Annotated in this window: 50 protein-coding genes and 1 pseudogene (2 of these 51 cut by a window edge); 28 read left to right on the top strand and 23 right to left on the bottom strand. The window is 71.4% G+C overall.

What is annotated here, in order from left to right:
* A protein-coding gene (locus ACWD4B_RS00240) for a preATP grasp domain-containing protein (RefSeq protein ID WP_451418606.1) crosses the window boundary here: on the top strand, positions 1-999 show its 3' portion. 315 nt of this gene lie to the left of the window's left edge; only the last 999 of its 1,314 coding nucleotides appear in the window; its start codon lies beyond the left edge, outside the window; the stop codon is at positions 997-999.
* On the top strand, positions 999-2,198 hold the full coding sequence (locus tag ACWD4B_RS00245; protein WP_451418607.1) for an MFS transporter: 1,200 nt from the start codon (positions 999-1,001) through the stop codon (positions 2,196-2,198). Before ACWD4B_RS00240 ends, ACWD4B_RS00245 begins: the two co-directional genes overlap by 1 nt.
* A 95-nt stretch (positions 2,199-2,293) precedes the next feature.
* On the opposite strand, the gene thrS is transcribed toward ACWD4B_RS00245, so the two are convergent.
* Positions 2,294-4,354: a threonine--tRNA ligase gene (thrS, locus tag ACWD4B_RS00250; RefSeq protein ID WP_451418608.1), complete on the bottom strand. Its 2,061-nt coding sequence runs from the start codon at positions 4,352-4,354 to the stop codon at positions 2,294-2,296.
* A 173-nt stretch (positions 4,355-4,527) separates the two neighbouring features.
* Between thrS and ACWD4B_RS00255 the strand changes: the two genes are divergently transcribed.
* Positions 4,528-4,992 (top strand): nuclear transport factor 2 family protein, encoded by a 465-nt coding sequence (locus tag ACWD4B_RS00255; RefSeq protein WP_451418609.1) that lies wholly within the window; start codon positions 4,528-4,530, stop codon positions 4,990-4,992.
* Between the two features lie 31 nt (positions 4,993-5,023).
* Here ACWD4B_RS00255 and ACWD4B_RS00260 read toward each other — a convergent pair whose 3' ends face one another.
* Positions 5,024-7,111, bottom strand: a complete 2,088-nt coding sequence (locus ACWD4B_RS00260) for a UvrD-helicase domain-containing protein (protein WP_451418610.1) — start codon at positions 7,109-7,111, stop codon at positions 5,024-5,026.
* 196 nt (positions 7,112-7,307) lie between these two features.
* Here ACWD4B_RS00260 and ACWD4B_RS00265 point away from each other — a divergent pair, with 196 nt between their 5' ends.
* Positions 7,308-7,835, top strand: coding sequence for a hypothetical protein (locus tag ACWD4B_RS00265; protein WP_451418611.1), 528 nt, complete (start codon positions 7,308-7,310; stop codon positions 7,833-7,835).
* Between the two features lie 73 nt (positions 7,836-7,908).
* On the top strand, positions 7,909-9,072 hold the full coding sequence (locus tag ACWD4B_RS00270) for a hypothetical protein (RefSeq protein ID WP_451418612.1): 1,164 nt from the start codon (positions 7,909-7,911) through the stop codon (positions 9,070-9,072).
* On the opposite strand, the gene ACWD4B_RS00275 is transcribed toward ACWD4B_RS00270, so the two are convergent.
* Positions 9,062-11,137, bottom strand: a complete 2,076-nt coding sequence (locus tag ACWD4B_RS00275) for an NB-ARC domain-containing protein (RefSeq protein ID WP_451418613.1) — start codon at positions 11,135-11,137, stop codon at positions 9,062-9,064. The two genes, ACWD4B_RS00270 and ACWD4B_RS00275, sit on opposite strands and share 11 nt — an antisense overlap.
* A gap of 152 nt (positions 11,138-11,289) precedes the next feature.
* A complete protein-coding gene (locus ACWD4B_RS00280; RefSeq protein ID WP_336413373.1) occupies positions 11,290-11,532 on the bottom strand; it encodes a chaplin in 243 nt (80 codons plus the stop codon).
* 249 nt (positions 11,533-11,781) lie between these two features.
* Between ACWD4B_RS00280 and ACWD4B_RS00285 the strand changes: the two genes are divergently transcribed.
* The 7 genes from ACWD4B_RS00285 (at position 11,782) to ACWD4B_RS00315 (ending at position 15,409) form a co-directional block, all read left to right on the top strand.
* On the top strand, positions 11,782-13,020 hold the full coding sequence (locus ACWD4B_RS00285) for a styrene monooxygenase/indole monooxygenase family protein (protein ID WP_451418614.1): 1,239 nt from the start codon (positions 11,782-11,784) through the stop codon (positions 13,018-13,020).
* A 132-nt stretch (positions 13,021-13,152) separates the two neighbouring features.
* Positions 13,153-13,542: a fluoride efflux transporter CrcB gene (crcB, locus tag ACWD4B_RS00290; protein ID WP_451418689.1), complete on the top strand. Its 390-nt coding sequence runs from the start codon at positions 13,153-13,155 to the stop codon at positions 13,540-13,542.
* Positions 13,539-13,886 carry a fluoride efflux transporter CrcB gene (gene crcB, locus ACWD4B_RS00295; RefSeq protein ID WP_336413370.1) on the top strand — a complete coding sequence of 116 codons (348 nt, stop codon included), beginning with the start codon at positions 13,539-13,541 and terminating at the stop codon, positions 13,884-13,886. The genes crcB (ACWD4B_RS00290) and crcB (ACWD4B_RS00295) overlap by 4 nt, the downstream gene beginning before the upstream one ends.
* Before the next feature lie 77 nt (positions 13,887-13,963).
* Positions 13,964-14,410 carry a hypothetical protein gene (locus tag ACWD4B_RS00300; protein ID WP_390781087.1) on the top strand — a complete coding sequence of 149 codons (447 nt, stop codon included), beginning with the start codon at positions 13,964-13,966 and terminating at the stop codon, positions 14,408-14,410.
* A complete protein-coding gene (locus ACWD4B_RS00305) occupies positions 14,407-14,715 on the top strand; it encodes a transcriptional regulator (RefSeq protein ID WP_451418615.1) in 309 nt (102 codons plus the stop codon). Before ACWD4B_RS00300 ends, ACWD4B_RS00305 begins: the two co-directional genes overlap by 4 nt.
* A gap of 89 nt (positions 14,716-14,804) precedes the next feature.
* The gene (locus ACWD4B_RS00310; protein WP_451418616.1) at positions 14,805-15,152 is read left to right on the top strand and encodes a hypothetical protein; all 348 of its coding nucleotides are present in this window, start codon (positions 14,805-14,807) and stop codon (positions 15,150-15,152) included.
* The gene (locus ACWD4B_RS00315; RefSeq protein ID WP_451418617.1) at positions 15,149-15,409 is read left to right on the top strand and encodes a hypothetical protein; all 261 of its coding nucleotides are present in this window, start codon (positions 15,149-15,151) and stop codon (positions 15,407-15,409) included. Before ACWD4B_RS00310 ends, ACWD4B_RS00315 begins: the two co-directional genes overlap by 4 nt.
* 13 nt (positions 15,410-15,422) lie before the next feature.
* Here ACWD4B_RS00315 and ACWD4B_RS00320 read toward each other — a convergent pair whose 3' ends face one another.
* Complete coding sequence (locus tag ACWD4B_RS00320; RefSeq protein ID WP_451418618.1) at positions 15,423-16,316, bottom strand: LysR family transcriptional regulator; 894 nt, start codon at positions 16,314-16,316, stop codon at positions 15,423-15,425.
* A 95-nt stretch (positions 16,317-16,411) separates the two neighbouring features.
* On the opposite strand from ACWD4B_RS00320, the gene ACWD4B_RS00325 reads away from it, so the two are divergent.
* The 3 genes from ACWD4B_RS00325 to ACWD4B_RS00335 are packed head-to-tail and all read left to right on the top strand — an operon-like array spanning position 16,412 to position 19,808.
* Positions 16,412-17,119, top strand: coding sequence for a succinate dehydrogenase cytochrome b subunit (locus tag ACWD4B_RS00325; protein WP_451418619.1), 708 nt, complete (start codon positions 16,412-16,414; stop codon positions 17,117-17,119).
* 2 nt (positions 17,120-17,121) lie between these two features.
* Positions 17,122-19,068, top strand: a complete 1,947-nt coding sequence (locus tag ACWD4B_RS00330; RefSeq protein WP_451418620.1) for a fumarate reductase/succinate dehydrogenase flavoprotein subunit — start codon at positions 17,122-17,124, stop codon at positions 19,066-19,068.
* The gene (locus ACWD4B_RS00335) at positions 19,065-19,808 is read left to right on the top strand and encodes a succinate dehydrogenase/fumarate reductase iron-sulfur subunit (protein WP_451418621.1); all 744 of its coding nucleotides are present in this window, start codon (positions 19,065-19,067) and stop codon (positions 19,806-19,808) included. The genes ACWD4B_RS00330 and ACWD4B_RS00335 overlap by 4 nt, the downstream gene beginning before the upstream one ends.
* 1 nt (position 19,809) lies before the next feature.
* Here ACWD4B_RS00335 and ACWD4B_RS00340 read toward each other — a convergent pair whose 3' ends face one another.
* Entirely contained in the window at positions 19,810-19,980 is a 171-nt protein-coding gene (locus ACWD4B_RS00340) for a hypothetical protein (RefSeq protein ID WP_451418622.1), read from the bottom strand.
* 119 nt (positions 19,981-20,099) lie between these two features.
* Between ACWD4B_RS00340 and ACWD4B_RS00345 the strand changes: the two genes are divergently transcribed.
* Positions 20,100-20,918 (top strand): helix-turn-helix domain-containing protein, encoded by an 819-nt coding sequence (locus ACWD4B_RS00345; protein WP_451418623.1) that lies wholly within the window; start codon positions 20,100-20,102, stop codon positions 20,916-20,918.
* Positions 20,915-21,169, top strand: coding sequence for a DUF397 domain-containing protein (locus tag ACWD4B_RS00350; protein ID WP_451418624.1), 255 nt, complete (start codon positions 20,915-20,917; stop codon positions 21,167-21,169). Before ACWD4B_RS00345 ends, ACWD4B_RS00350 begins: the two co-directional genes overlap by 4 nt.
* Before the next feature lie 18 nt (positions 21,170-21,187).
* Here the strand turns inward: ACWD4B_RS00350 and ACWD4B_RS00355 are convergent, their stop codons facing one another.
* The 3 genes from ACWD4B_RS00355 to ACWD4B_RS00365 all read right to left on the bottom strand — a co-directional run bounded on the left by ACWD4B_RS00355 (position 21,188) and on the right by ACWD4B_RS00365 (position 24,889).
* Complete coding sequence (locus ACWD4B_RS00355; RefSeq protein ID WP_451418625.1) at positions 21,188-22,789, bottom strand: sigma-70 family RNA polymerase sigma factor; 1,602 nt, start codon at positions 22,787-22,789, stop codon at positions 21,188-21,190.
* A gap of 76 nt (positions 22,790-22,865) precedes the next feature.
* A complete protein-coding gene (locus tag ACWD4B_RS00360) occupies positions 22,866-24,428 on the bottom strand; it encodes a PH domain-containing protein (protein WP_451418626.1) in 1,563 nt (520 codons plus the stop codon).
* Complete coding sequence (locus tag ACWD4B_RS00365) at positions 24,383-24,889, bottom strand: PH domain-containing protein (RefSeq protein WP_451418627.1); 507 nt, start codon at positions 24,887-24,889, stop codon at positions 24,383-24,385. Before ACWD4B_RS00365 ends, ACWD4B_RS00360 begins: the two co-directional genes overlap by 46 nt.
* 97 nt (positions 24,890-24,986) lie before the next feature.
* On the opposite strand from ACWD4B_RS00365, the gene ACWD4B_RS00370 reads away from it, so the two are divergent.
* On the top strand, positions 24,987-25,592 hold the full coding sequence (locus ACWD4B_RS00370) for a TetR/AcrR family transcriptional regulator (RefSeq protein WP_451418628.1): 606 nt from the start codon (positions 24,987-24,989) through the stop codon (positions 25,590-25,592).
* Positions 25,593-25,594: 2 nt separating this feature from the next.
* On the opposite strand, the gene ACWD4B_RS00375 is transcribed toward ACWD4B_RS00370, so the two are convergent.
* Positions 25,595-27,691, bottom strand: coding sequence for an FUSC family protein (locus tag ACWD4B_RS00375; RefSeq protein WP_451418629.1), 2,097 nt, complete (start codon positions 27,689-27,691; stop codon positions 25,595-25,597).
* Between the two features lie 187 nt (positions 27,692-27,878).
* On the opposite strand from ACWD4B_RS00375, the gene ACWD4B_RS00380 reads away from it, so the two are divergent.
* Entirely contained in the window at positions 27,879-28,703 is an 825-nt protein-coding gene (locus ACWD4B_RS00380) for an SGNH/GDSL hydrolase family protein (RefSeq protein WP_451418630.1), read from the top strand.
* A gap of 158 nt (positions 28,704-28,861) precedes the next feature.
* On the opposite strand, the gene ACWD4B_RS00385 is transcribed toward ACWD4B_RS00380, so the two are convergent.
* From ACWD4B_RS00385 to iolC, 5 genes are all read right to left on the bottom strand, one after another.
* A complete protein-coding gene (locus ACWD4B_RS00385; protein ID WP_451418631.1) occupies positions 28,862-30,355 on the bottom strand; it encodes a CoA-acylating methylmalonate-semialdehyde dehydrogenase in 1,494 nt (497 codons plus the stop codon).
* A 14-nt stretch (positions 30,356-30,369) separates the two neighbouring features.
* Positions 30,370-32,262, bottom strand: a complete 1,893-nt coding sequence (gene iolD, locus ACWD4B_RS00390; RefSeq protein WP_451418632.1) for a 3D-(3,5/4)-trihydroxycyclohexane-1,2-dione acylhydrolase (decyclizing) — start codon at positions 32,260-32,262, stop codon at positions 30,370-30,372.
* Entirely contained in the window at positions 32,259-33,095 is an 837-nt protein-coding gene (gene iolB / locus ACWD4B_RS00395; RefSeq protein WP_451418690.1) for a 5-deoxy-glucuronate isomerase, read from the bottom strand. Before iolB ends, iolD begins: the two co-directional genes overlap by 4 nt.
* Before the next feature lie 68 nt (positions 33,096-33,163).
* Positions 33,164-34,048, bottom strand: a complete 885-nt coding sequence (locus tag ACWD4B_RS00400; protein WP_451418633.1) for a Cgl0159 family (beta/alpha)8-fold protein — start codon at positions 34,046-34,048, stop codon at positions 33,164-33,166.
* Positions 34,045-34,974 (bottom strand): 5-dehydro-2-deoxygluconokinase, encoded by a 930-nt coding sequence (gene iolC, locus ACWD4B_RS00405; RefSeq protein ID WP_451418691.1) that lies wholly within the window; start codon positions 34,972-34,974, stop codon positions 34,045-34,047. Before iolC ends, ACWD4B_RS00400 begins: the two co-directional genes overlap by 4 nt.
* A 272-nt stretch (positions 34,975-35,246) precedes the next feature.
* On the opposite strand from iolC, the gene ACWD4B_RS00410 reads away from it, so the two are divergent.
* From ACWD4B_RS00410 to ACWD4B_RS00430, 5 genes are all read left to right on the top strand, one after another.
* A complete protein-coding gene (locus ACWD4B_RS00410) occupies positions 35,247-36,176 on the top strand; it encodes a sugar phosphate isomerase/epimerase family protein (protein ID WP_451418634.1) in 930 nt (309 codons plus the stop codon).
* A 75-nt stretch (positions 36,177-36,251) separates the two neighbouring features.
* Positions 36,252-37,274: a Gfo/Idh/MocA family protein gene (locus ACWD4B_RS00415; protein ID WP_451418635.1), complete on the top strand. Its 1,023-nt coding sequence runs from the start codon at positions 36,252-36,254 to the stop codon at positions 37,272-37,274.
* 2 nt (positions 37,275-37,276) lie between these two features.
* On the top strand, positions 37,277-38,302 hold the full coding sequence (locus tag ACWD4B_RS00420) for a Gfo/Idh/MocA family protein (RefSeq protein WP_451418692.1): 1,026 nt from the start codon (positions 37,277-37,279) through the stop codon (positions 38,300-38,302).
* A 186-nt stretch (positions 38,303-38,488) separates the two neighbouring features.
* Positions 38,489-38,695 (top strand): helix-turn-helix transcriptional regulator, encoded by a 207-nt coding sequence (locus ACWD4B_RS00425; RefSeq protein ID WP_336413349.1) that lies wholly within the window; start codon positions 38,489-38,491, stop codon positions 38,693-38,695.
* A 105-nt stretch (positions 38,696-38,800) separates the two neighbouring features.
* Positions 38,801-39,013 carry a heavy-metal-associated domain-containing protein gene (locus ACWD4B_RS00430; protein WP_451418636.1) on the top strand — a complete coding sequence of 71 codons (213 nt, stop codon included), beginning with the start codon at positions 38,801-38,803 and terminating at the stop codon, positions 39,011-39,013.
* Positions 39,014-39,454: 441 nt separating this feature from the next.
* Here the strand turns inward: ACWD4B_RS00430 and ACWD4B_RS00435 are convergent, their stop codons facing one another.
* The 5 genes from ACWD4B_RS00435 to ACWD4B_RS00455 form a co-directional block, all read right to left on the bottom strand.
* Positions 39,455-40,744 carry a citrate synthase gene (locus ACWD4B_RS00435; RefSeq protein ID WP_390781068.1) on the bottom strand — a complete coding sequence of 430 codons (1,290 nt, stop codon included), beginning with the start codon at positions 40,742-40,744 and terminating at the stop codon, positions 39,455-39,457.
* A gap of 174 nt (positions 40,745-40,918) precedes the next feature.
* Entirely contained in the window at positions 40,919-43,162 is a 2,244-nt protein-coding gene (recD2, locus tag ACWD4B_RS00440) for an SF1B family DNA helicase RecD2 (RefSeq protein ID WP_451418637.1), read from the bottom strand.
* A gap of 248 nt (positions 43,163-43,410) precedes the next feature.
* Positions 43,411-44,241 carry a sugar phosphate isomerase/epimerase family protein gene (locus tag ACWD4B_RS00445; protein ID WP_451418638.1) on the bottom strand — a complete coding sequence of 277 codons (831 nt, stop codon included), beginning with the start codon at positions 44,239-44,241 and terminating at the stop codon, positions 43,411-43,413.
* Positions 44,238-45,398 carry a dihydrodipicolinate synthase family protein gene (locus ACWD4B_RS00450; protein WP_451418639.1) on the bottom strand — a complete coding sequence of 387 codons (1,161 nt, stop codon included), beginning with the start codon at positions 45,396-45,398 and terminating at the stop codon, positions 44,238-44,240. The genes ACWD4B_RS00445 and ACWD4B_RS00450 overlap by 4 nt, the downstream gene beginning before the upstream one ends.
* A complete protein-coding gene (locus ACWD4B_RS00455; RefSeq protein ID WP_451418640.1) occupies positions 45,395-46,564 on the bottom strand; it encodes a Gfo/Idh/MocA family protein in 1,170 nt (389 codons plus the stop codon). Before ACWD4B_RS00455 ends, ACWD4B_RS00450 begins: the two co-directional genes overlap by 4 nt.
* A gap of 71 nt (positions 46,565-46,635) precedes the next feature.
* Here ACWD4B_RS00455 and ACWD4B_RS00460 point away from each other — a divergent pair.
* A pseudogene (locus ACWD4B_RS00460) lies at positions 46,636-47,352 on the top strand (sugar phosphate isomerase/epimerase family protein); the annotation flags it as partial.
* Here ACWD4B_RS00460 and ACWD4B_RS00465 read toward each other — a convergent pair.
* The gene (locus ACWD4B_RS00465) at positions 47,300-48,274 is read right to left on the bottom strand and encodes an EamA family transporter (protein WP_451418641.1); all 975 of its coding nucleotides are present in this window, start codon (positions 48,272-48,274) and stop codon (positions 47,300-47,302) included. The pseudogene ACWD4B_RS00460 and the gene ACWD4B_RS00465 overlap by 53 nt on opposite strands.
* Positions 48,275-48,417: 143 nt before the next feature.
* On the opposite strand from ACWD4B_RS00465, the gene ACWD4B_RS00470 reads away from it, so the two are divergent.
* The 3 genes from ACWD4B_RS00470 to ACWD4B_RS00480 all read left to right on the top strand — a co-directional run bounded on the left by ACWD4B_RS00470 (position 48,418) and on the right by ACWD4B_RS00480 (position 50,929).
* Positions 48,418-49,323, top strand: coding sequence for a LysR family transcriptional regulator (locus tag ACWD4B_RS00470; protein ID WP_451418642.1), 906 nt, complete (start codon positions 48,418-48,420; stop codon positions 49,321-49,323).
* A gap of 59 nt (positions 49,324-49,382) precedes the next feature.
* Positions 49,383-50,009, top strand: a complete 627-nt coding sequence (locus tag ACWD4B_RS00475; RefSeq protein ID WP_451418643.1) for a TetR/AcrR family transcriptional regulator — start codon at positions 49,383-49,385, stop codon at positions 50,007-50,009.
* A gap of 293 nt (positions 50,010-50,302) precedes the next feature.
* Complete coding sequence (locus tag ACWD4B_RS00480) at positions 50,303-50,929, top strand: hypothetical protein (RefSeq protein ID WP_451418644.1); 627 nt, start codon at positions 50,303-50,305, stop codon at positions 50,927-50,929.
* Between the two features lie 16 nt (positions 50,930-50,945).
* Here the strand turns inward: ACWD4B_RS00480 and ACWD4B_RS00485 are convergent, their stop codons facing one another.
* Entirely contained in the window at positions 50,946-52,400 is a 1,455-nt protein-coding gene (locus ACWD4B_RS00485; RefSeq protein WP_451418645.1) for a S28 family serine protease, read from the bottom strand.
* A 96-nt stretch (positions 52,401-52,496) separates the two neighbouring features.
* On the bottom strand, positions 52,497-56,189 hold the 3' portion of the coding sequence (locus ACWD4B_RS00490; RefSeq protein WP_451418646.1) for an ABC transporter ATP-binding protein. 111 nt of this gene lie beyond the right edge of the window; the window shows 3,693 of its 3,804 coding nt (coding positions 112-3,804); its start codon lies off the right edge, out of view; it ends in the stop codon at positions 52,497-52,499.

Raw genomic sequence — 56,189 nt, forward strand, 5'->3', positions numbered from 1 at the left:
ATGCCGTGCTTCCACACGGAAGGCACCGCGGAACTCGCCTCCCTCCTCGGCCTCGCCTCCGGCACGGGCACCGGATTCGCGGCCCAGCGCGGCTCCGACTTCCTCAACCGGAAAACGCATTTCCGCCAACTGGCCGCCGGCATCGGCATTCCCCTCCCCCGGGGTTCCGTCGTCCGCTCGCCGCACGACCTGGCCAGGGCCGTCGAGAAGCACCTGCCGCACACCGGCACGGTGATCGTGAAGCAGGACGACGGCGCCGGCGGCCTCGGCAACCTCACGCTCACCACCGGCCCGGCGACGGCCCTGCCCGGGTCCCGCGAGACCCGGCACGTGGACGGGATCACCGAGGCCCTGGCCACCGAGGTGTGGGACGCACTGACGGACCGGTGGAGCCACGGCCTCGTCGTGGAGAGCTACCACGGCGCCTCGCACCAGTTCTACATCGAGTACGTCATCGGCGACGACGGCGTGCCCCGCTTCCTCGACAGCGGAACCATCCGGCTCCGCCCGGACAGCGACCCCGAAGCGGCCGAACTGGTCTGGGTCGGCCTGGACATACCTGCCGAACTCCCCCCGTTCCTCTCCGCACAGGCCCTGACCTTCTCGACGCGGCTGGCCACGCTGATCGCGCAGCTCGGCTACCGGGGCCACCTCAACATCGACGCCATCGCCACGGACACGGGCGACATCGTCTTCAACGAGGTGAACGCCCGGTGGGGCGGCGGTCTGGTCGCGCACGACATCTGCGCGCGACTGCTCGGCGAGCGCTACGCGGACGGCCATGTGGCGTCCACCGTGCGGGACGTACAGCCCGCCCCGCTGGACGACGTGCTGTGCATCCTGCGCGAGCACGGCCTGCACTTCGACCGCGCGACGCGGGAGGGCGTACTGGTCCTGGCATGCGACCCCCTGCTCGGCAACAGCATGGAGTGCCTCGTCGTCGGAGCGACGCGGGACCGCGTGCGGGAGATCGAGGCACAGCTGCGAGCCGCCCTCTGATGGCTTCTCCTCTGCGCCACAGCACCTTCCGCAGGCTGCTCCTGGGCCGCACCCTCTCGCTCGTCGGCGACGCGGTGGTGCCTGCCGCGCTTGCCCTGGCCCTGCTGCGGGCCACGGGGTCGGCGTCGGCGCTCGGCATCGTCCTGGCGTGCGCGATGGTGCCGCGACTCGTCCTGCTGCCGGTGGGCGGCGTCATGGCCGACCGCTTCAACGCCCGCACTGTCGCGGTCTGCACGGACCTCGTCCGCTGTGCGATGCAGCTCTTCACCGGCTTCCAGCTGCTGAGCGGACATCCGCACATCGTCCTCGTCGCCGCAGCCGAGATGCTGGGCGCGGCCGCCTCCGCGTTCGCCATGCCGGCGATGTCCCCCCTCGTCAGCGGAACGCTCCCGGCGGAGACCCGGCAGCGGGCCAACTCCCTGCTGGGCACGGCCAACAGTCTCGCCAAACTGGGCGGCCCCGCGGTCGCCGGGATGCTGATCTGGGCGGCCGGACCGGGCTGGGCGTTCTTGCTCGACGCGACGACCTTCGCCGCCAGCGCCGCACTGCTGGCCTCGGTCCGCGTGCCGCACGTCAAACCGCCGAAGCGCTCGTTCCGCGCGGACCTGGTCGAGGGCTGGGCGGAGGTGCGCAGCCGCGACTGGTACTGGTCCAGCCTGATCGTCCACGGGCTCTGGTGCTTCACCGCGAGCGTGTTCCTCGTCCTCGGCCCCGCCGTCGCGGTCCACTCGCTCGGCGGCGAGAAGACCTGGGTGGCCGTGCTCCAGAGCGGCTCCGTCGGGCTGCTCCTGGGCTCGCTGGCGGCGAGCCGCACACGGCTGCGCCGACCGGTACTTGCCGGAGACCTCGCCCTGACCCTGTACGCGCTGCCGCTGGGCCTGCTCGCCGTGCCGGCACCCGCGCCGGTGGTGATCGCGGCGTACGGAGTGGGAATGGCCGGACTCGGCTTCCTCGGCCCGGTGTGGGAGACCGTGGTGCAGAACAGCGTGCCCGAGCACGCGCTCGCCCGGGTCACCTCCTACGACTGGCTGATGTCCCTGGGCCCGACACCGCTGGGCTACGCCCTGGCCCCCGTCGCCGCCGACCTGTGGGGCCCGTCCGTCCCACTGGCGGCGTGCGCGGTACTGGTGACAGTGGCCTGCCTGGCCACGGCGGCGATGCCGGGGGTACGGGGGTTCATGGTGGACCGCGCCCCGTAACGCGCCCCGCAAGGGGCGCGGGGAACTGCGCGACCAGCCACAGACAACCCGCAGCCGAAAGCCGGCCCGGCGAGGGCCGGCCTTCGGCATGGGCGTCAGCCCTGAAGGGCAGGGAACGACTCAGCGGTCGGCGAAGCGTTCACCCGCCGCCCGACCCAGTCGGCAATGGTCTCCACGGCCTTCTCCACCGGCACCCCGTTCACCTGACTGCCGTCACGGAAACGGAAGGACACTGCCCCGGCCTCCACATCCTTGGCGCCCGCCAGCAGCATGAACGGCACCTTCTGGGTGGTGTGGTTGCGGATCTTCTTCTGCATGCGGTCGTCCGAGACGTCCAGTTCGGCGCGGATGCCCTTGAGCCGCAGCGCCTGCTCCACCTCGCGCAGGTGCGGGATGAAGTCGTCGGCGATCGGGATGCCGACGGCCTGGACCGGCGACAGCCACGCCGGGAAGGCGCCCGCGTAGTGCTCGGTGAGCACGCCGAAGAACCGCTCCAGCGAGCCGAACAGCACGCGGTGGATCATCACCGGCCGCTGCCGGGTGCCGTCGGCGGCGGAGTACTCCAGGTCGAAGGCCTTCGGCAGGTTGAAGTCCAGCTGGATCGTGGACATCTGCCAGGTGCGGCCGAGCGCGTCCCGCGCCTGTACGGAGATCTTCGGCCCGTAGAAGGCGGCGCCGCCCGGGTCGGGGACGAGCTCCAGGCCGGACTCCACGGCGGCCGTGCGCAGCGCCTCGGTGGCCTTCTCCCAGATCTCGTCCGAGCCGACGTACTTCTCGTCGTTGCGGGTCGACAGCTCCAGGTAGAAGTCGTCAAGGCCGAAGTCGCGCAGCAGGTCCAGGACGAAGGACAGCAGCGACTTCAGCTCGTCCTGCACCTGGTCGGCGGTGCAGAAGATGTGCGCGTCGTCCTGTGTGAGGCCGCGGACGCGGGTGAGGCCGTGGATCGTGCCGGACTTCTCGTAGCGGTAGACGGATCCGAACTCGAACATCCGCAGCGGCAGTTCGCGGTACGAGCGGCCGCGCGATCGGAAGATGAGGTCGTGGAAGGGGCAGTTCATCGGCTTCAGGTAGTAGTCCTGACCGGGCTTGCGTACCTCCCCGTCGCCGTCCAGCTCCGCGTCCAGGTGCATCGCCGGGTACATGCCGTCGCGGTACCAGTCGAGGTGTCCGGACGTCGAGAACAGGTTGGCCTTGGCGATGTGCGGCGAGTAGACGAAGTCGTAGCCGGCCGCGATGTGCCGGGCCCGCGAGTAGTTCTCCATCTCCTGCCGGACGATGCCGCCGCGCGGGTGGAACACCGCCAGGCCGGAGCCGATCTCGTCGGGGAAGGAGAACAGGTCGAGCTCGGCACCCAGCTTGCGGTGGTCGCGGCGCTCGGCCTCGGCGATCAGCTCCAGGTGGGCGTCCAGGGCCTCCTGGGACTCCCACGCGGTGCCGTAGACGCGCTGCAGCTGCTGGTTGTTCTGGTCGCCGCGCCAGTAGGCGGCGGCGGTGCGCATCAGCTTGAAGGCCGGGATGTGCTTGGTGGTCGGCGCGTGCGGGCCGCGGCACAGGTCGCCCCACACCCGCTCGCCGGTGCGCGGGTCCAGGTTGTCGTAGATCGTGAGCTCGCCGCCGCCGACCTCCATCACCTCGGAGGAGTCCACGTCGCTCTTGATGTCGACCAGTTCGAGCTTGAACGGCTCGTCCGCCAGCTCGGCCTTCGCCGCCTCGACCGACTCCACCACGCGGCGCGAGAAGCGCTGCGAGCCCTTGATGATCTGCTTCATGCGCTTCTCGAGCACCTGCAGGTCCTCGGGCGTGAACGGGCGCTCGACCTGGAAGTCGTAGTAGAAGCCGTCCTTGACCGGCGGGCCGATGCCCAGCTTGGCCTCCGGGAACTCCTGCTGCACGGCCTGCGCGAGCACGTGGGCGCAGGAGTGCCGGATGACCATGCGGCCGTCCGCACTGTCGGCGGTGACGAGTTCGACCTCGGCGTCGGCCTCGGGCGCCCAGGACAGGTCGCGCAACTGCCCCTGGGCGTCCCTCACGACGATGACGGCCTTCGGCCCCTTCGGCAGGATCCCCGCGTCGCGGAGCGCGGCACCGGCCGTAGTGCCGGCCGGCACCGTCGCGCTCGACGGAATCACGGACTGCTCGGCACCGGGTTGTGACACGGGATGCTCCTCAAACGGATATGACTGAACGTCCTGATGCTATGACGATCCGGTGCGGCGAAAGCGGGACTGTTACCTACTCCACTCACGTGATCCGCACGCCTGAAATCGTGCTCTACTCGCTTGAAAGTCGTCCGAACTCTCTTGCCAACTCGTCTGAACGGGAGGCCGTCGTGCCCGCATCCGTCCCGTCCCACCCCGAACACACCGATGCCGCCTCCTCGGACGCCGAGGCCGTGTGGGCCGTGGTCACCGGAATGTACGCGGCGCACGGAGCGGGCGACAGGGAAGAGGTCGACGCCCGGCTCGATCCGGAGGCGACGATGTGGCACTCGGAGGCGGACGGCCTGCTGCTCGGCAGGAAGGACCTCGACCGCCTGCGGGCCGAACGGGCCGCCGCCGCGGGCGGGCCCGAGTGGACGGGCCTCGACGCCCACGACCCGGTCGTGGACGTTCTCGGGGACACCGCCCTGGTGCGGTACTGGCTGCGCGTCAACTGCGCACCGGCGGCCGACGGCACGCCGCTACGGCCGGAGTTGGTGCGCAACACGGCCGTGCTGCAGCGGGGCGGCACCGGCGCCTGGCACATCGTGCACCTTCACGAGGAGGTGCGGCAGACGGGCGGTGTGCCCCTGTGAACCCGACGGGTCTTCTTGCTGCCTGCTTCTGCTACCTGCCGCCCGCTGCGACCGAACCCAGCCACAGGGTGTCCCGGGCCCGCGTCATGGCGACGAACAGCTGAGTGCGCCACAGTTCCTGGCGTTCACGCGTGACGTCCGCGTCGGGTGCGCTGCTGTCGACTGAACCGTCGGACGCGATGTCGTGGTCCGGCAGGTGGACGTGCTTGAACTCCAGGCCTTTGGCACGGCGGTACGTGCCGAGCTTCACGGCCGCCACCGGCTGACCGTCGTAGCGGTCCAGCGGGCACAAGGGAATGCCTGAGCGGTTGAGCAAGTCCCTGAAGTGGTTCGTCTCCCGGTGCGAGCGGCAGAGGATTGCGGAGTCCGGCCAGTTGGACGGTCCGAGCGTGCGGAGGGCATCAAGGAGCGCCTCGTCCTGCGCTGCAGCGGTGCGGAAGACCGCCCTGGTGACCGTGCCGTCGTGATAGGTCAGGTCGACGTCCCGGTGCCCGGCGGTGCGGGTGCCGTCGATGTCGTCGAACGCGTCCTCGGCCACGACGGCCAGTGCCGCATCGAGGATCTCCTTGGCGTTGCGGTAGTTGGTGCGCAGCACCTGGCCCCGGTCGCCGCGGACGTCGATGCCCGCGTCGGACAGGCGGAACCCGCCCGGGTAGACGGACTGCTGGCCGTCACCCACCAGCAGCAGGCCGTTGTCCGTGTCGCCGACCAGGGCGTGCAGCAGGCGCACACCCACCAGGGTCAGGTCCTGCACCTCGTCGGCTATCACCGCTGCATACGGCGGACTGCCGGGATGCCGCCGGGCCTCGGCCAGGGCGAGGCTGAGGATGTCGTTGAAGTCGTGGACGCCGCGCTCGGTGCGGATGCGTTCGTACTCCTCGTACAGCTCCCAGACCGCTTCCCGGTGCGTGCGGCGGAGGTTGGTGCGGCGGCGGATGCGGCGCAGCGTCGCGTAGTCCTCGAAGCGCGTGATGCCGCGGCCTTTTATGACGTAGTCGATTTCCTCGCGCCAGTAGCCCGGCGAGCGGTCGACACTGGCGAGAATGCTGGACCGGCCGCGGCGCATCCAGGCGTGGCTGAACGCGGTCTCCGCCCGCTCGCCGTTCAGCCGGTGGACTATGCCGCGCTCATCGAGGAAACCGCGGGCCCAGGAATGCAGGCTGCGGAATTCGACGCGGTCGGCGACGGCGGGAGCCATCGTGCCGAGGAACGTGCTCTGCACTCTGGGGAGGTTGTTGGCGAACGTCACGTACAGAATGCGGCCGGTGGTCCGCTGCGCGAGGTGGGCGGCGCGGTGCAGGGCCACGACGGTCTTGCCCGTGCCGGCCGGGCCGCTGATGCGGGCCGGTCCCGACCAGTTGCGCCGCACCAGGGGGACCTGTTCGGCGGCGAGGAAGGTCATCCACCGCTCGATCGGGGCGCTGCGGGCGGCTTCCATGGCTGCGTCACGCAGGCCGGTGACATCGAAGAGGGCGTCGTCGACCGGTGTTTCCTGCTCCCGTGATGTCGTGCTGCTGCGGTCCACCGACGAGGTCTCGTACGCCGGGAAGACCTCCTCCAAGTGGGCGCCCAGCATGCGCACTTGCGACGGCGTGAGCCTCGTCCGCTCGGCCATCAGTGCCGGAGCCACGTCCTGGTCGCCCAGGAGCCGCACCCGGCCGAGACTCTCCGCGAGCGAGTGTCCTGCGAAGACCATCAACGGCTGCACCGCCACGGGTGACAGGCCCAGCGCGGCGACCGCGCCCTCCGCGACGCGCGTGACCGCCAGCAGCTTGCGGACCTCGCCGTCGCAGTGCCGGCCGCCGGCCGTGAGGCGGCCGTGCGCGGTCTCGGGCGCGGATCTCCAGTTCTTGACGTCGATCACGAAGACGCCGCCGGGGCCGACAAGCAGCATGTCGACATTGGCCGCGCGCGTACCCGGCCAGCGGCGGTCCACGAGCAGCCGCCAGCCACGCTGCGCGAGCACCAACAGCTGGGCGTGCACCAGCTGTTCGCCCTCGCCCGCCGCCTCCCAGCGGCGGGCCTCCCGTCGCGCCGCCCACAGCTGTTCACGCAGTTCGCGCTCGTGCCGCCGGGCCTCTTGCGCCCTGTTCAGTGCCGAGCCACCGGCCACCGCCATGCCCGCCCCCTCTTACGCTCCCCCTGCACGTAAAGTAATGATCATAGTGCGGATCGGAGTCACCGCACAGGGGTGCGGCAGGGATGCTGCCGGAGCGCACAGCGGCGGAAAGGCGCACACAGGGCGTGCCGGAGCCGCCGGGTATCGTCTGCCGGAGCCGCCGGAGGGCGGCCGGAGGCGTGAGGGAGGAAGGGCAGTGCCGGACGCGGAACCGTCGCACATCCTGCTGCGCGAGGACGCCGCCGACTGGGCCACCGTCACGCCGGAACGCACCGTGCTCGGCGTCATCCACAACGTCACGTCCGCAACCCGGCTGCTCGACCTCCTGAAGCCCTTCGAGGGCGACACCCGCGTGCACGTCCTCTTCACCTGCACGGGGTCCTCGGCGTTCGAGGCGGGCATACGGGAATTCGTCACCGAGCGCCAACTCCCGTACATATCCTGGGAAGAGGCCAAGCGCGAGAAATTCGACCTCGCGGTCAGCAGCAGCCGGGGCGGGGACCTGCAGCAGCTCAATGCTCCGCTCGTCGGCGCCCCGCACGGCGCTGGATACAATAAACACTTGAGCCGGAAGCCGGAAGCCGGAAGCCGGAAGCCGGAAGCCGGAAGCCGGAAGCCGGAAGCCGGAAGCCGGAAGCCGGAAGCCGGAAGCCTTCGGTCTCGATGCCGAGTGGCTCACGCACAACGGTCAGCTGATCCCCTCCGCGATCGTCCTCTCGCATGACGAACAGCGTGAACGCCTGCGCCGCGGCTGCCCCGAGGCCGTCCCCCTCTCCGTCGTCGCGGGCGACCCTTGCATGGACCAGCTCCTCGCTAGCGCCCCCTTCCGTGACCAGTACCGCGCGGCCCTGGGCCTCCGCCCCGGGCAGAAGCTGCTCGTACTGACCTCCACCTGGAAGAACCGGTCGCTGCTCGGCGCGCACCGGGCCGACCTGGAGACCGTCCGCCGCTCCCTCGCCGAACTGCCCGCCGACGAGTACCGCGTGCTCTGCGCTGTCCACCCCAACGCCTGGTACGCGCACGGCGGTCACCAGATACGCGAGTGGCTCGCGCCATTCCTGCGCGCCGGGCTCGTCCTCCCCTCCCCCGAGACCGACGCCTGGAAGGCGGCACTCGTCGCGGCCGACGCCTTCATCGGCGACCACGGCTCGCTGTCCCTCTACGCCGCGGCACTCGGCGTGCCCGGCCTGCTGGGCGCGTTCGGCGAGGAGGCGGTGGCCGAGGGGTCGCCGATGGACCTGCTGGGCGGCGAACTGCCGCGCGTGACACGGCACGAGCCGCTCGGGAAGCAGCTGCAGCGGGCCGTCGCCGCCCAGACCGGCCCGCGGCGCGAACGGATCGCGGAGATCGGCGCCCTGGTGACCTCCCGGCCCCTCAGAGCGGCCGGACTGCTGCGCAGCCTGTACTACGCGCGGATGGAGCTCGACGAACCGCAGCACCCCGCCGTCACCCGGCCCGTCACGCTCCCCCTGCCACTGCCTGCGGAACGCCGCCAGCCGGCCGCTGCACCCGTGTACGCCGACCTGCAGGACGGCCGTCTCCGGCGCTACCCGGCCGAGCTCCAGGGCCCGGTCGCCGATCACCTGCCCGACCCCCACCTCGTGGCCTCCTACGGCGAGCCCGATCCCCGCTGGGCCCACGCGGCCGACGTGGTCCTCGCCCAGCCGCGAGGCCCCGGCGAGTCGTGGGAGGACGCCGTCCGACGTACGTTCCGGCACCACCCCGGATGCCTGCTGGCCGTCTTTCCCCAAGGGTCGGCGGGCTGCGTTGCGTTCACACGGGACGGACAGCAGCGGCTGACCGCGCAGTGGCAGGAGGGCACGGCGCCGTGGCCGTACGACACCGCGGTGGCCGCATCGGCTGTCTATTCCACCTATTCCACTTTGACCAGCTGCTCAACTTCCGTACGCATCAGCGTGGTCGACGGCATCCCACCGGCCGTCCTCACCATCAGCCGGTGACGCGGCGCTCGCGTGCGGCCTGTTCCTCTGCCCCACAGCCCAGCCTCTTGTACAGCTCGGCTGCCTCGCGCCAGTCGCCTCCGGCTGCTTGGTGTTCCCCCTGTGCCGTCCGCACGTCACCACGCATCAAAAGCACGTCGGCCAGCTCCTTCGGGGCACCGCATGTGCGCATCAGCGCCACTGATGCATCAAGCGGTTCGAGTGCTTCGTCCAGCCGGTCGGCACGCTGTCGTGCTTGCGCGTAGTGCCACAGCGCTTTGGCCTCATTGAAGGGATCGGGCAGTGCGGCGAACAAACTCCGGGCCTGCAGGAGCAGTTCGGCCGCATCCTGGTGACGGCACTCGGCGCTGCGGGCTCGCCCCAGGTGGAAGGTCAGCAGTGCCCTGCCCCGCGGGTGGTCGATGCCGTCGAGTGCCCCGACTGCACGCTCGAAACGGTCTGCGGCCGTGCGTGCATCACCGGCGCGCAGGGCGAGCAGCCCGAGGCCTTCCAAGGCGGTGGACACCGTCCGTGCGTGGGTGGCCATGGTGGCCTCGCGCAGGGCGTGTTCGTAGTGCTCCCGGGAGGCGGCACAGTCGTCGCCCTCGCCCCGGTCGGCGAGCGCGAAGGCGAGCTCGTAGTGCATGCGGGCCACGGCGACCGGATCGCCTGTCCGCCCGGCTGCGTCCAGGCCCTGCCGGCACACCTCGATCCAGTCCGTGTGGTACTTGCGGCGGTAGAAGAAGCCGCGCAGTGCCTCGCACAGCTGCCAGGCGGCTTCGTAGTGCCCTGCGGTGTGGGCGAGTTCGACGACGGCCACGGCGTTGGCGCGGTCGGGCTCCAGGGCGTCGAGTGCCGTGTTCACGTCCGGGAAGGCGGGCAGGTCGGTGCGGGTGAAGACCTGTCCGTGGCGCCAGCGGTCGGAGACCAGCCGCTCGACGGCTGCGGCCAGCGTCAGGTACCAGTCGATGCACCGCTCCACGGTGCCGTCCGGCCCACCGGCGTCGGCCGCCGCTCGCGCGTGGTCGTGCACCAGGCGGTGCATCCTCAGCCGGCCGTCCCCTGCCGGGTCGAGGAGCTTCTCCCGGACGAGCGTCCGCACGTCATCCGGCGCTTCCGCGAGCCGCTGAACGAGCTCGCGGGAGAACTCCGGCGTGGGGTGGAGCCCCAGCGCGCGGTAGAGGGCCGCTGCGTCCTTGTCCAGGGAGCGGTAGACAACGTCGAAGACCTGCGCAACCGATAGGTCGTCCGGCACGGCGAGCGCCTCCAAGCGAGTGCTCCGGTCGATGAGTTCACGGGCGAGCCCGGCCGGATCCTCCCCCATGTCGCGCAGTTCACTCGCTCTGGCTCCTGCGATCCGCACGGCCAGGGGAAGGCCGGCACAGGCGTGCAGCACGCCGTCCAGCAACGGCCGTTCCATGACACCCGGGCCCGCCACGGCTTCGAACAGCTCCTTGCTGGCCTTGGGTTTCAACGCACCCAGAGGAACACGCATCATGCAGTGCGAAGCCTGCAGACCGGCGAGGGGCGTGCGGCTGGTGACGACGACCACGCTGCCGGGGTGTCCGGGCAGTAATGCGCGGACCTGCCCGGCATTCACCACGTCGTCGAGCAGGACGAGCACGGGCCGGGCCGATGTGAGCGATCTGTAGTGAGCGGCCAGTTCACCGGGGTCGGCGGGCAGAGTCGCGTCCGGCTGATGCGATGTCAGCGCGCGGACGAAGCCCTGCAGAACGGCGACGGGGTCGCGGGGGCACAGCGGTCCCTGGGGGCTCATGTCGGCCTGGAGCTGGCCGCCGGGGAAGTCGTCGCTGAGGGCGTGCAGCAGGCGCAGTGCGGTGGCCGTCTTCCCCACCCCGGGCATACCGATCAGCAGGAGCACCAGAGGTGCCGTCCCCGCGGTCCGCTCCGCGACGGCCCGGGTGAGCGTGGCGAAGATGCGGCGGTGATTGACGTACTTCTGTGGCTCCGGGGCGAGCTGACGGGGCGTCGGCGCTTCAGGGGCGGCGTGGTACTGGATGTCCCGCCCCTGGATCGCCGTGCCCCATATCGTCGCCCCCGCGATGGTGTTCTCGGTGCCGTCCATGCGTCCCCCACCCCCAGGTCCGTCCCCGCCTGTCGCGGCGGCGGCAGGTGATCCTACGTGCGCGTGGCGCCCTCCGACACTGTCGGGGGCGCCACGCGCAGGACGGGTCCCGGCCGGGGACCGTCCGGGGGACGACGCGGACTAGCCGTGCATCAGCCGTTGACGCAGGTGTTGCCGGAGGCCGCGTTGAGCAGAGCGATGATGTCGATGGAGTTGCCGCACAGGTTGATCGGCACGTGCAGCGGGATCTGGATGACGTTGCCCGAGATCACACCCGGGGAACCGGCGGCAACGCCCTTCGCTCCGGCGTCGGCGACCGCGCTGCCGGCGGCGACGCCGGCGAGAGTGGCGCCCACGGTGGCGGTGATGACTGCTGCCTTGGCGATTCGTGACATGGGGAGACACCTTTGCTTGGTCGTACGGGACAGGCTCCCCGGCCGATGAGGCCAGGAGTCCGGTAAAACGCCCATAAGCCACAAAGGTTTCGTCCATGAAGCGTCCGGGTGACCGCCCCGTGGGCCGAATGGAGGTGCGAACCGGACGGTGCCCGCGACGGCCGTGCCGCCCGTATGCCGTCTGTACACGGCGCGCCCTGTGCGCTTACAACGGGTGAGGGTGGCAACCGTTCGATGGGGGAGGCGGCAATGCGCAGGATCGCCATCGTGGGCGCGGGACAGGCAGGCCTGCAACTGGCCCTGGGGCTGCGGTCGGCCGGGTACGAGGTGACGGTGGTCGCCGCGCGAAAACCCGAGGAGATCAGGGCCGGGCGCGTGACGTCCACCCAGCAGATGTTCGCTCCGGCGCTCGCTCTGGAACGCGAGGCCGGGCTGAACCTGTGGGACGGCGAGGCGCCCTGGATCCTCGGCGCCTCGCTGACCGCGGTCGACCCGGAGGACGGCCGGAGGCCGCCCGTCGCCGGTCCGCTCGTCGCGCCCGCCCAGTCCGTCGACCAGCGGATCAAGACCGCGCGGTGGCTGGAGCTCTTCGAGGAGCAGGGCGGCCGTGTGGAGTACCGCGAGGCGTCCGCCGACGACCTGGCACAGCTGGCCTACGGTCACGACCTGACGGTCGTCGCCACGGGGCGCGGACCGCTCGGGGAGGTGTTCGGGCGGGACGAGCGGCACAGCCCCTTCGGCCGCCCGCAGCGCGTGGTCGCCGTCGTGTACGCACACGGGATCGCACCGGCACCGGGCGACCCGTATCTGCGCATGGTCGGCTTCCCGGGTGTCGGTGAGTACTTCGTCATGCCGGCGCTGACGCTGTCCGGGCCGTGCCATGCGGTGCTGTGGGAAGGGGTGCCGGGCGGGCCGCTGGACTGCTGGCAGGAGCCGGCCGGCGATCCGCAGGCCGTGCTCGCGCGCACGCTGGATGTGCTGCGCGAGCGGGCGCCCTGGGAGTACGAGCTGTGCGCGCACGCCGAGCCGACGGATGCGGGGGCCGCGCTGTCCGGTGCCGTCACCCCGGTGGTGCGGCATCCTGTCGCGGAGGTCGCGCCGGACACGTACGTGCTCGGCATGGCGGATGCGGTCGTCGTCAACGACCCGATCACCGGGCAGGGCAGCAACAACGCGGCCCGGGCCGCGGCCCGTTATCTGGCGGCGATCCGCGAGCGGGGCGAGCTGCCGTTCGACCGGGCGTGGATGCACGGCGTCTTCGCCGGGTACTGGGAGCATGCACGGCACGGCACGGCCTTCACCAACCTGGTGCTGAGCACACCGCTGCCCGAGCACGTGCGGCACCTGCTGACCGCGGCGGGCGAACACCGCGAGATCGCCCACCGGTACGTCAACGGTTTCGCCGACCCCGCCGACTATCAGGACTGGCTGATGGACGAGGACCGTGCGGAGGCGTACCTGAAGGCCGTCACGGGAAGCGGCCTATAGCCTGAGCCTCTGCACGGAGTACGGCACAGGCGGAGGCAGAGAGCGCACGTGGGCACGTCACAGGCCGAGGCGGTCGCGTCGGCAGAGAGCGGGCGCACACGCCGCCCCCGCCCCTCCGGCCAGTGGCCGGTCATGGGCGTCGTCTCCGTCGGGGGAGCCATCGGTGCGGTCGCCCGCTACGGCGCCGGGCTGCTGTGGTCGACGCCGAGCGGAGCCTTCCCCTGGACCACGCTCCTCATCAATGCGGCCGGCTGCGCCCTGATCGGCGTGCTGCTGGTCACCGTCTCCGAACTGGGCTCGGCGCACCGGCTGGTGCGGCCCTTCCTGGGGACGGGTGTGCTGGGCGGCTTCACCACGTTCTCGACGTACGCGGTGGACGCGCAGCAGTTGCTGCAGGCCGGCCGCGTGGCGAGCGCTCTGGCGTACCTGGTCGCGACACTGCTGACGGCGATGGCCGCGGTGTGGGCAGCGGCGACGACGACCCGCCGGTTCCTATACCGGGGCCGGGAGGCGTCCGCGTGAACTGGCTCCTTGTCATCGGGGGCGCGCTGGTCGGCGCTCCTCTCCGCTACCTGACGGACCGCGCGGTCCAGTCCCGGCACGACTCGGTCTTCCCCTGGGGCACGTTCGTGGTGAACGTGGTGGGCTGCTTCGTCCTCGGCATCCTGACCGCGGCCGCCCCGGCCGACGTACGCCTGCTGCTGGGGACGGGTCTGTGCGGGGCACTTACGACATATTCGACGTTCTCCTACGAAACCCTCCGCCTGGCGGAGACCGGGGCCCGGAGTTACGCCGTGGCGAACGCGGCGGCAAGCGTGGTGTGCGGGCTCGGGGCCGCCTTCGCGGGGGTGGCGGTGGGGAGCTGAACCCGAGGGTGACGAAGTTTTCTACAACGGAAACTCGTCAGTTGCCATGACGGAAAGTCCGTGCCAGACTTTCCGTCATGGCAACTGACGAGAACTCACGCCTGTCTCGCGAGAGCGCCGCGGAATCGCTGGCGCTCGCCGAGCAGGCGCAGGCGGCGGTGGGATCGATCAAGCCCTCGCGCCGGTACGAACTGAAACTCGCCGCGTGCGTGGCCGCGGTCTTCCTCGCCAACCTGCTGCCCAGGCCGTACGACCTGGTCGCCATCGCGGTCTCCTTCGCGTGTCTGATCACGTTCGTGATCCGGCAGGTGCAGACCAGCGGCGTCAAGCACCGCTACACCCCGAAGGTGGGACGGCAGATGCTCGGCGGCGCCGTGCTCGGGCTGCTGGGATTCGTGGGGGCGGACCTGCTGGACCGGCTCGCGGGCATGTCGTGGATATGGGTGCTGGCGGCACTGCTGGTCGCAGGTGGCACCCTGGTCATCGACCGCTTTCCCCGCAAGAAGGGCATACCCGCACCGTGACCGCCCCCGAAGACGGCTTCAACGAGACGATCCACGCGCCGAACAGGCTGCGGATCTGCGCCGCGCTCGACGCCGTCGAGGAGATCGAGTTCGGGACGATACGGGACACGCTCGGGGTGAGTCCCTCGGTGCTCAGCAAGCATGTGACGGTCCTGACGGACGCGGGCTACGTCGAGCAGCGGCGTGCGGTGCGTGAGACGCGCCAGCGGGTCTGGCTGCGCCTGACCAAGGACGGGCGCGCGGCCTACCGGGCACACCTCGCCGCGCTGCGGGCGATCGTCAAAGCCGATCTGGGCGAGGGCTAGCGGGTCCGGGGGTACCGCCAGGCCACAGTCACGCACACGGCCCGCTGACCGGTACCGTTACGAGACATCCATCCGCGATGGAGGACCTTGTGAGCGCGCAACACGATGGCCCTTACGGGCCGTTGATCCCCATGCCTGAACTCACCCCCGACGCTCTGCGGGCCGCGGTGACCCGGATTGCACCGAGCAGGCTGCCCGACCTCACCCGGCACTTGTTCGAAGCGACGACGAACGCCCAACAATTGCAGAGCCTCGCTCCACTGCGGGCCTTCGTCCATCGCTGGGCCGTGTTCATCGCGATCGAGCGCCACCCGGAACGGGCTGCCCGAATGCGAGAACTGGAAGACATCGTCGATGCAGGCGAACAGGATCCGAGGGAGGCGATCACGGAGATCCGGCAGATCTGGGAAGCAGCCGAGGAAGAGGCAGGTCTGTGACCGGCTGGTCCTGGGCCTACGATCCCAGCGAAGAATACGTCGCCGCCGGACTGCCGCCGGGTGTCAAGGCCGAGGTGGAGCGGCTGGCCACCGAACTCGCCGCGCTCGGGAGAGACGCAGTGAAAGTGGGCAGGCCCGACGACCGTGAGGGTGGGCTGCGGGAATTCGATTTCCTGGCCGGACGTGGCTTCTTCAACTTCCTCGTCCTCCCTCGCGACTGCTACGTCTACGTCGTCAACATCACCTGGTACGGCTGACCTCGGACAAGGTTCACGACTCCGCCGAGTCCAAGTGCTCCAGCAGCACCCTGCGCAACTCCCGCGCGGCGCGCGGCGGCGGGGCGTCCTTGCGGTGGGCGACGGCCACCGTGCGGCGCATGCGGTCGCGCTCGAAAGGGGTGACGCGGAGGCCGGACCTGGAGGCCACCATGCCGGGGACCACGGCCAGGCCCAGACCCGCACGCACGAAGCCCAGGACTGCGTCCATCTCCCCGCCCTCCACCGTGAAGGACGGTTCGAAACCGGCCTCGCGGCAGGCGGAGATGGTGATTTCCCGCAGGTCGTAGCCCCGGCGGAACATGACCATCGGGAGGTCCCGGAGGTCCTCCACGCGGATGCGGCGCCGGCGGACGGGAGGCGGATCGGAGGGGGAGGTGACGACGACCAGTTCCTCGTGCAGCAGTTCCGTGGTGGCGAGGGCGGGGGCCGCAGCACCGAGCGGAGTGATGATCAGGGCCAGGTCGAGCTCGCCCGCGGCAAGGGTGCGGACGAGGTCGCGGGAACCGCCCTCGTCGACGAGGAGGTCGATGCCGGGATACCGGGCGTGGTACGTGCGCAGCACGTCCGGGACGAGACTCGCGCACAGGCTGGGCGGGGCGCCCAGGCGCACCCTGCCCCGGCGCAGCTGCGCGACCTCCTGCACCTCGCGGTGTGCGGTCTCCGCGTCGGCCAGGATGCGCCGGGCCAGCGGCAGGAGGGCCTCGCCCGCGTCGGTGAGGGTGATGTTGCCGCGGGCGCGGTGGAAGAGTTCGGCGCCCAACTCCCGTTCCAGCGCCCGGATCTGCTGGGACAGCGAGGGCTGGGCGACGTGCAGCACCTCCGCGGCCCGGGTGAAGTGGCGGAGTCCGGCGACGGTGGCGAAGTAGCGGAGCTGCTGGAGTTGCACAGCGGCATGGTAGTGCGTGCATAGGAGATGCCTATCGAAACCAGGCTCATCATGTCTTGGACGGATCACCGAGGGGCGGCCTAGCGTCTCGGGTCATGGCACTGGCGACGACCCGGAGGGCACCTGCGTCCTCCTTCATCGGATCCGTGTGGCGGTCGACCGTCGGCAAGAAGGCGGTCATGGCGGTCACCGGCCTGATCATGCTGGCGTACCTGGTCGCCCACATGATGGGCAATCTGAAGGTGTTCTTCGGAGCCGGGGAGTTCAACCACTACGGGCAGTGGATCCGCACCATCGGCGAGCCCTTCCTGCACCACGAGTGGTTCCTGTGGATCGCGCGGGTGGGCCTGACCGTCTCGGTCGTGCTGCACGGCACGGCCGCGTACCAGCTCAGCCGCCGCGACCTGGCCGCGCGACCGGCGAGGTACGTGCGCAAGCGGGCACGCGCGAGTTATGCGACGCGGACGATGCGCTGGGGCGGGGTGATCCTCGGTCTGTTCATCGTGTGGCACATCCTCGACCTGACCACCCTCACCGTGAACCCCAACGCCCAGGAGGGGCACCCCTACGAGAACCTGGTGGCGTCCTTCGGCCGCTGGTATGTCGATGTGTTCTACATCGTCGCCATGCTGGCCCTCGGTCTCCACATCCGGCACGGATTCTGGAGCGCGGCCCAGACGCTGGGCGCCAACTCCCCGCGCCGCGACCGGGCGTTCAAGTTCGTCGCGAACGCCCTTGCCGCCCTGTTGACCTGCGGATTCATAGCCGTACCCATCGGTGTCATGACGGGAGTCGTGAGCTGACCATGAGCGAGTACGTCCAGTACGGGACCGGCGGTCCCGTCAGCGATACGAAGGCGCCCGGCGGGCCGATCGCCGAGCGGTGGGACCGGCGCCGGTTCGAGGCCAGGCTGGTCAATCCGGCGAACCGGCGCAAGCACACCGTCATCGTCGTCGGGACGGGCCTGGCGGGCGGCGCCGCCGGGGCCACGTTGGCCGAACAGGGCTACCACGTCGTGCAGTTCTGCTACCAGGACTCCCCGCGCCGCGCCCACTCCATCGCCGCGCAGGGCGGGATCAACGCCGCCAAGAACTACCGCAACGACGGCGATTCCGTGCACCGGCTCTTCTACGACACGGTCAAGGGCGGCGACTTCCGTGCCCGGGAGTCCAATGTGCACCGGCTCGCGCAGATCTCGGTCGAGATCATCGACCAGTGCGTGGCCCAGGGCGTGCCCTTCGCCCGCGAGTACGGAGGGCTGCTGGACACCCGTTCCTTCGGCGGCGTGCAGGTCTCGCGGACGTTCTACGCCCGCGGACAGACCGGGCAGCAGCTGCTGCTCGGCGCGTATCAGGCGCTCAGCCGGCAGATCGACGCCGGAGCCGTCGAGATGCACGCCCGCACGGAGATGCTCGACCTGATCGTCGTCGACGGGCGGGCCCGGGGGATCGTCGCCCGGGATCTGATCACCGGGCGGGTCGACACGTACTTCGCCGATGCGGTCGTGCTCGCCAGCGGCGGCTACGGGAATGTGTTCTACCTGTCGACCAACGCCAAGAACTCCAACGCCACGGCCATCTGGCGGGCACACCGGCGCGGTGCGTACTTCGCCAACCCCTGCTTCACCCAGATCCATCCGACCTGCATCCCGCGGTCCGGCGACCATCAGTCGAAGCTGACGCTGATGAGCGAGTCACTGCGCAACGACGGCCGGATCTGGGTGCCCAAGGCCCAGGGCGACACACGGCCACCGGCCGAGATCCCCGAGGACGAGCGGGACTACTACCTGGAGCGGATCTACCCGTCCTTCGGCAACCTCGTCCCGCGCGACATCGCCTCGCGTGCGGCGAAGAACGTCTGCGACGAAGGGCGCGGCGTCGGGCCCGGCGGACAGGGCGTCTACCTCGACTTCGCGGACGCGATCCAACGTATGGGGCGCAAGGCGGTCGAGGCCAAGTACGGCAACCTCTTCGAGATGTACGAGCGGATCACCGCCGAGGATCCGTACGAGGTGCCCATGCGCATCTACCCTGCCATCCACTACACGATGGGCGGCCTGTGGGTGGACTACGACCTGCAGACCACCGTCCCCGGCCTCTTCGCCGTCGGCGAGGCCAACTTCTCCGACCACGGCGCCAACCGGTTGGGCGCCTCGGCACTGATGCAGGGGCTGGCCGACGGCTACTTCGTACTGCCGTCCACCATCAACGACTACCTGGCCCGCCATCCGCACGACGAGGTGCCGAGCGACCATCCGGCGGTCACAGAAGCAGTGAACGGTGTGAGCGACCGGTTGCGCCGTCTGCTGGAGAACGACGGCGACCGGACGCCGGATTCGTTCCACCGCGAGCTCGGCGAGCTGCTCTGGGACGAGTGCGGCATGGCCCGTACCGAGAGCGGGCTGCGCAAGGCGCTGGGCCGGATCCCGGAGATACGGGAGGAGTTCTGGCGCCGGATCACGGTGCCGGGCAGCGGTCAGGAGCTCAACCAGTCGTTGGAGAAGGCCAACCGCATCGTCGACTATCTGGAGCTCGCCGAGCTCATGTGCCTTGATGCGTTGCATCGGAGCGAGTCCTGCGGCGGGCACTTCCGTGAGGAGAGCCAGACGGTCGACGGTGAAGCCGCGCGCAGGGACGAGGAGTTCGGCTACGCGGCCGCCTGGGAGTTCACGGGCACCGGCACGGCGCCCGTCCTCCACAAGGAAGACCTGCACTTCGAGTACGTCCACCCCACCCAGCGGAGCTACGCATGAAGCTCACCCTGCGCATCTGGCGCCAGCCCTCGACGGACGCCGCCGGCAGCATGGTCACGTACGAAGTGACGGGCATCAGCCCGGACATGTCCTTCCTGGAGATGCTCGACCACCTCAACGAAGAGCTCATCCTGCGCGGCGACGAGCCGGTCGCCTTCGACCACGACTGCCGCGAGGGCATCTGCGGCGCGTGCGGCATGGTCATCAACGGGCAGGCGCACGGTCCCGAGCGGACCACCACCTGCCAGCTCCACATGCGGCACTTCCAGGACGGCGACGTCGTCGACGTCGAGCCGTGGCGGGCCGGCGCCTTCCCCGTCGTCAAGGATCTGGTCGTCGACCGGTCCGCGTTCGACCGGATCATCGGCGCCGGCGGCTACGTCTCCGTCCCCACCGGCTCGGCACCCGACGCCCACGCGACGCCCGTACCGAAGCCGGTCGCCGACCTCGCGTTCGAGCACGCGGAGTGCATCGGGTGCGGTGCGTGTGTCGCTGCGTGTCCCAACGGGTCGGCGATGCTTTTCACTTCGGCCAAGGTGGTGCACCTGAACGTGCTCCCGCAGGGGGCTCCCGAGCGGGAGTCGCGCGTACTCGGGATGGTGGAGACCATGGACGCCGAAGGGTTCGGCGGCTGCACCAACACGGGTGAGTGCGCAGTCGCCTGCCCGAAGGGGATCCCCCTGTCGGCGATAGGAACCATGAACCGGGAGTATCTGCGGGCCTCGATGCGGCGCCGGTGACTCAGTGGGCGGCGCGGTGATGACGGCCCATGGCCGCGATGCACCACTCGACCGCTGCACGGTTCCCCTCGCGGGACGCGTCGTGGTACGCCGCCCGGATGCGGCGGCACTCCGGACAGGGGTTCGGGCGGCGCTGGAGCGGTGACTTGGCGGAGTGGGGGGTTGCGGTCATGGCAGTCCCTCGTAAGTGGCTTCAACTACTGGCTGTGCCACCAGGGTTGCGATCAGCGAGTACGCTCCAAAAGAGGGGAGCCCATAACACTGGAAGAGTTATGGCGAAGGGTGCCACGCATGACCGCCGAGACCGACGCACCGGACCCGACCTCGTCACTCCTGGCCTTCTTCGGCTCCGAGCTGCGGCGGGTGCGGACGGCAGCGGGGCTGTCGCAGGGGCAGACAGCCAAGAAGGCTCACACGACACAAGCGATGATCAGTTATGTGGAGGCCGCCAAGCGTGTGCCGTCCGAGGACCTCGCGCGGGACCTCGACGAGGTGTTCGGGACGGGTGGGCACTTCGGGCGGCTGTATCCGTTGGTGATCCGGTTCGCCTACCCGAGTTGGTTCCTGCCGTTCGTAGAGATGGAGCGCGATGCCACGTCCATCCGCTCATTCCAAGCGCAGGTCATTCCAGGGTTGCTGCAAACAGAGGAGTACGCGCGGGCGGTACTTGCCGGTGGACGACCGGACAGCCTTGACGACCTAGTGGCCGCCCGCATGACTCGACAGAGTCTCTTCGAGCGGGAAGAACCACCCCACACCTGGTTCGTCATCGACGAATACGCACTGATCCGCCCCCTTGTCACCTCGGCCAATATGAGGCAGCAGCTTGAACATCTGCTTCACGCAAGCGAGCAACCTCGCACGGTGATCCAGGTAGTGCCGCGAGATGCTCCACCTCACCTTGGGCTGGACGGCTCGTTCACCATCATGGGCTTCGACTCGGGGGAGGATGTACTCCACGTCAACGGGTTCTCCCAGGGCCGGATGGCGGTAGATGTGGCCGAAGTGACCGCTGCGTCGTACTCGTACGACCTGATCAGGGCCATGGCCCTATCCCCCAACGCATCAGCTGACCTGATCCGAAAGCACCTGGAGGAGCTCGGCCCATGACCGCATGGCGGAAGAGCAGCTACAGCAGCAACAACGGCGGGGACTGCGTCGAGATGGGCGAGTGGCTCAAGTCGAGCCACAGCGGCCCCAACGGCGGCGACTGCCTCGAATGGGCCCCCGCCCGAATACCCACCGGCGCGGTGCCCATACGGGACAGCAAAACCGCCCCGCACGGGCCCGCGCTCCTCGTGCCCGCCGCCGCGTGGCGTACGTTCGTCAACGCCATCAGCGACCGCAGACTGCCCCGATAACCGGCTCTGCCGGCTCGGCTACCTCGCCCCGAAGTTCTGCGTCCAACGCGGCCCGCCAGGGGCGTTGTTGATGCCCACGCCCAGCTCCTTGAACGCGCAGTTCAGGATGTTCCGGCGGTGGCCGTCGCTGTGCATCCAGCTGTCCATCACCGACGCCGGGTCGGCCTGGCCGTAGGCGATGTTCTCGCCGTATGTGCTCCAGTGGTAGCCCGCGGCGGTGATGCGCTCGCCCGGGCCCTGGCCGGAGGGGTTGGTGTGGTCGAAGAAGTGGCGGGCGGCCATGTCGTCGGAGTGGCCCTGGGCCGAAGCGTCCAGCTGGCTGTTCTCGGTGACCGGGGAGCAACCGGCCTTGGCGCGCTCCACGTTCACCAGGCTGATCACCTGCTGGACGAGGCCGCCGTCCACAGGGGCGGACTTCGGCTGCGGGGCCGGGCGGTCCGGGGCCTTGGGTGCCGGGGCCTCGGGGGCCTCGCTGGAGGGCTCGGTCTTCGGGGAGGCCGTCGTCGCGCTGGGCGACGGGGAGGCGCTCGCCGACGGGGAGGCGGACGCAGAAGCGGAGGCAGAGGCCGACGCGGAGGGGCTCGGCACGGCGGAGGTCTTGGCGTCGAGGGCCTTCACACTGGCCGGTACGTCGCCAGCGGCCTGGGTGCGGGTCGGCTTGCCGTTGGAGGAGTCGGTGTAGAGGTACAGGCCGCCCAGTACGCCGGCGGCCACGAGTGCGGCGGCCGCGGCTCCGGCCACGGTGCGGCGGCGGCCGTCCTTGTTGGCGCGACGGCGGCCGGAGCCGGCCCGGTGGCCGCGCACCACGTGGGAGACCGGCTGGGCGTCGCGCAGGACGGCGCCACTCCCCCACCATGCGAGCAGCCCGGCGCCGAGCGGTACGAGGCCGAGGCCGACGAGCAGCCGCTCGGCGGGGACGAGCGAGGACCAGGCGCCGCCGCAGGTGCCGCAGTCGCGCGCGTGGCGGGCGATCCGCTTGCGCCAGAGGGCGGACGGGGTGCCGTCCCAGTGCGAGACGAGTTCGGCGAGCTGGCCGCAGCGCGGCTGGGCGGCGAGGGCCCGTACGACGCCGCGGGCGACGTCGAGTTGCTCCTTGGTGCGCTGGACGCGCACGGCCGTGTGCTGCGGGGTGAGCTCCAGGGCGGCGGCGACCTCGGCGCGGGTCAGTTCACCGGCCGCTTCGAGCCACCAGAGGGAGAGGACGGTCTGCTCGCCGTCGTCGAGCCAGCGGGTGGCCTCGGCCACCTCCTTGCGCTGGCCCTCCAGGCCGAGCCGGACGATGGTGAGGTCGACGAAGTCCGCGTCGGGGTCGGGGACTTCGGCGACCTCCTGGAGACCACTGACGGGCGCCTCGGGGCGCTGCCGCCAGTGGGTGCGTATCTGGTTGGTGGTGATGGCGACGAGCCATGAGCGGAACCCGGCGGGGTCGCGCAGGCCGTCGAGGCCGTTGATGACGCGCAGCATGCTCTCCTGGACGACGTCGTCGACGTCGGCGTGGCCGTTGAGGGCCCGGCCGACGATGTTGTAGACGAGCGGCAGGTACGTGGCGACGAGCTCGTCCTGTGCCGCCGCGTCTCCGGCTCGCGCCGCCTCGACCACGGCCACGCTCTCACTCTTCACGCCCCGACCACCTCTTTCCGTTCGGTCCGACACATAGGAGACGCAGAGCGGACGGGTGGATAACAAAAACCGGGGACTAATTTTCGGACGGCTGCCGTATGTCCAGAAACTCCCTCAACATCCCTGGCACAGCAGTGTCTGCGAAGCCTGCGGCCTCCGCGGCTGCCATGTCCCGAATGCGGTATCCGTCCTCGCCTGCGGCGACGGCAGCGGTTGCCGTGACGACTCCGGCGCGCCGGGAGAACGGGGTGTCCGTGAACGTCCATGCCAGGACGGACGACCGGTCGAGGGTCACCGTCTCACGCTCGAAGGTGCCGGAGCGGATGACGAGCCAGTTGCCGCGCAGTGCGTGTCCGAGTGAGCGGTAGGCGTCACGGGCGAGGGCGTAGGCGATCGGTATGGCGAGGGCGGCGTAGGCGGCTGCGCAGTAGAGGAGGACGGGGGTGAGGAGGGTGCCGAGGACGGCGAGTGCCACGGTCACGGGGGCCACGGCCCACAGCAGGCCTCGGACGAAGCGGCGGCGCAGTGCGGCGCGCGGGTGAGCGGTCAGTGTCAGTTCCGTCTGACCCGTCCGACCCGTCTGACCGTCCTGTTGGCCGAGTACGTGCGTACAGACGCGCACCGCCTCGGACTTGGGGGCGGGCGGGAGGATGACGCTGCGCTTGCGGTTCTCCTCGCGGTTGCCGAGGCCGCCGGCCACGGCGCGCACGCTCGCGCCGCCGCCTGCGCGCAGCAGCATCGGTTCGCGCAGGACGACGCCGCGCAGGCGGGCGCGTTCGATGGAGACGGAGCGGGTGGTGAACATGCCGCGGCGGACGCGGAGGGTGGCCGCGTCGGTCCATTCCAGGCGGTACTTCCACCAGTTCTCGGCGTAGAGGGCCACGGCGCCGACCGCACCGAGTGCGACGATCACGAGGAGGGCGAGCGGGATCGTCAGCCAGAGCGCGGAGTTGCCGAACTCCTCGAAGGCCTGGCGGACGAAGCCGATCCGCCAGGGCTTGATGCCGACACCGTCGAGAATGCGCCAGATCGCGCCCACTGCGGCGAACACCCCTCCGAAGATCCAGAAGGTGAGCGGTGCGTAGCGCAGCCAGCGGGGATCGGCGGTGGAGAGGACGGGGTCCTCGGCGTCCACGGCCCCGGCGCGGGCGAGGAGTTCGACGCGAAGCCGTTCCGCGGCGGAGCGGGTGAGGGCTTCGAGGGAGAGCGCGGCGCCGTGCGTGCCGCCGCCCGTTCCGGCGCGCAGGACGGCGAGGCCGAGAACGCGCTGGACGGGGTTGGCGGTGAGGTCGACGTTGCGAATGCGGTGGAGGGGGACGGAGCGGACGCGGCGGGTGAAGAGGCCCGTGTGCAGTTCGAAGGCGTCGGGGGTGACGCGGTAGCGGGTGCGGCGGTAGGTGACGAAACCGGCGGCGGTGATGACGAGGAAGACGCCGGTGATGGAGCCGAGGGTGCCCCAGGCGCCGCCGTCGAGACGTCCGCCGGTGGCCAGGAGGGTGAGGCCGAAGGAGCCGAGGGGGGCGCCGAGCCAGGCGCAGTGGGCGAGGAGGGTGCGCGGGGAGAGGGTGCGCCAGGCTGTTTCGGCATGGGTTGTCACGTTGCGTCCCCCGGCATCAACTGGGCTGCCTCGCTGATGCATTCGGCGAGCATGCCGGCGTCGTCCTCGGATATGCCGACGATCTTCACGTCGCCCGCCGTGGAGGCGGTGGTGACGACGACCGTGGCGAGCCCGAAGCGCTGCTGGAGCGGGCCGCGGTGGGTGTCGACGGTCTGCACGCGGGAGAGCGGGACGATGCGGCGCTTCTGCCAGAACCAGCCGTTGGCGGCGTAGACCGCGGACCCGCCGAGTTCCCAGGCGTGGACGCGGTAGCGCCAGGCCGGCATGACCAGCGCGTAGAGCAGCGCGGGCAGGACCAGGACGACGAGCGTCAGGGGGCCCAGCCAGGGCAGGGCGCCGGGGAAGAAGAGGGCGGAGAGGACGAGGAGTGCGGCGGCCACCAGGAGGGCCGGGCCGCTGACGGCCGTCCAGGCCTGGACGGCCCACCAGGTGCGGGCACGGGGGTCCATGCGGTGGCGAGGCGGGCGGAGTACTGGCGGCATCGGGCCCCCCGATCCTTTGCAGGTCAGTTGTACGGCGAAGCGTTGCCGCTAAGCTATAGCAATACGAACGACCTGTAAAACGGAAGGGCTGCTGCCCGTGCCCAAGCGCGTTGACCATGGAGAGCGCCGTCGGCGCATCGCCGAGGCGTTGTGGCGGATCGCGTCCGCGCGAGGGCTGGACGGGGCGAGCCTGCGGGACGTGGCGGCGGAGGCCGGGATCTCGCTGGGGCAGCTCCAGCACTACTTCTCGTCCAAGGACGAGATGCTGCTGTTCGCGCTGGAGCACATCAACGAGATGGCGACCGAGCGGATCCGGGACCGCGTCACGGCACTGAGCGACGAGCCGCCCGCACCGCGGCTCATCCTGCGGGAGATCGCTGCGGAGATGCTGCCGCTGAACGACGAGAGCCGGACGGGGATGCTCGTCCAGATCGCCTACTTCATCCGGGCCGTGCACGACCAGCAGTTGCAGAGGCATGCGAGGGAAGGGGTGCCTGCGCTGCGGGAGTTCTATGCGGGGCTGCTGCGCAGTGCTGTCGAGCGGGGGGAGGTGGCGCGGGATCGGGATCCGGAGACGGAGGCGGCGCTGTTCATGGCGTTGGTCGACGGGCTGGGCAGTTATGCGTTGTTGGGGGTGCACACCCCCGAGGAGGCGATGGGGTTGGTGGACGCGCACCTGGGGCGGCTGTTCGGGAGCCGCTGACGTCACCCCCGCCGCTTCGCCCTGTTCATCCCCTTCGTCCCCGGGGACAACGCCTCCCCCAGCTCCTCCAGCGCGTCCATCAGCAGTTCCGACGCACGCACCGCCACCCCCTCGTCGCCCTCCTTCTCCTGCCATTCGGCCAGGGCCGCGCGGGGTTTCGACCAGTCCAGTGCGTCCCGGACCCGTACCGCCTCCACCGCCGTCGGCAGGGCGACGCGCAGGGTCGTGGCGAACTTCTCCGCTGCCGGGGAGGGGGCCGCGTCGCGGTCCGGGAGGTGGGCCTCCATCAGCATGGTCACGCGGCCCATCGTGATCAGGGCCGCCTCGGACGCGCGCTCGGCGCTGCGGGAGATGCCGCGGTGGCGGACCGGTTCCTTCTGGGCGCGGGCCGCGGCCTCGTCCCATTCCAGGCGGGCGGCGCGGCAGTCGAGGAGGGCCTCGCGCACGCGACGCGGTCGCCGCTCGGCCGGGCGGGCGTGGACGGCGAGGACGGCGAGCGTGTAGTCGCCGGTGGTGCGCAGCCAGTCGCCGAGGCGGTCGCGCAGCTTCGCCGTCTCCCAGACGGGGAAGAGCGCGTACGCGGCCATCGCCAGCAGCCCGCCCAGCAGCGTCAGGGCCAGCCGCTCCTGGACCGTCTGCGACCATGCCTCGCCGACGATGCCCAGCAGGAAGACGACATAGGCGCCGATGCACGCCGACACCACGAAGTAGCCGCTCTGCATCAGCAGATACAGCAGCCCCACGCACAGCACCGACAGCCCGGCGCAGACGTACAGGCCGGGGTGGGTGAGGACCGCGATCCCGCCGCCGATGAAGACGCCGACGAGGGTTCCGGCGAAGCGGGCGATGCCGCGCTGGTAGGTCTGGGCGAAGTCCGGGCGCATCACCATCACCGAGGTCATCGGCGCCCAGTAGCCGTGCCCGAGCGGGAGGGCGGTGCCGACGACGTAGCCGGCGCAGGCGACCGCCGAGACGCGGACCGCGTGCCGGCCGATGGCGGACGACCAGCGGGCCTCGCGCCTCAGGGCGCGCAGGGCGACGGGGAAGAGCCGGGGGACGGTGGGGCGCAGCAGGTGGCGGCGCTCCTCCGGGGTGGTGGGCCGGGTGGGCTTCACGGGCTCGTCGCTGGCCTCGACCACGTCCGCGAGGAGGGCCATCAGGCGGAGCGCGGACCGGCGGGCGGCGCCGTCCAGCCTGGGCCCGTCGGCCGGGACCTCCAGCGTGGCCATGGTCTCCGGCGAGAGCCGTACCGGTTTTCCGGTGCGGATGGCGCGGGCGACGGCGTCGAGGACGCTTGCGGCGGCGCCCAGCAGTTCGCGGGCGCGGTCGCGTTGGGGGCCCTCGGGGGGTGCGCCGAGGACGGGGTCGGCGAGGGCGGCGAGCACGGGGCGCAGCCGTTCGGCGACGCCGCGCGGGCCGGCCAGCTGACGCGGGCGGCTGCGCGCCTGGCTGGGCGTCAGCTCGGCGGCGTGCCGGGCGTCCATCAGGGGCTGGGGGTCGAAGGGGGCCACGGGGTCGTGCCGCAGCCTGCGGGCGTAGTCGGCCTCGGCGGCCAGCGCGTCGGCGAGCACGTCGCGCTGCCGGCCCCAGGGGCGGATGGGCAACAGGACGATGAGCGCGGCCTGGACCAGACCGCCGAAGACGATCAGCGCGCCGTGCTGCGCGGCACCGGCGACGGAGGTGGGCAGGGTGACCGTGACGAGCATGACCGCCACCGTCTGGGTGGCGATGAGGCCGGAGACGGGCCCGATGGCCCAGGCCATGCCGGCGAGCAGGGTCCAGACGGCCAGCAGCGTGACGAACACGACGTGGTTGAAGGCGGCCAGGTAGCCCAGGAACGTACTGACGCCGAGGCCTGCTGCGACCGCGAGGGCCAGGATGGGCCGCGGCCGCCAGCTGCGCTGGAACGTGGCGAGACCGGAGGCGAAGGCTCCGAAGGCGGAGGAGACGGCGAGCGCGGGCGAGCCGAAGCCCAGCAGGACGCCGATGACGATCGCGACACCGCAGGCGCCGCGGACCGCGACAAGGGGTTCGAGCGTGGTCCGCTCGACCGTCAGCCCGGCCCGGGCGGTGTCTTTCAGGGCGCTCGACCAGGTCATATGGCTGAGAGTAGTGTCCTGGCGAACGATAAGCGGAGAGCGGCCCGCCGATTTGGCGCGCTCTTGGCGATTTGACGGTCTTGACCGGCGATCACGGACGTTCCAGACTCCCCACGGTGCTCCCCCCACGGGCAGAGGCAGACGGGTGTGACCGTCACACCTGCGCGTGCAGAGGAGGAGATCCGCGATGAGGTTCCGCCGAACGGCCGTGTGCGCCACCACCGCGACGGCGCTGCTGGCCGCCACTGCCGGTACCGCCCACGCCACCCCGCCCATTCCGACGCGGATGGCCGCACTGGGCGACTCGCTGACCCGCGCCGTCAACTCGTGCACGGTGGGCGGCGGCACGCTGTGCGCCCGGAACTCGTGGTCCGCGGGCGCCAATCCGGCCGTCGGCAGCCACTACTCGCGCATCAAGGAGCTCAACCCCGAGGTGCTCCCCTACAACGAGGCCCGGGCCGGGGCCACGTCCGCCGACCTCGGACAGCAGGCGCGGGCCGCCGTCGCGGAGGGCGGGATCGACTACGTCACGATCATGATCGGCGGGGGTGACGCCTGCGCGGCGTCCGAGGCGCAGATGACCTCGGTCGGTTCGTTCGAGAGCCGGATCCGGGCGGCGCTGCGGACCCTGCGGTCCGGAGCCCCTGATGCGTCGGTGTTCGTCGCGAGCGTGCCGGATCCCCTCCGGGTGTGGGAACTGGGGAAGGGCAACCCGGCGGCGGTCAAGGCGTGGAAGGAGGGTGGGGTGTGCCAGGCGTTGCTGGCCGACCCCACGTCTCTCGCCGCGGGGGATGCAGGGCGCAGGGAGCGGGTGCGGGAGCGGGTGATGGACTACAACGCGGCGCTGGAGAAGGTGTGCGGGGAGGATGCGGGGTGCCGCTATGACGGGGATGCGGTCTTCGACCACCGCTTCTCCGCGGCCGACGTCAGCTCGGCCGACTACTTCCACCCGAGTGTGGTGGGGCAGCGGTCGCTGGCGGAGGTCACGTACGAGGCGGGGTTCGACTGGTAGGAGGGGATGCCCCGGTCCCGCCCTTTCACCGTTTCTCAGGGGGCTTCGCCCCCCGAACCCCCCTTGTCGCGGCTTCGCCGCTCGTCCTCAATCGCCGGACGGGCTGATTTCAGCCCGCCCGGCGGAGCCGCGACAAACGGCGCACCCCGCGCGGAGCGCTACCGATGGCTCGGGAACCCCAAGTCCACCCCGCCGTCCTCCGGGTCCGGCCACCTCGTCGTCACGACCTTGCCGCGCGTGTAGAAGTGCACGCCGTCGTTGCCGTAGATGTGGTGGTCGCCGAAGAGGGAGTCCTTCCAGCCACCGAAGGAGTGGTAGCCGACCGGGACCGGGATGGGGACGTTGACGCCCACCATGCCTGCCTGGACCTCCAGTTGGAAGCGGCGGGCCGCGCCGCCGTCGCGGGTGAAGACGGCGGTGCCGTTGCCCCAGGGCGAGGCGTTGATGAGGGCCACGCCCTCCTCGTACGTCTCGGCGCGCAGCACGCACAGCACGGGGCCGAAGATCTCGTCGCGGTAGGCGTCGGCGTCCACCGGCACCTTGTCCAGCAGGGACAGGCCGATCCAGTGGCCGCCCTCGTGGCCCTCGACCGTGAAGCCCGTGCCGTCGAGGACGACCTCGGCGCCCTGGGCGGCGGCGCCCTGCACGTACGAGGCGACCTTGTCGCGGTGGGCCTTGGTGATCAGCGGGCCCATCTCGGAGGCCGGGTCGTCGCCGGGACCGATCTTGATCTTCTCGGCGCGCTCGCGGATCTTCGCGACGAGCTTGTCGCCGGTGTCGCCCACGGCCACGACCGCCGAGATCGCCATGCAGCGCTCGCCCGCGGAGCCGTAGGCCGCCGAGACGGCGGCGTCCGCGGCCGCGTCGAGATCGGCGTCGGGGAGCACCAGCATGTGGTTCTTGGCGCCGCCCAGCGCTTGGACGCGCTTGCCGTTGGCGGAGGCGGTGGTGTGGATGTGGCGGGCGATGGGGGTGGAGCCGACGAAGGAGACGGCGGCGATGTCCGGGTGTTCGAGGATCCGGTCGACGGCCGTCCGGTCGCCGTTGACGACGTTGAGGACGCCGTCCGGAAGCCCGGCCTCCGCCGCCAGTTCGGCGAGCAGGAGGGCCGCCGACGGGTCCTTCTCGCTCGGCTTGAGGACGAAGGTGTTGCCACACGCGATGGCGAGCGGGAACATCCACAGCGGCACCATGGCCGGGAAGTTGAAGGGCGTGATGCCCGCGACGACGCCCAGCGGCTGGCGGATGGCGGCCACGTCCACGCGGCTGGAGACCTGGGTGGACAGCTCGCCCTTGAGCTGGGTGGTGATCCCGCAGGCCAGTTCCACGATCTCCAGACCGCGGGCGACCTCGCCGAGCGCATCGGTGTGCACCTTGCCGTGTTCGGCAGTGATCAGCCGGGCGATCTCCTCGCGGTTCCGGTCCAGCAGCGCGCGGTAGGCGAACAGGACGGAGGTACGGGTGGCGAGCGAGGAGGTGCCCCACGTCGCGAACGCGGCCTTCGCGGCCGCAACCGCGGCGTCCACCTCGGCGGCCGAGGCGAAGGCGACCCGGGTGGTCTGCACACCGGTCGCGGGGTCCGTGACCGGCCCGTAGGCGCCCGAGGTGCCCTCGACGGCCTTGCCACCGATCCAGTGGTTGACGGTCTTCATGACGTGCGCCTCTCTCACGTTCCAAGGTAGCGGTGACGGGCGGCGGCGTTGCGCTCGTACTCCTCCCGGGCCCGGACGGCCGCGGGGCGGGTCGCGGTCTCGGCGACAGGCACATCCCACCACGCCTGTGCGGGGGGCGCGCCGGACACTGTGTCGGCTGTTTCGGTCTCCACATAGACACATGTGGGACGGTCCGCGGCGCGCGCCTCGGCCAGCGCGGCGCGCAGTTCCGCGACCGTTCCGGCGCGCAGGACCGTCATCCCGAGCGAGGCGGCGTTGGCCGCGAGGTCGACGGGGAGTGGGTCGCCGGTGTACGAGCCGTCGGGGGCGCGGAAGCGGTAGGCCGTGCCGAAGCGCTCGCCGCCGACGGCCTCCGAGAGGCCGCCGATGGAGGCGTAGCCGTGGTTCTGCAGCAGGACGACCTTGATGGCGATCCCCTCCTGCACGGCCGTGACCAGCTCGGTCGGCATCATCAGGTACGTGCCGTCGCCGACCAGCGCCCACACCGGCCGGTCGGGCGCGGCCAGGCGCACGCCGATCGCCGCGGAGATCTCGTAGCCCATGCAGGAGTAGCCGTACTCCAGGTGGTACTGGCGCCGGGAGCGGGCGCGCCACAGCTTGTGCAGGTCGCCGGGGAGGGAGCCGGCGGCGTTGATGACGATGTCGTCGTCGCCGGTGACGGCCTGCAGGGCGCCGATGACCTGGGCCTGGGTGGGGCGGGTGCCGTCGCCGTCGGGGCGGCGGGAGTACGCGCGGTCGACGGCCGCCTCCCACTCGGCCTTGCCGGCGGTGTACGCGCTGACGTAGTCGTCGGCGACGCGGTGGCCGGACAGGGCCGCGGTCAGGGCTTCGAGGCCGGTACGGGCGTCGGCGACCAGGGGCAGGGCGGACTGCTTGTGGGCGTCGAAAGCAGCGATGTTGAGGTTGACGAAGCGAACGTCCGGGTCGGCGAAGAGAGTTGCGGAGGCGGTGGTGAAGTCGCTGTAGCGGGTGCCGACACCGATGACGACGTCCGCGGTGCGGGCCAGGGCGTTGGCCACGGCCGTGCCGGTGTGGCCGATGCCGCCGACGTCCGCGGGGTGGGCATGGTGCAGGGCGCCCTTGCCGGCCTGGGTGGAGGCGACGGGGATGCCGGTTGCATCGGCAAAGGTGCGCAGTGCTTCCTCGGCCTCGCTGTGGACCGCGCCGCCGCCCGCGATCAGCAGCGGGCGGCGGGCCTGCCGCACCGCCCGTGCTGCGGCGGCGAGTTCGGCCGGGTCGGGGGCGGGACGGCGGACGTGCCAGACGCGGTCGGCGAAGAACTCCTCCGGCCAGTCGTACGCCTCGGCCTGCACGTCCTGCGGGAGCGCGAGGGTGACGGCGCCGGTCTCGACGGGGTCGGCCAGGACGCGCATGGCCTGGAGGGCGGCGGGGATCAGCGCCTCGGGGCGCACGATGCGGTCGAAGTACCGGGAGACCGGGCGGAGGCAGTCGTTGACCGACACGTCGCCCGCGGCGGGGTGTTCGAGCTGCTGGAGCACCGGGTCGGCGGGGCGGGTGGCGAAGGTGTCGCCGGGCAGGAGGAGCACGGGGATGCGGTTGACGGTGGCGAGGGCGGCGCCGGTGACAAGGTTGGTGGCGCCGGGCCCGATGGAGGTGGTGACCGCGTGCGCGGAGAGCCGGTCGCACTGGCGGGCGTAGCCGACGGCGGCGTGGACCATGGCCTGTTCGTTGCGGCCCTGGTGGAAGGGCAGCGCGTCGCCGGTCTCCAGCAGGGCCTGGCCGATGCCGGCGACGTTGCCGTGACCGAAGATCCCCCAGCAGGCGGTGATCAGGCGCCGGCGACGGCCGTCGCGCTCGGTGTACTGGTGGGCGAGGAACTCCACCAGCGCCTGGGCGACGGTGAGGCGGCGGGGCTTCGTCGTCATGCGCGTCCTCGGCCTTCCGGGGAATGAGGGGAGTAGAAGGGGAGCCTGGGGTCCGTCCTCTGGTCCGGCCAGGTGGAGCGGATCCAGGTGTGGTCGGGGTGGTCGCGGATCAGCCACTCGCGCTCGGCGCGGGGGCCTGCCATGACGTTGAGGTAGTACATGTCGTGGCCGGGGGCCGCGATGGACGGGCCGTGCCAGCCGTCGGGGATCAGGACGGCGTCGCCGGTGCGGACTTCGGCGAGGACCTCGGTTCCGCCGGGGCGGGAGGGCGAGACCCGCTGGTAGCCGAGGCCCGGGGTGCCGGTGGGCCCGTCGGCGATCTCGAAGTAGTAGATCTCCTCGAGTTGGGACTCCTCGCCCGGGTGGTACTCGTCGTGTTTGTGGGGCGGGTAGGAGGACCAGTTGCCGCCGGGGGTGAGGACTTCGACGGCGATGAGCCGGTCGCAGGGGAAGACGTTCGCGGCGGCGAAGTTGTTGACCTGGCGGGAGCAGGTTCCGCTGCCGCGGAGCTCGATGGGGACGGTGTCGGCTGCACCGTGGCGGGCGGGGAGACGGTTCTCGCAACGGGCGCCGGCTGCGGCGAAACGGCCTCCGGCCGGGGAGGTGACGGTGACCGTGGTGTCGCGGGGGACGTAGGCGAAGTCGGTGACGGCCGTGAAGACGCTTTCACGTCCGTGGAGTGGGAAGCGGTCGCCTTCGGTGGTGGTGACGGTGCAGCTGCCGCTGAGGGGGAGGACGATCCATTCGTGGTCGGCGGTGGCGAAGGTGTGGGCTTCGCCGGCGAGGAGGGTGAGGGTACGGAGGGTGCAGTGTTCGAGGTTGTGGCTGATCACGTTTGGCACCGCCGGACTCCTGTGTTTGTGGTTGCTCGCCGTTGCGGCGGGAGTTGGGCCCCGGTCCCTCACAACAACCCCACCGCCGTGTCCACCGCCCCCGCCACGTCCCCGTCCGCGGGGTACAGCAGGGCTCTCCCCACCACCAGCCCCCGTACTGTTGGCAGTTGCAACGCCGCGCGCCAGCGTTCGTACGCCGCGTCCTGGTCGTCGCCGACGTCGCCGCCCAGCAGGACCGACGGCAGCGTCGTCGCCTCCATCACCCGGGCCATGTCGGCGACGTCGTCCGTCACCGGCACCTTGAGCCATGTGTACGCCGACGTCGCTCCGAGCCCGGACGCAATGGTGATCGACTTCGTGACCGCCTCCGCCCCCAGGTCGTTGCGGACCTTCCCGCCGGCCCTCCGGGAGAGGAACGGTTCGACGAAGACCGGCAGCCGCCGCTCCGCCATCTCGTCGATCGCCCGTGCCGCCGACTCCATCGTGGCCAGCGAACCCGGGTCGTCGTAGTCGATGCGCAGGAGCAACTTGCCTGCATCGAAGCCGCGTTGGCGCAGGTCCTCGGCCCGCGGGCCGGTGAAGCGGTCGTCCATCTCGAAGGAGGCGCCCAGCAGTCCGCCGCGGTTCATCGAACCCATGACGACCTTGTTCTCCAGCGCGCCGAGCAGCAGCAGGTCGTCGAGGATGTCGGACGTGGCCAGCACCCCGTCGACGCCGGGGCGGGACAGGGCGAGGCACAGCCGCTCCAGCAGATCGGCGCGGTTGGCCATGGCGAGGGCGCGGCCTCCGACGTCCAGTGCGCCGCGTGCCGTGTGGTCGGCCGCGATGATCATCAGCCGGCCGCTGTCGCCGATCAGCGGGCGGCGCACCCGGCGCGCCGCGGCCTCCGCGATCGCCTCGGGGTGACGGCTCCGCACCGCCACCAGGTCCGGGATCCGTACCGCGGCACTCATGCCGCACCTCCGGCCCCGAGCAGTTCCGCGATCTCCCCGGGGGCCGGCATGGCGGACGAGCAGGCGAGCCGCGAAGCGACCAGCGCCCCGGCCGCGTTGGCGTAGCGCACCGTGCGCCCCAGGTCCCAGCCGGCGAGCAGCCCGTGACACAGGGCGCCGCCGAACGCATCGCCCGCGCCCAGGCCGTTGACGACCTCGACCCGTACCGGCGGCACCTCCGCCGTCGTGCCGTCCCGGTGCACGGCGAGGACACCCTTCGGGCCCTGTTTGACGACGGCGAGCTCGACCCCTGCCGCGAGCAACGCCCGTGCCGCGGCGTGCGGTTCTCGTTCGCCCGTGGCGATCTCGCACTCCTCGGCGTTGCCGACGGCGACCGTCGCGTGGGCGAGTGCGCGTGCGTACTGCCGACGGGCCGCCGCCGGTTCCTGCCAGAACATCGGGCGCCAGTCGAGGTCGAAGACCGTGGTCCCGCGCCGGCCGCGGGCCTCCAGCGCGGCGAGCGTCGCGCTGCGGCTGGGCTCCTCGCTCAGGCCCGTTCCCGTCACCCAGAAGATCCGCGCGGCGCGGATCGCGTCCAGGTCCAGCTCGGGGGTGCGGATCTCCAGGTCGGGGGCCTTGGGGCGGCGGTAGAAGTAGAGCGGGAAGTCGTCCGGCGGGAAGATCTCGCAGAAGGTGAGCGGGGTGGGGTACGCGGCGACGGGGGTCACCCAGCGGTCGTCGACGCCGAAGTCCCGCAGGGCCTCGTGGAGATACTGCCCGAAGGGGTCGTCGCCGGTGCGGCTGATCAGGGCCGTGCGGCGGCCCAGCCGGGCAGCGGCGACCGCGACGTTGGCCGCCGATCCGCCGAGGAACCTCCCGAACGTCCCGACCTGCGCCAGCGGCACGCCCGTCCGGAGCGGGTAGAGGTCCACGCCGAGCCTGCCCATGGTGATCAGCTCATGGGGCTCACCGACCTCACCGGCCTCGCCGGGCCCGCAAGGCGCGTACGGGAGCGGATCGTTCGGGCCGTCCGGCCCGTGCGGCTGCGCACTCATGGAGGTCATCGTTGCGCCCCGCTCCGCACCGCGTCAAGCATTTGTCCTTACATATAGACGTCATCAGGCGTCCTTGACGTGACGTCCGTATGTCCGGACGAACTCTTGACACCCGTGCACCCTGCGAGGAGGCTACGGGCAACCCCCGAGAGGAGCGCCGCCGGATGTCCGCTGCCCACTCCCCCTCGCCCGCCACGCCCGCGCTCGACCGGATCCGTGTCGGGTCGGCGCCGGACTCCTGGGGGGTCTGGTTCGCCGACGACCCGGTCCAGACCCCCTGGCGGCGCTTCCTGGACGAAGTGGCCGAAGCCGGGTACGAGTGGATCGAACTCGGCCCGTACGGCTATCTGCCGACCGACCCCGGCCGGCTGCGCGAGGAAGTCGCCCGGCGCGGCCTCAACGTCTCGGCCGGCACGGTCTTCACCGCCCTGCACCGGGGCCCCGCCGTCTGGGAGGAGACCTGGGAGCAGGTCGCCCGGGTCGCGGCGCTGACCCGGGCCATGGGCGCGGAACACCTCGTCGTCATCCCCTCCTTCTGGCGCGACGACAAGACCGCCGAGCTGATCGAGGAGCCCGAGCTGACGCCCGAGCAGTGGCGTCACCTCGCCTCCGGCACGGAGCGCCTCGCCCGCGAGGTCCGCGAGGCCTTCGGGCTCGGCATCGCCGTCCACCCGCACGCCGACACCCACATCGACACCGAGGCGCACGTCGCCCGCTTCCTGGACGCCACCGACCCCGGTCTCGTCAACCTCTGCCTGGACACCGGGCACTACGCCTACTGCGGCGGCGACAGCGTCAAACTCATCGAGGCCTACGGCGAGCGCATCGGCTACCTGCACCTCAAGCAGGTGGACCCCGACGTCCTCGCGGGCGTCGTCCGGGACGGCACGCCCTTCGGGCCCGCGGTGCGGCAGGGCGTGATGTGCGAACCGCCGCGCGGCGTACCGGAGCTGGAGCCCGTCCTGGCCGCCGCGCAGGGGCTGGGGGTCGACCTCTTCGCCATCGTCGAGCAGGACATGTACCCGTGTCCGCCCGAGCAGCCGCTGCCCATCGCCCGCCGCACGCGCGCCTTCCTGCGCTCGTGCGGCGCGTGACGCACGATCGGCACGATCCCGTTCCACCGACGTAGACGACGCACAACGACGTACAACGACGTACGAGGAAAAGTCATGACGTATCAGCACGCACCGCTCGGCGTCGCCGTGATCGGCACCGGCCGGATGGGATCGGACCACGTCCGGCGCATCGACGAGGTCATCAGCGGGGCGCGGGTGGCCGCTGTCGTGGACATCGACGGCGACCGCGCCAAGGCGGCCGCCGACCGCATCGAGGGCTGCACCGCCCACACCGACCCCGCAGCCGCGATGGCCTCTTCCGAGGTGGACGCCGTGCTGATCGCCTCGCCCGGGCCGGCCCACGAGGCGGCGCTGCTGGAGGCGTTCGCCCGCGGCCTGCCCGTCCTGTGCGAGAAGCCGCTCACCCCGGACGCGGAGTCCGCCCTGCGCGTGGTGGAGGCGGAGGCGCGGCTGGGCAGGCGGCTGGTACAGGTGGGGTTCATGCGGCGGTACGACGCCGAGTACCGGCAGCTCAAGGAGTTGCTGGACGGGGGCGGGATCGGGCGGCCGCTGATGCTGCACTGCACCCATCGCAACGTCGCGACGCCGCCGGGTTTCACGGGCTCGATGATGATCAACGACTCGGTCGTCCACGAGATCGACGTGACCCGCTGGCTGCTGGGCCAGGAGGTCACCGCGGTGCAGGTGCTGCGGCCCGCACCCACCGCGGCGGCGCCCGCCGGGCTGAGCGATCCCCAGCTGGTCCTCTTCGAGACCGCGGGCGGTGCCGTCGTCGACGTCGAGATCTTCGTCAACTGCGGCTTCGGCTACCAGGTGCGCTGCGAGGCGGTCGGCGAACGCGGCACGGCGCGGATCGGCGAGGCGCACGGGCTGTCGGTGGACGCGGGCGGGCGCTGGGGCGGGGCGATCGCGCAGGACTTCGTCGAGCGCTTCCGGGACGCGTACGACCGCGAGGTGCAGGCCTGGGTGGACGCCACCCGGCGCGGGGAGACCACGGGCCCGAGCGCCTGGGACGGGTACGCGGCCGCCGCCGTCTGCGCGGCGGGCGTGCGGGCCCAGGACACGGGCGGGCGCACGCCCGTGCTGCTGGCCGAGCGGCCGGAGCTGTACCGGTGAGCCTGCGGGTCGGGCTGCTGGGCGCGGGGCGGATCGGCTCGTTCCACGCGGCGGTGCTGGCCGCGCTGGACGAGGTGGACGAGCTGCTGGTCGGGGACGCGGACGCGGGACGGGCCGCGGAGCTGGCCGCGCGGCTGGGCGGCGCGCGGGTGCGCCCCGTCCCCGCCGTCGACGACGTGTTCGCCTCCGGCGTCGACGCCGTCGTCATCGCCACCACGACCGCCTCGCACGCCGCTCTGATCACCCGGGCCGCGCGGGCCGGCCTGCCGGCCTTCTGCGAGAAGCCCGTCGCCCTGGACGTGGCGGGCACGGCGGCCGCGCTGCGGGAGGTGTCGGCGGCGGGCACGCTGCTGCAGATCGGCTTCCAGCGGCGCTTCGACGCCGGGTACCGGGCGGCCCGCGAGGCGCTGCGCAGCGGCCGGCTCGGGCGGGTGCACACCATCCGGGCCGTCACCTCCGACGCCGCTCCCCCGCCCGCGGAGTTCCTGCCGCTGTCGGGCGGGCTCGTGCGCGACTGCATGGTGCACGACTTCGACGCCGTGCGCTGGCTGACGGGGCGCGAGGTGGTGGAGGTGTTCGCGCGGGGCTCGGACGCGGGCGCGGCCATGTTCCGCGAGGCCGGCGACGTGGACACCGCTGCCGCGCTGCTCACGCTGGACGACGGCACGCTCGTCACCGCGACCGCGACGCGCTGCAACGGTGCGGGGTACGACGTGCGGATGGAACTGTCCGGGGAGCTCGACCAGTGGGCCGTCGGGCTGGACGGCCGGACGCCCGTGACCTCCGCCGAGCCGGGCGGTCCGGCGGCACCGGCGCGGCCGTGGCCGGGCTTCCTGGAGCGCTTCGAGGGCGCCTATCGCGCCGAGCTGGCCGCGTTCGCCGGGGCGGTGGCCCGGGGCGGCGCGAGCCCGTGTCCCGGCGCGGAGGGGCTGCGGGCGCTGCTGGTGGCGGAGGCCTGCGAGCTCTCCCGGCGCGAGAACCGGCCGGTGCGGGTGACCGAGGCGGCCGCCGCCGCGGGCATCCACTGACAGTCACACCTCCGTAACGGACGTCACACGCCCGCACGCCCTGCGTCACAGCCGGGCAACTGCCGCACGCGCACGGTCACTCTGCGTCGCCATCCGGGGCCAGGCTCTGAGGGACCGAAAGGCCGCGCCGCAGTCCCCCGACGGAACCCCCCTCCGTGGCTGCGGCGCTGCGGAGAGGCGCGAGAGATGACCGACCGTCGGCTCTGGTCCTACAAGGAGATCGCAGCACACATCGGCGTGCAGACCGACACCGTGCGCTCGTACCGGAAACACGGGGTGATGCCCGCCCCGGACCTCACCGAGGGCGGCAAACCGTACTGGTTCGCCGACACGATCCGCTCCTGGGTGGCCTCCCGGCCCGGCAACCGCCCCCGGCGCGGGCTGCGGACCTGATCACCTGTCACCTCACACCCCCTGGGACGAAATACCCCCAGGGGGTAAGGTGTTGTCCGCCGCGAGACGGTACGAGACACCCGATGCCCCGATGAGGAGAACGCCATGAGCACCACCACCTACAAGGTGACCGGCATGACCTGCGGCCACTGCGAGTCCGCGGTCAAGAGCGAGATCTCGGCCCTCGACGGCATCACCACGGTCGAGGCCGCCGCGGCCACCGGACTGGTCACCGTCACCGCCGCCGCCCCGCTGGACGACGAGGCGATCCGCACCGCCGTCGACGAGGCGGGCTACGAGCTCGTCGGCCGCGTCTGATTCCGGACGCGCCCCCGCCCGGCCCCGCCCGGCAGCCGACCCCGCTAAGGCCGGATCCTTCACGAAATCTGCACGATCAACCCCTTGCCCTTTTACGTCCCCTTATGGCAAGAGACCTAGATCACATCGATTTAGAGGTAACCATTACCGGGGGTCGCGGGTCTAACCGGGCAGTGCTGGATCGTCTTGGGGGACGGTACCGGCCACGCGTGGCCGGGGCACGTACCCGGGGAGCTTTGAGCGGCCCTCCCGTCCGTACGTGTTCCGGCAGATCGCGCAGGCGTGAGCCCAGGCGTACCGAGGCTCCCGGACGGATCCCGTGGGGGGAATCCGGGCCGGGGTTACGGAAAAGCGCCCCGCTCCGACCCGTGGGGGGATCGGACGCGGGGCGCTTTTTCTCTGCTTTCCTGCTCAGATGCTCTGCTCAGGCGTGGAGCCGGGTCAGCGCTCTTCCACCGGGACGAAGTCGCGCTGGACGACGCCCGTGTAGATCTGGCGCGGACGGCCGATGCGGGAGCCCGGCTCCTTGATCATCTCGTGCCACTGGGCGATCCAGCCGGGGAGCCGGCCGAGCGCGAAGAGCACGGTGAACATCTCGGACGGGAAGCCCATGGCCCGGTAGATGAGACCGGTGTAGAAGTCCACGTTCGGGTAGAGGTTGCGCGAGACGAAGTAGTCGTCGCTGAGCGCGTGCTCCTCAAGCTTGAGCGCGATGTCCAGCAGCTCGTCGCTCTTGCCGAGGGCGGAGAGGACGTCGTGCGCCGCAGCCTTGATGATCTTCGCCCGGGGGTCGAAGCTCTTGTAGACGCGGTGCCCGAAGCCCATCAGGCGGACGCCGTCCTCCTTGTTCTTCACCTTGCGGATGAAGGCGTCGACGTCACCGCCGGAGGCGGCGATGGACTCCAGCATCTCCAGCACGGCCTGGTTGGCGCCGCCGTGCAGCGGGCCCCACAGGGCGTTGATGCCGGCGGAGATCGACGCGAAGAGGTTGGCCTGCGAGGAGCCGACCAGGCGCACGGTCGAGGTCGAGCAGTTCTGCTCATGGTCCGCGTGCAGGATCAGCAGCTTGTCGAGCGCGTTGACGACGACCGGGTCCAGCTCGAACTCGGCGGCCGGCACGGAGAACGTCATGCGCAGGAAGTTCTCGACGTAGCCGAGGTCGTTGCGCGGGTAGACGACCGGGTGGCCGATCGACTTCTTGTAGGCGTAGGCCGCGATCGTCGGCAGCTTGGCGAGCAGCCGGATCGTGGACAGGTGACGCTGCTTCTCGTCGAACGGGTTGTGGCTGTCCTGGTAGAAGGTCGACAGCGCACTGACCACCGAGGACAGCATGGCCATCGGGTGGGCGTCGCGCGGGAAGCCGTCGAAGAACCGCTTGACGTCCTCGTGCAGCAGGGTGTGCTGGGTGATCTCCTGCTTGAAGGCCGCCAGCTCGTCGACGGTCGGCAGCTCGCCGTTGATCAGCAGGAACGCCGTCTCGAGGAACGAGCTGCGCTCGGCCAGCTGCTCGATCGGGTAACCGCGGTAGCGGAGGATGCCCTGCTCGCCGTCGAGGTAGGTGATCGCGGATTTATAGGCGGCAGTGTTGCCGTAGCCGGAGTCAAGGGTCACCAGACCGGTCTGGGCGCGGAGCTTGCCGATGTCGAAGCCCTTGTCGCCGACGGTGCTCTCGACCACCGGGTAGGTGTATTCGCCGTCGCCGTACCGCAGTACTACAGAGTTCTCGCTCACGTCATCCCTCACCGACGTTGTGCCTCTTCTTCGAGGTGCCCTGACTACCCCTACCTTCCCCCATTTGGACGATGTACGTGCACTCGGGGTCGGCCATAGGGCCCAAGAACGGCACTGAGTGCCGTCCAACCCGCCCATCCTGCCCCCTTCGCCCTGATTGGTAAACCGTTCTGATCAGAGACGAACACCACCTCCTCCGCTTGTGAAGAGCCGGTGGTCGAGGGCGGTACAGCGCCTTCCCGCCGAAACGGTGCGCACCGCCTGGCCCAGGGCTCTCCGGGAGCCCACCAGTACCACCAGTTTCTTCGCCCTGGTGACCGCTGTATAGAGGAGATTACGCTGGAGCATCATCCAGGCACCCATGGTGACCGGGATCACCACCGCCGGGTACTCGCTGCCCTGCGAGCGATGGATCGTCACCGCGTAGGCGTGGGCGAGTTCGTCGAGCTCGTCGAAGTCGTAGTCGACGTCCTCCTCCTCGTCGGTGCGCACGGTCAGCTTCTGCTCCACCTCGTCCAGTGCCGTGACCACGCCCACCGTCCCGTTGAAGACGCCGTTCCGCCCCTTCTCGTAGTTGTTGCGGATCTGGGTGACCTTGTCGCCGACGCGGAAGACCCGCCCGCCGAAGCGGCGTTCGGGCAGATCGGGGCGGGCGGGGGTGACGGCCTGCTGGAGCAGGCCGTTGAGCGTGCCGGCGCCGGCCGGGCCGCGGTGCATGGGGGCCAGCACCTGGACGTCCCGGCGCGGGTCGAGCCCGAACTTCGCGGGGATGCGCCGGGCGGCCACGTCCACCGTCAGCCGGCCCGCCTCGTCGGTGTCCTCCTCGGCGAAGAGGTAGAAGTCCGCCAGCCCCTGAGTGATGGGCGGCACCCCGGAATTGATGCGGTGTGCGTTGGTCACCACGCCGGACTGCTGCGCCTGCCGGAAGATCCGTGTGAGCCGCACGGCGGGGACGGGACTGCCGTCGGCCAGCAGGTCGCGCAGCACCTCGCCCGCGCCGACGGACGGGAGTTGGTCCACATCCCCGACGAACAGCAGGTGGGCGCCCGGCGGAACGGCCTTGACGAGCTTGTTGGCCAGCAACAGGTCGAGCATGGACGCCTCGTCGACCACCACCAGGTCGGCGTCCAGCGGCCGGTCCCGGTCGTACGCCGCGTCACCGCCGGGCTTGAGCTCCAGCAGCCGGTGGACGGTCGAGGCCTCGGCACCGGTCAGCTCGGACAGCCGCTTGGCGGCCCGTCCGGTCGGGGCGGCGAGCACCACCTTGGCCTGCTTGGCGCGCGCCAGCTCCACCACCGAGCGCACGGTGAAGGACTTGCCGCACCCCGGGCCGCCGGTGAGGACCGCGACCTTGCTGGTCAGCGCGAGCCGGACCGCCTGCTGCTGCTCGGCGGCGAGCTCCGCGCCCGTGCGCCCGGACAGCCAGGCCAACGCCCGCTCCCAGTCGACGTCCTGGAAGGCCGGGAGCCTGTCCTCCTCGGTGCGCAGCAGGCGCGCGACCTGGCCGGCCAGCGACAGCTCGGCGCGGTGGAACGGCACGAGGTACACGGCCGTGACGGGCTCGCCGCCGTCCGGGCCGGGGACGCTCTCGCGGACCACGCCCGCGCCGTCCTCGCTGTGCTCGTCCGAGGCCAGGTCGGCGAGGCAGTCGATGACGAGGCCGGTGTCGACCTGGAGCAACTTCACGGCGTCCGCGATCAGTTGCTCCTCGGGCAGGAAGCAGTGACCCTGGTCGGTGGACTGGGAGAGGGCGTACTGCAGGCCCGCCTTGACGCGGTCGGGACTGTCGTGCGGGATGCCGACGGACTGGGCGATGCGGTCGGCGGTCAGGAAGCCGATGCCCCAGACGTCGGCGGCCAGCCGGTAGGGCTGGTTGCGCGTGACGGAGATCGAGGCGTCGCCGTATTTCTTGTAGATGCGCACGGCGATGGACGTGGAGACGCCGACACACTGGAGGAAGAGCATGACCTCCTTGATGGCCTTCTGCTCCTCCCAGGCGGCGCCGATGGAGCGGGTGCGCTTGGGGCCCAGGCCGGGGACCTCGATCAGGCGCGCGGGCTCCTTCTCGATGATGTCCAGGGTGTCCGTGCCGAAGTGACTCGTGACCCGGTCCGCGATGCGCGGGCCCACGCCCTTGATCAGGCCGGAGCCCAGGTAGCGGCGGATGCCCTGGATCGTGGCGGGGAGGACCGTGGTGTAGTTCTCCACGGTGAACTGGCGGCCGTACTGCGGATGGGAGCCCCAGCGGCCCTCCAGCCGGAGCGACTCGCCCGGCTGCGCGCCGAGCAACGAGCCGACCACGGTGAGGAGGTCGCCGCTGCCGCGGCCGGTGTCGACGCGGGCGACCGTGTAGCCGTTCTCCTCGTTGGCGTAGGTGATCCTTTCGAGGACCCCTTCGACCACTGCCAGTTGCACCATGCCCCGACGGTACCGGTGCCGTCCGACAGGGCGTTCGGGGCTGGGGATATCCGCGGTTCCGCTTACGCATTCGAGGGGCCCGGTCCGTCGACCGGGCCCCTCGGGTCCCCCCTTGCAACGGCTTCCTCCGAATCCCCCCGGATCCCTCCCCAGGAAGCCTGATGCACAGTACGACCCACGGGAGCCGCGAACGGTTGCAGCGAATCCAAGGCGTTACACTTCCGTTACGGAAGGTGGGGAACCCCAGTTCACAGCACGTGCGTCCGATACCGGTCCAGCACTTCCGCAAGCACGTCGGCCCCGTCCCGCGCCCACAGCGCCGGGCTGAAGATCTCCACCTCGACCGGGCCCGCATAGCCCGCGGCATCGGTCCGTTCGCGGAACCACCGCAGGTCCACCGCACCGTCGCCGAGCTGCCCCCGCCCCAGCAGAGCCCCCTCGGGCAGGGGCGTGACCCAGTCGGCGAGCTGGAGGGCCGCGATGCGTCCGCCCTCCCCCGCCCGTGCCAGCTGCCCGGCCACCGTGTCGTCCCACCACAGGTGGTAGGCATCGGCCACCACCCCCACGCGCTCCGCCGGAAAGCGCTCGGCGAGGTCGAGGGCCTGGCGGAGGGTGGAGACCACGCTGCGGTCGGACGCGAACAGCGGGTGCAGCGGCTCGACGGCCAGCCGCACCCCGTGGGCCGCCGCGTACGGTGCCAACTCGCCCAGCGCGTCGGCGATCCGCTCACGCGCCCCGTACAGGTCACGGCTGCCCGGCGGCAGCCCGCCGCACACCAGCACCAGCGTTCCGGTGCCGAGGACGGCCGCCTCCTCGATCGCCGCCCGGTTGTCGTCGACGGCGGCGATCCGCTCCGCAGGGTCGGCGGCTGTCAGGAATCCGCCCCGGCACAGGCTGCTGACCGCCAGCCCCGCCTCCCGCACCAGCCGTGCCGCGGCCCGCAGTCCGTACGCCTGCACCGGCTCCCGCCACAGCCCGACGTTCCGTACTCCGGCCGCCGTGCAGCCGGACACCAGCTCGGGCAGGGACCATTGGCGAACGGTCTGCTGGTTGATGCTGAACCGGTCGATGCCGCTCACTGCTCCACCCCGTGCACGGCCAGCAGCCGACCCATGCGTGCCTCGGCCAGCTGCGGATCGGGGAACAGGCCCAGCCCGTCCGCGAGTTCATAGGCACGCGCGAGGTGCGGCAGCGACCGGGCGGAGTGCAGGCCGCCCGCCATGGCGAAGTGGGCCTGGTGGCCGGACAGCCAGGCCAGCAGCACCACTCCCGTCTTGTAGAAGCGCGTCGGAGGCGCGAACAGATGACGCGCCAGTGGAACGGTCGGATCCAGCAGTGCGCGGAAGCCGGAGCGGTCGCCGCCGTCCAGCAAGCGCAACGCCTGCGCCGCGAGAGGGCACACTGCGTCGAAGACGCCGAGAAGGGCGTCGCTGTGGTGTCCGCCGTCCCCTGCGACGAGTGCCGGGTAGTGGAAGTCGTCGCCCGTGTAGCAGCGCACGCCGTCCGGAAGCCGGCGCCGCAGGGCCCGTTCGTGCTCCGCGTCCAGCAGGGACACCTTCACCCCGTCGACCTTGTCCGCGTGCTCGGCGACGATCGCGAGCAGCGTGCCGGTGGCCTCGTCCGGGTCGGTACTGCCCCAATAGCCGTTCAGCTGAGGGTCGAACATCCGGCCCAGCCAGTGCAGGATGACCGGTGCAGCAGTTTGACGGAGCAGGCGGCCGTAAACCTCCCGGTAGTCGTCCGGAGTCGTGGCCACGGCTGCCAGCGCCCTGGAGGCCATCACGACCGCCCGGGCGCCCGCGCCCTCGACCGCCGACAGCTGTTCCTCATAAGCCGACACGACGTCGGCGAGGGTCAGCGAACCGTAGGGCGGGGCGAGTTGGTCCGTGCCCGCCCCGCAGACGAGCGGGCCGCCCACGGCTGCCGCCTCGGCGGCCGTGCGGCGGATCAGCTCGGCGGCGGCCGGCCAGTCCAGACCCATGCCGCGCTGTGCGGTGTCCATGGCCTCCGCCACCCCCAGGCCGTGCGCCCACAGGTGCCGGCGGAAGGCGAGTGTGCCGTCCCAGTCGAGGGCTGCCGGGCCGTGCGGCGTGGTGTTGCCGAAGGGGTCGGCGACGACGTGGGCGGCGGCGAAGGCGGTCCGGGACACCGGGGGCGGGCCCGGCGCCACGGGCTGCGGGTCGGCTCTGGGCACGTAGTGGCGCAGTGCCCCCGTCGTGTCCGGCAGCCGGATCACCGGGCCGGCTCCGGCACGTCGAGCCTGCGTCCCTCGGCCGAGGAGCGCACGCCCAGTTCGGCGAGCTGCACGCCGCGCGCCCCGGCGAACAGGTCCCAGCGCCAGGGCTCGCCCCGCGCCACATGCCGCAGGAACAGCTCCCATTGCGTCTTGAAGGCGTTGCCGAACTCCCCGTTGTCCGGCACCTCCTGCCACTGGGCGCGGAAGGCGTCGGCGGCCGGGACGTCCGGGTTCCACACGGGCCGCGGAGTGACCGAGCGGTGCTGCACGCGGCAGCCGCGCAGTCCGGCGACGGCCGAGCCGTCCGTCCCGTCGACCTGGAGCTCCAGCAGCTCGTCCCGGTGCACCCGCACCGCCCAGGAGGAGTTGAACTGGGCGACGGCTCCGCCCTCCAGGCCGAAGACCGCATAGGCGGCGTCGTCGGCGGTCGCCTCGTAGGGCTTGCCCTGCTCGTCCCAGCGGCAGGGTATGTGCGTCGACAACTGCGCCTGCACGGTGCGCACGGGGCCGAACAGCTCCCTCAGCACGTACTCCCAGTGGGGAAACATGTCGGCGGCGATGCCGCCGCCGTCCGCCGCACGGTAGTTCCACGACGGCCGCTGGGCGCTCTGCCAGTCCCCTTCGAAGACCCAGTAGCCGAACTCCCCGCGCACCGAGAGCACGCGCCCGAAGAAGCCGCCGTCGACGAGCCGTTTGAGCTTGCGGATCCCCGGAAGAAAGAGCTTGTCCTGGACGACGCCGTGGCGCACGCCGGCAGCGTCCGCCAGGCGGGCCAGACGGATCGCGCCTGCGTGGTCACTTGAGACGGGTTTCTCGCAGTACACATGCTTGCCCGCGCTGATGGCCCTGCGCACTGCGTCCTCACGGGCGCAGGTGGCCTGTGCGTCGAAGTAGATGTCGATGGTCGGGTCGGACAGCACAGTGTCCAGGTCGCAGGACCACTGTGCGATCCCGTACTGCCGGGCGAGCGTCGCCAGTTTGCGTGCGTCACGCCCGACGAGCACCGGTTCGGGCTGCAGGACCGTCCCGTCGGCGAGTGGCAGGCCGCCCTGGTCGCGCAGTGCGAGGACGGAGCGTTCGAGGTGCTGGTGGTGGCCCATCCGGCCGGTCGCACCGTTCATGGCGATGCGGAGGACCGTGCCGTCGGCCGACTCCCTGGCCGTCATCCCGCGAAGCTAGCACCCCCGTCTGCCGTACGGGGCGCATTCCGGACCGCCGGGCGGGGAAGCCGCTTTCCATGAAACTGGCTTTCTCCACCCTCGGTGTCCCCGGCCTGCCCGTCCCCGACGTGGTACGCCTCGCCAGGAGCTGCGGCTACGACGGCGTCGAACTGCGCACGCACCCGGAGGAACCCGTGCACCCGGGCATCCCGCCCGGCGAACGGGCCGGAGTGTCCGCGGCGTTCGCCGATGCGGGCGTGGAACTGCTGTGCCTCGCCGGATACGTCCGGGTCGCCTCGCCCGGCCCGGACGGCCCCGTGCTGGAGGACCTCGCGGAGCTGGTGCGGCTGGCCGGCGAGCTCCGGGCGCCGTACGTGCGGGTCTTCCCCGGCGCCGGTGATCCGCCCGCGGCGGAGGCCGACGCCGTCGCCGCACGCCGGCTGGGGGCCATCGCCCCGCTCGCCGTGGACTCGGGCGTGCGGGTGCTGCTGGAGACCCACGACTCGCACAGCCGCGCCCAGGACGCGGTACGCGTCCTGGGCCCGGTGGGGCACGGCAGCATCGGTGCACTGTGGGACGTGCTGCAGACCTGGCGGGGCGGGGAGCCGCCGGAGGCGACCTTCCCCGCGCTCGCCCCGCACCTGGGCTATGTGCAGGTGAAGGACGTCGCCTCCGCGGAGGACACCGCTCCGCTGCCGCTGGGCGCGGGGGTGCTGCCGCTGGCCGGCTGCGTGAGCGCGCTCACCGCGGCAGGCTGGGACGGCTGGCTGTGCTGGGAGTACGAGAAGCGCTGGTACCCGCAGGCCGCGGACTTCGCGCAACTGGCAGGCCACGGGCGGGAGTACCTACGGGAGCTGCTCGCCGCCGCCCCGGCAGCGAGGTGAGCGCGACCCCGCCCACCAGGAGGGCCGCCGCGCACCAGCGCAGCGGGCTCACCCCCTCGCCCAGCAGGAGGGCCGCGGAGGACATGCCGAACACGGGCACCAGCAGCGAGAAGGGGGCCACGGTCGAGGCGTCGTAGGTGCGCAGCAGGAACCCCCAGATCCCGAAGCCGAGCAGCGTGGTGATCCAGGCGACGTACACGACGGCGCCCACGCCGCTCCAGTCCAGCGAGCCCAGCGCCGCGGCGTCGGCGGCCGGGCCCTCGAAGAGCAGGGAGAGCAGCAGCAGGGGCAGCACCGGGACCGCACTGACCCACACCATGAACCGCAGGGCGTCCGGCGGGGCGGCCTTGCGGGTCAGGACGTTGGAGACGCCCCAGAAGGCCGCGGCGGCCACCACGAGGGCGAAGCCCGTCAGCGGCCCCGAGGCGCCCTCGTCGACGGCGGCCACCGCTATGCCCGCCAGGGCGACGGCCATGCCCAGGAGCCGGACGCGGCCGGGCCGTTCGCCCAGGGCGGCCATGGCGAACAGGGCGGTGAAGACCGCCTGGACCTGGAGCACCAGCGAGGACAGCCCGGCCGGCATCCCGGCGTGCATCCCGATGAACAGCAGTCCGAACTTGGCCACGCCCAGCACCAGTCCGACCGCGACGACCCACCGCCACTGCACTCGGGGCCGGCCGACGAGGAGGACGGCGGGCACGGCTGCCACGAGGAAGCGCAGCGCGCAGAACAGCAGCGGCGGGAAGTGGCCGAGGCCGACGTCGATGACGACGAAGTTGACGCCCCAGAGGGCGGCGACGAGCACGCCGAGGGCAATGTGGAACGGACGCATGCGATCAGCATCACGGCACCCGATCGTTCAGCACCAGCACGGGCTGCTTCATCATGGGATTCAGTAACGCTCAACAGTCAACGCTCAACAGCCAACGGCAATCGACGGAGCGGAAACCGACAAGGGACACCCCGGGGGCTCACATGCTGGACCTGTCACGCCTGCGCGCCCTGCACGCCGTCTCCGTGCACGGCTCGGTCAGTGCGGCGGCCCTCGCGCTGGGCTACACGCCCTCCGCGATCTCGCAGTCGATCACCAAGCTGGAGCGGGAGACGCGCACCACGTTGCTGGAACGGCGCGGGCGGGGCGTGATGCTCACGGACGCGGCCGTCGAACTGGCCGAGACCGCACGGGAACTGCTGGCCATGGTCGAGCAGGCGGAGACGGACCTGGAGGAGCGGCGCGGGCAGCCCACCGGCCGGATCGTCGTCGGGGCGTTCGCCTCGGCCGCACGCGGACTGCTGCCCGGCGTGCTGGCCCAGCTCACCCGCGAACACGCCGCGCTGGACGCCCGGCTGATCGAGGTCGACCCCCACCTGTCGGTCGGCCTGGTGGCCCAGGGCGCCCTCGACATCGCGGTCTGGCACGACTGGGACATCGTGCCGCACACCACGCCGGAACGCCTGGAGCGGGCGAAGATCGGCGACGACCTGTGCGACGTGCTCGTACCGGAGGGGCACCCGCTGGCCGGACGCGAACGGCTGGAGCGCAGCGACCTGGTGGGCCTGCGCTGGATCAGCAACCCGCCGGGCACCGTCTGCCACGACTGGCTGGTCCGTACGCTGCGGGCCCTCGGCAGCGAGCCGGACCTCGCCTACCAGGCCGCGGAGAACCACACGCAGGTCGCCCTCGTCGCGGCCGGGCTGGGCGTCGCCCTCATGCCCCGGCTGGGCCGCGGACCGCTGCCCGAGGGCGTGGTGGACGTACCCCTGGAGCCCGTCCCCGTGCGCCGGCTGTTCGCCTACTGGCGCACCGGAGCGGCCCGCAGGCCCGCCATCAGCGAAACGCTGCGCGTGCTGCGCGAGCAGTGGCCGCAGCGGGCCTCCTGACCGGTCGATTTGAGCGATCGATTGAACCGTATGATGAACGCTCGTCGAGAGGGCGGCACATGTCGGTGGAGACCAGGGAACGGCTGATCGCCGCCGCGGGGGCGGTGCTGCGCACGCAGGGCTACGGCAAGGCCAGCGCGCGGACCATAGCCAAGGAGGCGGGCGTCAACTCGGCGCTGATCTTCTACCACTTCGGGGGCGTCGACCCGCTGCTGTTCGCCGCACTCGACCGGTCGTCCGACGAACGCATGGCGATGCACGCCGTCACCGTCGCCGAGTGCCGCACCCTGGAGGAGCTCGCGGCGGCCGCCACCCGCATCTACCGCGACGACCTCGAGGGCGGTCACATCGCCCTGCTCTCCGAGCTCGTGGCGGCCGCCGTGGCCAAGCCCGAGCTGCGCCAGGAGATCAAGGTGCGGGTCGAGCCGTGGATGGCGTTCATGGAGGAGACCCTGGAGCGGGTCATCGGCGGCACCGCGCTGGCCCGCCTCACTCCGCCGCGCGATCTGGCCAACGCTGCCTGCACGTTCTACCTCGGGGTCAACCTCTTCACCGTGCTGGACGCCGACCGCTCGCGCACCGAGTCGGTCTTCGCGATGGTCCGGCGGCTCGCCCCGCGCGCAAAGCTGCTCACCCTGCGCCGTCCCGTACGCCTCCGCAGGGCACAGCACCGCGCAGCGCAGTAGGCCGCGGGGCACGGAACCGCTCCGGTGCGCCGTACGTCGAAGCGACGTGCAGCCGGGGAGCCTCCGCAGAGCGGTGTCGGCGTCGCTGACCGCCGCGTTGCTGACCACCCTCTCCGCCGCCTGCGGCCGGCCGCACCCCGCCGTCGGCGTACCCCCTCCCGACAGCGCCGGCGGTGGGCAGCCCCGCGGGCGCACGAAGGGACGGCCGGTCACCCTGCGCGAAGCCCGGCGCACGCCTGGCGTGTGCCGGTCGCGTCGGGTAACTGTGGGCCGATGCCAGGGGTTGGGGGATCATGCGTCATCACTTGCTGTCCGCAGCGTTGCTCGCGTCGGCCACGCTGTCGGGGATGTTCACGCTGAGCGGCTGCCAGGAACAGCCGGTGCAGAACGCCGCCGCCTCCGGCAGCCAGACCCTGCAGGCGCGGCAGGGGCGCCCCGCGCAGTTCCTGGCGCGGGGCACGTGCGCCGGACGGGGCCGGGGCCGGGCGGCCTTCGAGGAGGTCGACTGCGCGAGCGATGAGGCCGCCGCCAGCGTGCTGGCCCGCTACAGCGGCCCGCAGGCGAGCGGGCCGCGCTGCCCGGACGACACCGACTTCGTCCTGCACATCGCGGCCGTCGACACCGGCACTTCGGAGCGGGAGAGCTCGCCCGAGGGCTACGCGTGCATGCGCAACCTGCGGCCCCCGCACCCCGGCGACCCCGGAATGGGCGGTGGGCCGCTCACGGTGGCGGGGGACTGCGTCTACACGGAGCGCGAAGGGGTGGTGAAGGAGACGGCGTGCGACGGCTCGACGAGGCACGCGCCGGAGTACCGCGTCGAGGAGACGGTGCCCACGCGGGACGACTGCCCGGAGCGTACGGACCTCTACGTGGACGTGGGCGGCAGGGCCCCCGTGGGGTGCGCCCGCCGCCTGTCCTGACACGCCGGATGCGGCTTCACGGCCGCAGCGCGGCCTCCCTCTCCACGGGCCGGCCGTCCAGCTTGGCGTCGTACGGCGCCAGCGGCTTCGCGTGCCGCTCGTCCTTCTGGACGGCCGCGGGGGCGACGCCCGCCCACTTCAGGACCTCGGCCGTGGCCGTGGCCCGCTCGTCGGCCACCAACTGTGCAATGTTCGAACCGTGGTTGCCGCCGGGGGCGACGAAGCGGTAGTCGTGCCGGGCCGCGGCGTCGCGGCCGAGGCGGAACGGTTCGGCACCCCAGGGGTCGTTCTGGCCGTAGACGAAGAGCATCTGCGTGCTGTCGTTGCGCACCCAGCGGTCGACGTCGGCCATGACGCCCGGCTTCCACTTCATCGGTATGTCGCGCGACACGTAGTTGCGCGGGGCGTAGATGCCGGGGTAGCGCAACAGGCCCTTCAGATGAGGGCTCTTGAAGGTCGGGGAGCCGAGCTCGGTGCCCGCCTGGTAGTAGTACGGGGTGAAGCGCTCCAGGCCCTGGTCCGTGTAGCCGTCGAAGCCCGAGATGGTGTCGATGAACTTGTAGAGCTCGTCCGTCGGGGCCTTGGTCGCGGGCACGGAGGCGCAGTCGCTCTGCAGGTGGTACTGCCAGAACGACCACACCAGGTCCAGGACGACGTTCTCGTACGCCTTGTCGGCGCTGCCGACGACCTTGAACGTCTTGCCGTTCTCGTCGGCCCACTTCTGGTAGCGGGCGACGATCTCGTCACGGCGCACGAGCGCCTCGCGCTGCACCGAATTGAGCTGCGTGCGGCAGGCCTTGTCCCCGACGGTGGCGAAGAACCGGTCGTACGGGCGGTCGTCGCCGTTGTGCACGTCGTTGGGCGCGACGTAGGCGACGGTGCCGTTCATGTCGTGGGGGAAGAAGCGGCGGTAGTAGGTGGCGGTCATGCCGCCCTTGCTGCCGCCGGTCGCCAGCCAGTTCTTGCCGTAGACGGTCTTCAGGGCCTGGTAGAGGCGGTGCTGGTCGTTGGCCGCCTGCCAGATGTCGAGCGTGGACCAGTCGGCCGGCTGCGGCCGGGACGGAGTGAAGAAGCGGTACTCCATCGACACCTGGTTGCCGTCGACGATGCGCGTCGGCTCGCTGCGGGACGGGGTGGTGGAGACGTTGTAGCCGGAGGTGTAGAAGACGGTGGGCCGGTCCGTGGACTTGTGCAGCAGGGTGAAGCGCTGCTCGAACGTCCCGCGGTCCGGGTGGCGGTGGTCGACCGGCTGTGTGTAGGTGAGCACGAGGTAGCGGTAGCCCTGATAGGGCTTCTCCTCGACGAAGTGCATGCCGGGGATCTGCAGGATGCGGTCCTTGATGTCCGCGGTCTCCTGCGTCTCCCCGGCGTTCGTCCCGGTGGCGGCCGTGGCCGCCAGGGCCGGTGCGGCGCCGGCGAGTGTGCCTATGCACATCACCAGTGCCGGCAGCCATCTGCGTGCCGTGCGCATGTTCCCTCCCCTGGGTTCGCAAAGGTCGCCGCGAACCTACCCAAGGGGGCATGCGGCACGCCAGAGTTCACCCGTGAGAGGAGGGACACCGGTGGTCTACGCCGGGATGACCTCTCCCGTGAACGTGCGCCACAGCTGCGCGTACCGGCCGTCCTGCGCGAGCAGTTCGGCGTGGGTGCCGTCCTCCACCACGCGGCCGTGGTCGAGGACCACCACGCGGTCGGCGCGGGCGGCCGTGGTCAGGCGGTGGGCCACGACCAGCGTCGTGCGGCGGCCGGCCAGCCGGTCCGTCGCCTCGTTGACGAGCGCCTCCGTCGCCAGGTCGAGCGCGGCCGTGGCCTCGTCGAGCAGCAGGATGTCCGGGTCGACCAGCTCCGCGCGGGCCAGGGCGATCAACTGCCGCTGGCCGGCGGAGAGATTGCGGCCGCGCTCCGTCACGGTGTGCAGGTAGCCGTCGTCGAGCGTGGCGATCATCGCGTGCGCACCGACCGCCCGCGCCGCCGCCTCGACCTCCGCGTCGGTGGCGTCCGGACGCCCGTACGCGATCGCGTCGCGCACGGTACCGGGGAAGAGGTACGGCTCCTGCGGCACGACGCCGAGCCGGTGCCGGTAGGCGACCGGGTCCAGGTCCCGCAGGTCGTGCCCGTCCACGCGCACCGCGCCCCCGGTCGGGTCGTAGTACCGCGCCACCAGTTTCACCAGAGTCGACTTGCCCGCACCCGTCTCACCGACGAAGGCGACCGTCTGGCCCGCCGGTACGGTCAGCCGGACGTCCGACAGCGCGGCGTCCCCGTCCTCGGCGGCACCGTAGTGGAAGCGCACACCGTCGAATTCGATCCGGCCGCTCAGTTCGCCGACGGCGACCGGCTGTTCGGCCACCGGCGTGGTCGTCGGCTCGCGCAGCAGCGCCTGGACGCGGCCCAGGGAGACGGTCGCCTGCTGGTAGCCGTCGAAGACCTGGGAGAGCTGCTGCACGGGTGCGAAGAACAGGTCTATGTACAGCAGATATGCCACCAGCGCACCCGCCGTGAGCGTCCCGTCGCTCACCCGTCCCGCGCCCACGATCAGCACGGCGGCCGCCGCGACGGACGACAGCAGCTGAACGAACGGGAAGTACACGGAGATCAGCCACTGACCGCGCACCCGGGCGTCGCGGTAGGACAGGCTGCGCTCGGCGAACCGACGACCACCCGAGGTCTCACGGCGGAACGCCTGCACGATGCGCAGGCCGGCAACGCTCTCCTGGAGGTCGGCGTTGACCACTCCGACGCGTTCCCGCGCGAGTTCGTACGCCTTGACGCTGTGGCGGCGGAAGTAGACGGTGCCGATGACGAGCAGGGGCAGCGTCGCGAAGACGACGAGGGCCAGCTGGACGTCGATGACCAGCAGGGCGACCAGAATGCCGAAGAACGTGAGCACGGAGACGACCGCGGTGATCAGACCGGTCTGCAGGAACGACGACAGGGCGTCCACGTCCGTCGTCATCCGGGTCATGATCTTGCCGGTGAGCTCGCGCTCGTAGTAGTCGAGGCCGAGCCGCTGGAGCTGCGCGAAGATCTTCACGCGCAGCGCGTACAGCACGCGTTCGCCCGTCCGCCCGGTCATCCGGTTCTCGGCGACCTGTGCGGCCCACTGGCCCAGGACGATCAACAGGGCGAGGGCGGAGGCCGCCCACACCGCACCCAGGGCCAGGCGCTGCACGCCCTGGTCGATGCCGTGCCGGATCAGCACGGGCAGCAGCAGACCGGCGACCGCGTCGACGGCCACGAGCAGCAGGCTGACGGTCAGAGGTGCACCGAAGCCGCGCAGCAACTGGCGCAGCCCGTAGGCCTTCTCGGGACGTGCGGCCTGTTCCTCGTCGATGTCCGGCGTGTCGGTGGCGGGCGGCAGTGCGGCCACCTTGGCGAGCAGCTCGGGGGTGGCGGGCATCCCTGCGAGCGCGCCGTGCGCCTCCGGGGTGTCGGAGGCGTCCTTGCGCACCCACAGGTGCGGGGTGACACCGTCGACGACCTTCCGCTTGCCCCTGACGGGCGCGACGGCCGGCGGTTCGGCGAGGCCGGTGGCCGCCGCCTCGCCGCCGAAGACGCCCGCGAGGGCGACCGTGCGGCTCTCCCCGGCGGCCAGGCCCGCGGGGTCCTTGCGCACGCCCGCGAGCTCCTCCGGGTCCGTCAGCAGGCGCCGGTACAGCTCGCAGCCGGCCTCCAGCTCCTCGGCCGTGCCGACGGCGGCCAGCCGGCCGCCGTCCAGGACGGCGATGCGGTCGGCCAGTGCGAGCGTGGACGCCCGGTGGGCGATGAGAAGGGTCGTACGGCCCGCCATGACGCCTCGCAGCGCCTCGTGGATCTCGTGCTCCACGCGCGCGTCGACGGCCGACGTCGCGTCGTCCAGGAGCAGCAGGCGCGGGTCGGTCAGGATCGCGCGGGCGAGGGCGATGCGCTGGCGCTGGCCGCCGGAGAGGGTCAGGCCCTGCTCGCCGACCGTGGTGTCGTAGCCGTCCGGCAGTTCGGAGATGAAGCCGTCCGCCTGGGCGGCCTGCGCGGCCGTGCGGATCTGTTCGTCCGTGGCACCCGGCACGCCGTAGGCGATGTTGGCGCGGATGGTGTCGGAGAACAGGAAGCTGTCCTCGGGGACCAGCCCGATGGCTGCGCGCAGCGACGCGTGGGTGAGGTCGCGGACGTCCACGCCGCCGACCCGTACGGTGCCGGAGGTGGCGTCGTAGAAGCGCGGCAGCAGCAGTGCGAGGGTCGACTTGCCGCTGCCGGAGGCGCCGACGACGGCCAGGGTCTCGCCCGGCTCGATGCGCAGGGAGAGGCCGTCGAGCACGGGCCGTTTGCCGGCGTCCAGGTCGTATCCGAAGGTGACGTCGTCGAACTCGACGGTGGCAGGGGCGTCCACGGGCAGGTCATGCGCCCCGTCGCGCTCCTGCACCACCGGCTCGGTGTCGATGAGTTCGAGGACCCGTTCCACACCGGCCCGGGCCTGCTGCCCGACCGTGAGCACCATGGTGAGCATCCGCACGGGCCCGACGAGCTGCGCGAGGTACGTCGAGAAGGCGACGAACGTGCCGAGAGTGACCTGTCCGCGCGTGGCCATCCAGCCGCCGAGGGCCAGCATGGCGACCTGGCCGAGGGCCGGAACGGCCTGCAGGGCGGGCGTGTAGCGGGAGTTGAGGCGCACGGTGCGCAGCCGTCCGGCGAAGAGCCTGCGGCTGACCTCGCGGAGCTTCCCGGCCTCCTGGGCCTCCTGGCCGAAGCCCTTGACGACGCGGACGCCCGTCACGGCACCGTCCACGACACCGGCGACCGCCGCGGCCTGGCCCTGCGCGTACCAGGTGGCGGGGAAGAGGCGGGTGCGGCTGCGCCGGGCGAGGAACCACAGTGCGGGGGCGACCGCGAGGGCGACGACGGTGAGCAGCGGCGAGAGGACCGCCATCACCACGAGCGAGATCACGAACAGCAGGATGTTGCCGATCATCATCGGCAGCATGAAGAGCAGGCTCTGGACGAGCTGGAGGTCGCTGGTGGCCCGGCCGACCACCTGGCCGGTGGAGAGCTCGTCCTGCCGCCTGCCGTCGAGCCGGGCGATGGCGGCGTACATGTCCGTCCGCATGTCGTGCTGGACGTCGAGCGCGAGCCGTCCGCCGTAGTAACGGCGGACGTAGGTGAGCGCGTAGACGACGACGGCCGCCACGACCAGCAGCGTGGCCCAGGGGGCCAGGGGGCGCCGGTGGGAGCCTATGACGTCGTCGATGATCAAGCGGGGTATGAGGGGCACGAGCGCCGTGACGGC

This window comes from Streptomyces sp. NPDC002536 (assembly GCF_053594995.1).

What these genes read in the sequence shown, in the direction of transcription:
- ACWD4B_RS00245 (WP_451418607.1), top strand. Translation starts at nt 999, where the DNA reads ATGGCTTCTCCTCTGCGCCACAGCACCTTCCGCAGGCTGCTCCTGGGC.
- ACWD4B_RS00475 (WP_451418643.1), top strand. Translation starts at nt 49,383, where the DNA reads ATGTCGGTGGAGACCAGGGAACGGCTGATCGCCGCCGCGGGGGCGGTG.
- ACWD4B_RS00340 (WP_451418622.1), bottom strand. Translation starts at nt 19,980, where the DNA reads ATGACCGCAACCCCCCACTCCGCCAAGTCACCGCTCCAGCGCCGCCCG.
- ACWD4B_RS00275 (WP_451418613.1), bottom strand. Translation starts at nt 11,137, where the DNA reads ATGGACGGCACCGAGAACACCATCGCGGGGGCGACGATATGGGGCACG.
- ACWD4B_RS00350 (WP_451418624.1), top strand. Translation starts at nt 20,915, where the DNA reads ATGACCGCATGGCGGAAGAGCAGCTACAGCAGCAACAACGGCGGGGAC.
- ACWD4B_RS00260 (WP_451418610.1), bottom strand. Translation starts at nt 7,111, where the DNA reads ATGGCGGTGGCCGGTGGCTCGGCACTGAACAGGGCGCAAGAGGCCCGG.
- ACWD4B_RS00375 (WP_451418629.1), bottom strand. Translation starts at nt 27,691, where the DNA reads ATGACCTGGTCGAGCGCCCTGAAAGACACCGCCCGGGCCGGGCTGACG.
- ACWD4B_RS00430 (WP_451418636.1), top strand. Translation starts at nt 38,801, where the DNA reads ATGAGCACCACCACCTACAAGGTGACCGGCATGACCTGCGGCCACTGC.
- ACWD4B_RS00335 (WP_451418621.1), top strand. Translation starts at nt 19,065, where the DNA reads ATGAAGCTCACCCTGCGCATCTGGCGCCAGCCCTCGACGGACGCCGCC.
- ACWD4B_RS00455 (WP_451418640.1), bottom strand. Translation starts at nt 46,564, where the DNA reads ATGACGGCCAGGGAGTCGGCCGACGGCACGGTCCTCCGCATCGCCATG.
- iolD (WP_451418632.1), bottom strand. Translation starts at nt 32,262, where the DNA reads ATGACGACGAAGCCCCGCCGCCTCACCGTCGCCCAGGCGCTGGTGGAG.
- ACWD4B_RS00285 (WP_451418614.1), top strand. Translation starts at nt 11,782, where the DNA reads ATGCGCAGGATCGCCATCGTGGGCGCGGGACAGGCAGGCCTGCAACTG.
- ACWD4B_RS00330 (WP_451418620.1), top strand. Translation starts at nt 17,122, where the DNA reads ATGAGCGAGTACGTCCAGTACGGGACCGGCGGTCCCGTCAGCGATACG.
- ACWD4B_RS00465 (WP_451418641.1), bottom strand. Translation starts at nt 48,274, where the DNA reads ATGCGTCCGTTCCACATTGCCCTCGGCGTGCTCGTCGCCGCCCTCTGG.
- ACWD4B_RS00360 (WP_451418626.1), bottom strand. Translation starts at nt 24,428, where the DNA reads ATGCATCAGCGAGGCAGCCCAGTTGATGCCGGGGGACGCAACGTGACA.
- crcB (WP_451418689.1), top strand. Translation starts at nt 13,153, where the DNA reads ATGGGCGTCGTCTCCGTCGGGGGAGCCATCGGTGCGGTCGCCCGCTAC.
- iolC (WP_451418691.1), bottom strand. Translation starts at nt 34,974, where the DNA reads ATGGGCAGGCTCGGCGTGGACCTCTACCCGCTCCGGACGGGCGTGCCG.
- ACWD4B_RS00385 (WP_451418631.1), bottom strand. Translation starts at nt 30,355, where the DNA reads ATGAAGACCGTCAACCACTGGATCGGTGGCAAGGCCGTCGAGGGCACC.
- ACWD4B_RS00380 (WP_451418630.1), top strand. Translation starts at nt 27,879, where the DNA reads ATGAGGTTCCGCCGAACGGCCGTGTGCGCCACCACCGCGACGGCGCTG.
- ACWD4B_RS00300 (WP_390781087.1), top strand. Translation starts at nt 13,964, where the DNA reads ATGGCAACTGACGAGAACTCACGCCTGTCTCGCGAGAGCGCCGCGGAA.
- recD2 (WP_451418637.1), bottom strand. Translation starts at nt 43,162, where the DNA reads ATGGTGCAACTGGCAGTGGTCGAAGGGGTCCTCGAAAGGATCACCTAC.
- ACWD4B_RS00400 (WP_451418633.1), bottom strand. Translation starts at nt 34,048, where the DNA reads ATGAGTGCCGCGGTACGGATCCCGGACCTGGTGGCGGTGCGGAGCCGT.
- ACWD4B_RS00480 (WP_451418644.1), top strand. Translation starts at nt 50,303, where the DNA reads ATGCGTCATCACTTGCTGTCCGCAGCGTTGCTCGCGTCGGCCACGCTG.
- ACWD4B_RS00485 (WP_451418645.1), bottom strand. Translation starts at nt 52,400, where the DNA reads ATGCGCACGGCACGCAGATGGCTGCCGGCACTGGTGATGTGCATAGGC.
- ACWD4B_RS00365 (WP_451418627.1), bottom strand. Translation starts at nt 24,889, where the DNA reads ATGCCGCCAGTACTCCGCCCGCCTCGCCACCGCATGGACCCCCGTGCC.
- ACWD4B_RS00470 (WP_451418642.1), top strand. Translation starts at nt 48,418, where the DNA reads ATGCTGGACCTGTCACGCCTGCGCGCCCTGCACGCCGTCTCCGTGCAC.
- ACWD4B_RS00325 (WP_451418619.1), top strand. Translation starts at nt 16,412, where the DNA reads ATGGCACTGGCGACGACCCGGAGGGCACCTGCGTCCTCCTTCATCGGA.
- ACWD4B_RS00415 (WP_451418635.1), top strand. Translation starts at nt 36,252, where the DNA reads ATGACGTATCAGCACGCACCGCTCGGCGTCGCCGTGATCGGCACCGGC.
- ACWD4B_RS00270 (WP_451418612.1), top strand. Translation starts at nt 7,909, where the DNA reads ATGGACCAGCTCCTCGCTAGCGCCCCCTTCCGTGACCAGTACCGCGCG.
- ACWD4B_RS00280 (WP_336413373.1), bottom strand. Translation starts at nt 11,532, where the DNA reads ATGTCACGAATCGCCAAGGCAGCAGTCATCACCGCCACCGTGGGCGCC.
- ACWD4B_RS00425 (WP_336413349.1), top strand. Translation starts at nt 38,489, where the DNA reads ATGACCGACCGTCGGCTCTGGTCCTACAAGGAGATCGCAGCACACATC.
- ACWD4B_RS00410 (WP_451418634.1), top strand. Translation starts at nt 35,247, where the DNA reads ATGTCCGCTGCCCACTCCCCCTCGCCCGCCACGCCCGCGCTCGACCGG.
- ACWD4B_RS00345 (WP_451418623.1), top strand. Translation starts at nt 20,100, where the DNA reads ATGACCGCCGAGACCGACGCACCGGACCCGACCTCGTCACTCCTGGCC.